General features: G+C 70.3%; 50 protein-coding genes (2 of these 50 only partly in view). 28 read left to right on the top strand and 22 right to left on the bottom strand.

The window, feature by feature from the left end; genetic code table 11:
• The 12 genes from pnp to uvrB all read right to left on the bottom strand — a co-directional run.
• Positions 1-2,231: the 5' portion of a polyribonucleotide nucleotidyltransferase gene (gene pnp, locus EOE66_RS13875; protein WP_128229332.1), read on the bottom strand. The gene continues 76 nt to the left of window position 1, outside the view; the window shows 2,231 of its 2,307 coding nt (coding positions 1-2,231); it begins with the start codon at positions 2,229-2,231; its stop codon lies off the left edge, out of view.
• A gap of 160 nt (positions 2,232-2,391) precedes the next feature.
• The gene (gene rpsO / locus EOE66_RS13870) at positions 2,392-2,661 is read right to left on the bottom strand and encodes a 30S ribosomal protein S15 (protein WP_054137994.1); all 270 of its coding nucleotides are present in this window, start codon (positions 2,659-2,661) and stop codon (positions 2,392-2,394) included.
• A 186-nt stretch (positions 2,662-2,847) separates the two neighbouring features.
• The gene (tsaD, locus tag EOE66_RS13865; protein WP_128229331.1) at positions 2,848-3,891 is read right to left on the bottom strand and encodes a tRNA (adenosine(37)-N6)-threonylcarbamoyltransferase complex transferase subunit TsaD; all 1,044 of its coding nucleotides are present in this window, start codon (positions 3,889-3,891) and stop codon (positions 2,848-2,850) included.
• A 213-nt stretch (positions 3,892-4,104) separates the two neighbouring features.
• On the bottom strand, positions 4,105-4,443 hold the full coding sequence (gene fdx / locus EOE66_RS13860) for an ISC system 2Fe-2S type ferredoxin (protein WP_128229330.1): 339 nt from the start codon (positions 4,441-4,443) through the stop codon (positions 4,105-4,107).
• Between the two features lie 18 nt (positions 4,444-4,461).
• A complete protein-coding gene (gene hscA / locus EOE66_RS13855) occupies positions 4,462-6,321 on the bottom strand; it encodes a Fe-S protein assembly chaperone HscA (RefSeq protein ID WP_128229329.1) in 1,860 nt (619 codons plus the stop codon).
• Between the two features lie 46 nt (positions 6,322-6,367).
• On the bottom strand, positions 6,368-6,892 hold the full coding sequence (hscB, locus tag EOE66_RS13850; RefSeq protein ID WP_128229328.1) for a Fe-S protein assembly co-chaperone HscB: 525 nt from the start codon (positions 6,890-6,892) through the stop codon (positions 6,368-6,370).
• Positions 6,893-6,958: 66 nt separating this feature from the next.
• Positions 6,959-7,282, bottom strand: a complete 324-nt coding sequence (iscA, locus tag EOE66_RS13845) for an iron-sulfur cluster assembly protein IscA (protein WP_128229327.1) — start codon at positions 7,280-7,282, stop codon at positions 6,959-6,961.
• Between the two features lie 12 nt (positions 7,283-7,294).
• Positions 7,295-7,705, bottom strand: coding sequence for a Fe-S cluster assembly scaffold IscU (gene iscU / locus EOE66_RS13840; protein ID WP_128229326.1), 411 nt, complete (start codon positions 7,703-7,705; stop codon positions 7,295-7,297).
• A gap of 34 nt (positions 7,706-7,739) precedes the next feature.
• On the bottom strand, positions 7,740-8,954 hold the full coding sequence (locus EOE66_RS13835) for an IscS subfamily cysteine desulfurase (RefSeq protein ID WP_128229325.1): 1,215 nt from the start codon (positions 8,952-8,954) through the stop codon (positions 7,740-7,742).
• A gap of 21 nt (positions 8,955-8,975) precedes the next feature.
• Positions 8,976-9,509, bottom strand: a complete 534-nt coding sequence (iscR, locus tag EOE66_RS13830) for a Fe-S cluster assembly transcriptional regulator IscR (protein ID WP_128229324.1) — start codon at positions 9,507-9,509, stop codon at positions 8,976-8,978.
• 150 nt (positions 9,510-9,659) lie between these two features.
• Positions 9,660-10,142: a low molecular weight protein-tyrosine-phosphatase gene (locus EOE66_RS13825; protein ID WP_205702713.1), complete on the bottom strand. Its 483-nt coding sequence runs from the start codon at positions 10,140-10,142 to the stop codon at positions 9,660-9,662.
• 86 nt (positions 10,143-10,228) lie between these two features.
• Positions 10,229-12,361 carry an excinuclease ABC subunit UvrB gene (gene uvrB, locus EOE66_RS13820; protein WP_128229322.1) on the bottom strand — a complete coding sequence of 711 codons (2,133 nt, stop codon included), beginning with the start codon at positions 12,359-12,361 and terminating at the stop codon, positions 10,229-10,231.
• A gap of 141 nt (positions 12,362-12,502) precedes the next feature.
• Between uvrB and EOE66_RS13815 the strand changes: the two genes are divergently transcribed.
• The 8 genes from EOE66_RS13815 to EOE66_RS13780 all read left to right on the top strand — a co-directional run bounded on the left by EOE66_RS13815 (position 12,503) and on the right by EOE66_RS13780 (position 18,779).
• Positions 12,503-13,711, top strand: coding sequence for an amino acid aminotransferase (locus EOE66_RS13815; protein ID WP_128229321.1), 1,209 nt, complete (start codon positions 12,503-12,505; stop codon positions 13,709-13,711).
• 230 nt (positions 13,712-13,941) lie between these two features.
• Entirely contained in the window at positions 13,942-15,273 is a 1,332-nt protein-coding gene (locus EOE66_RS13810) for a polyhydroxyalkanoate depolymerase (protein WP_128229320.1), read from the top strand.
• 21 nt (positions 15,274-15,294) lie between these two features.
• On the top strand, positions 15,295-16,026 hold the full coding sequence (rsxB, locus tag EOE66_RS13805; RefSeq protein WP_128229319.1) for an electron transport complex subunit RsxB: 732 nt from the start codon (positions 15,295-15,297) through the stop codon (positions 16,024-16,026).
• Positions 16,016-16,678, top strand: coding sequence for an endonuclease III (nth, locus tag EOE66_RS13800; protein ID WP_128229318.1), 663 nt, complete (start codon positions 16,016-16,018; stop codon positions 16,676-16,678). Before rsxB ends, nth begins: the two co-directional genes overlap by 11 nt.
• Before the next feature lies 1 nt (position 16,679).
• Entirely contained in the window at positions 16,680-16,910 is a 231-nt protein-coding gene (locus EOE66_RS13795; protein WP_128229317.1) for a DUF904 domain-containing protein, read from the top strand.
• The gene (locus EOE66_RS13790) at positions 16,907-17,221 is read left to right on the top strand and encodes a cell division protein ZapA (RefSeq protein ID WP_128229316.1); all 315 of its coding nucleotides are present in this window, start codon (positions 16,907-16,909) and stop codon (positions 17,219-17,221) included. The genes EOE66_RS13795 and EOE66_RS13790 overlap by 4 nt, the downstream gene beginning before the upstream one ends.
• Positions 17,222-17,498: 277 nt before the next feature.
• Complete coding sequence (locus EOE66_RS13785) at positions 17,499-17,963, top strand: EVE domain-containing protein (protein WP_128229315.1); 465 nt, start codon at positions 17,499-17,501, stop codon at positions 17,961-17,963.
• Positions 17,964-18,779 carry a sulfite exporter TauE/SafE family protein gene (locus EOE66_RS13780; protein WP_128229314.1) on the top strand — a complete coding sequence of 272 codons (816 nt, stop codon included), beginning with the start codon at positions 17,964-17,966 and terminating at the stop codon, positions 18,777-18,779.
• 4 nt (positions 18,780-18,783) lie between these two features.
• Here EOE66_RS13780 and EOE66_RS13775 read toward each other — a convergent pair whose 3' ends face one another.
• Entirely contained in the window at positions 18,784-19,800 is a 1,017-nt protein-coding gene (locus EOE66_RS13775) for a GGDEF domain-containing protein (protein WP_128229313.1), read from the bottom strand.
• Positions 19,801-20,054: 254 nt separating this feature from the next.
• On the opposite strand from EOE66_RS13775, the gene ybiB reads away from it, so the two are divergent.
• The 6 genes from ybiB (at position 20,055) to EOE66_RS13745 (ending at position 24,811) form a co-directional block, all read left to right on the top strand.
• On the top strand, positions 20,055-21,011 hold the full coding sequence (gene ybiB, locus EOE66_RS13770; protein WP_128229312.1) for a DNA-binding protein YbiB: 957 nt from the start codon (positions 20,055-20,057) through the stop codon (positions 21,009-21,011).
• 259 nt (positions 21,012-21,270) lie between these two features.
• Complete coding sequence (gene rpsU / locus EOE66_RS13765; protein WP_009857718.1) at positions 21,271-21,483, top strand: 30S ribosomal protein S21; 213 nt, start codon at positions 21,271-21,273, stop codon at positions 21,481-21,483.
• A 73-nt stretch (positions 21,484-21,556) separates the two neighbouring features.
• On the top strand, positions 21,557-22,006 hold the full coding sequence (locus EOE66_RS13760) for a GatB/YqeY domain-containing protein (RefSeq protein ID WP_128229311.1): 450 nt from the start codon (positions 21,557-21,559) through the stop codon (positions 22,004-22,006).
• 5 nt (positions 22,007-22,011) lie between these two features.
• On the top strand, positions 22,012-22,356 hold the full coding sequence (locus EOE66_RS13755; protein ID WP_128229310.1) for a protein tyrosine phosphatase family protein: 345 nt from the start codon (positions 22,012-22,014) through the stop codon (positions 22,354-22,356).
• Between the two features lie 33 nt (positions 22,357-22,389).
• Positions 22,390-23,004 (top strand): TRAP transporter small permease subunit, encoded by a 615-nt coding sequence (locus EOE66_RS13750; RefSeq protein WP_128229309.1) that lies wholly within the window; start codon positions 22,390-22,392, stop codon positions 23,002-23,004.
• A 1-nt stretch (position 23,005) separates the two neighbouring features.
• Positions 23,006-24,811 (top strand): TRAP transporter large permease, encoded by a 1,806-nt coding sequence (locus EOE66_RS13745; RefSeq protein ID WP_128229308.1) that lies wholly within the window; start codon positions 23,006-23,008, stop codon positions 24,809-24,811.
• A gap of 75 nt (positions 24,812-24,886) precedes the next feature.
• Here the strand turns inward: EOE66_RS13745 and EOE66_RS13740 are convergent, their stop codons facing one another.
• The gene (locus EOE66_RS13740; RefSeq protein ID WP_128229307.1) at positions 24,887-25,969 is read right to left on the bottom strand and encodes a TRAP transporter substrate-binding protein; all 1,083 of its coding nucleotides are present in this window, start codon (positions 25,967-25,969) and stop codon (positions 24,887-24,889) included.
• A gap of 101 nt (positions 25,970-26,070) precedes the next feature.
• Positions 26,071-27,444, bottom strand: a complete 1,374-nt coding sequence (gene pmbA / locus EOE66_RS13735; RefSeq protein ID WP_128229306.1) for a metalloprotease PmbA — start codon at positions 27,442-27,444, stop codon at positions 26,071-26,073.
• A gap of 83 nt (positions 27,445-27,527) precedes the next feature.
• On the opposite strand from pmbA, the gene yjgA reads away from it, so the two are divergent.
• From yjgA to EOE66_RS13720, 3 genes are all read left to right on the top strand, one after another.
• Positions 27,528-28,085 carry a ribosome biogenesis factor YjgA gene (yjgA, locus tag EOE66_RS13730; RefSeq protein ID WP_128229305.1) on the top strand — a complete coding sequence of 186 codons (558 nt, stop codon included), beginning with the start codon at positions 27,528-27,530 and terminating at the stop codon, positions 28,083-28,085.
• 39 nt (positions 28,086-28,124) lie between these two features.
• Positions 28,125-28,718: a molybdopterin adenylyltransferase gene (gene mog / locus EOE66_RS13725; protein WP_128229304.1), complete on the top strand. Its 594-nt coding sequence runs from the start codon at positions 28,125-28,127 to the stop codon at positions 28,716-28,718.
• 92 nt (positions 28,719-28,810) lie between these two features.
• Positions 28,811-30,820: a putative bifunctional diguanylate cyclase/phosphodiesterase gene (locus EOE66_RS13720; RefSeq protein WP_128229303.1), complete on the top strand. Its 2,010-nt coding sequence runs from the start codon at positions 28,811-28,813 to the stop codon at positions 30,818-30,820.
• A gap of 9 nt (positions 30,821-30,829) precedes the next feature.
• On the opposite strand, the gene cysE is transcribed toward EOE66_RS13720, so the two are convergent.
• On the bottom strand, positions 30,830-31,609 hold the full coding sequence (gene cysE, locus EOE66_RS13715; protein ID WP_128229302.1) for a serine O-acetyltransferase: 780 nt from the start codon (positions 31,607-31,609) through the stop codon (positions 30,830-30,832).
• 35 nt (positions 31,610-31,644) lie between these two features.
• Entirely contained in the window at positions 31,645-32,364 is a 720-nt protein-coding gene (locus EOE66_RS13710) for an RNA methyltransferase (RefSeq protein WP_259376398.1), read from the bottom strand.
• 148 nt (positions 32,365-32,512) lie between these two features.
• Here EOE66_RS13710 and EOE66_RS13705 point away from each other — a divergent pair, with 148 nt between their 5' ends.
• Positions 32,513-33,517, top strand: coding sequence for an inositol monophosphatase family protein (locus tag EOE66_RS13705; protein WP_128229300.1), 1,005 nt, complete (start codon positions 32,513-32,515; stop codon positions 33,515-33,517).
• A 40-nt stretch (positions 33,518-33,557) separates the two neighbouring features.
• On the opposite strand, the gene EOE66_RS13700 is transcribed toward EOE66_RS13705, so the two are convergent.
• Positions 33,558-34,325, bottom strand: a complete 768-nt coding sequence (locus EOE66_RS13700) for a complement resistance protein TraT (RefSeq protein WP_128229299.1) — start codon at positions 34,323-34,325, stop codon at positions 33,558-33,560.
• Between the two features lie 86 nt (positions 34,326-34,411).
• Between EOE66_RS13700 and EOE66_RS13695 the strand changes: the two genes are divergently transcribed.
• The 3 genes from EOE66_RS13695 to EOE66_RS13685 all read left to right on the top strand — a co-directional run bounded on the left by EOE66_RS13695 (position 34,412) and on the right by EOE66_RS13685 (position 40,210).
• Entirely contained in the window at positions 34,412-37,747 is a 3,336-nt protein-coding gene (locus tag EOE66_RS13695) for an amidohydrolase family protein (protein ID WP_205702703.1), read from the top strand.
• A 132-nt stretch (positions 37,748-37,879) separates the two neighbouring features.
• A complete protein-coding gene (locus EOE66_RS13690; protein WP_128229298.1) occupies positions 37,880-39,244 on the top strand; it encodes a tetratricopeptide repeat protein in 1,365 nt (454 codons plus the stop codon).
• A 45-nt stretch (positions 39,245-39,289) separates the two neighbouring features.
• Positions 39,290-40,210 carry a class I SAM-dependent methyltransferase gene (locus tag EOE66_RS13685; RefSeq protein WP_128229297.1) on the top strand — a complete coding sequence of 307 codons (921 nt, stop codon included), beginning with the start codon at positions 39,290-39,292 and terminating at the stop codon, positions 40,208-40,210.
• Between the two features lie 21 nt (positions 40,211-40,231).
• Here EOE66_RS13685 and EOE66_RS13680 read toward each other — a convergent pair whose 3' ends face one another.
• Complete coding sequence (locus EOE66_RS13680; RefSeq protein ID WP_128229296.1) at positions 40,232-42,574, bottom strand: SUMF1/EgtB/PvdO family nonheme iron enzyme; 2,343 nt, start codon at positions 42,572-42,574, stop codon at positions 40,232-40,234.
• Positions 42,575-42,760: 186 nt separating this feature from the next.
• Between EOE66_RS13680 and mutS the strand changes: the two genes are divergently transcribed.
• The 3 genes from mutS to EOE66_RS13660 all read left to right on the top strand — a co-directional run bounded on the left by mutS (position 42,761) and on the right by EOE66_RS13660 (position 48,675).
• The gene (gene mutS, locus EOE66_RS13675; protein WP_245479035.1) at positions 42,761-45,373 is read left to right on the top strand and encodes a DNA mismatch repair protein MutS; all 2,613 of its coding nucleotides are present in this window, start codon (positions 42,761-42,763) and stop codon (positions 45,371-45,373) included.
• 16 nt (positions 45,374-45,389) lie between these two features.
• The gene (locus tag EOE66_RS13665; protein WP_205702702.1) at positions 45,390-47,783 is read left to right on the top strand and encodes a WD40 repeat domain-containing protein; all 2,394 of its coding nucleotides are present in this window, start codon (positions 45,390-45,392) and stop codon (positions 47,781-47,783) included.
• A 67-nt stretch (positions 47,784-47,850) separates the two neighbouring features.
• On the top strand, positions 47,851-48,675 hold the full coding sequence (locus tag EOE66_RS13660) for a proteasome-type protease (protein WP_128229294.1): 825 nt from the start codon (positions 47,851-47,853) through the stop codon (positions 48,673-48,675).
• A gap of 28 nt (positions 48,676-48,703) precedes the next feature.
• Here EOE66_RS13660 and EOE66_RS21965 read toward each other — a convergent pair whose 3' ends face one another.
• Positions 48,704-49,942, bottom strand: a complete 1,239-nt coding sequence (locus EOE66_RS21965; RefSeq protein WP_205702701.1) for an abscisic acid-deficient protein Aba4 family protein — start codon at positions 49,940-49,942, stop codon at positions 48,704-48,706.
• Positions 49,943-50,069: 127 nt separating this feature from the next.
• Between EOE66_RS21965 and EOE66_RS13650 the strand changes: the two genes are divergently transcribed.
• Together EOE66_RS13650 and EOE66_RS13645 are read left to right on the top strand one after the other, a co-directional pair.
• A complete protein-coding gene (locus EOE66_RS13650) occupies positions 50,070-50,894 on the top strand; it encodes an alpha/beta fold hydrolase (protein WP_128229293.1) in 825 nt (274 codons plus the stop codon).
• A gap of 134 nt (positions 50,895-51,028) precedes the next feature.
• Positions 51,029-51,616 (top strand): hypothetical protein, encoded by a 588-nt coding sequence (locus tag EOE66_RS13645; protein WP_128229292.1) that lies wholly within the window; start codon positions 51,029-51,031, stop codon positions 51,614-51,616.
• A gap of 12 nt (positions 51,617-51,628) precedes the next feature.
• On the opposite strand, the gene EOE66_RS13640 is transcribed toward EOE66_RS13645, so the two are convergent.
• Together EOE66_RS13640 and EOE66_RS13635 are read right to left on the bottom strand one after the other, a co-directional pair.
• Positions 51,629-52,594 carry a M14 family metallopeptidase gene (locus EOE66_RS13640; RefSeq protein ID WP_128229291.1) on the bottom strand — a complete coding sequence of 322 codons (966 nt, stop codon included), beginning with the start codon at positions 52,592-52,594 and terminating at the stop codon, positions 51,629-51,631.
• 27 nt (positions 52,595-52,621) lie between these two features.
• Positions 52,622-53,449, bottom strand: coding sequence for an N-formylglutamate amidohydrolase (locus EOE66_RS13635; protein WP_245479034.1), 828 nt, complete (start codon positions 53,447-53,449; stop codon positions 52,622-52,624).
• 136 nt (positions 53,450-53,585) lie between these two features.
• Between EOE66_RS13635 and EOE66_RS13630 the strand changes: the two genes are divergently transcribed.
• Entirely contained in the window at positions 53,586-55,382 is a 1,797-nt protein-coding gene (locus tag EOE66_RS13630; RefSeq protein ID WP_128229289.1) for a peptide ABC transporter substrate-binding protein, read from the top strand.
• Positions 55,383-55,390: 8 nt separating this feature from the next.
• Positions 55,391-55,600, top strand: the 5' end (the start) of a protein-coding gene (locus EOE66_RS13625) for a peptide ABC transporter substrate-binding protein (protein WP_128229288.1). It continues 1,584 nt past the right edge of the window; 210 of the gene's 1,794 nt are visible here — the first part of the coding sequence; the start codon lies at positions 55,391-55,393; its stop codon lies off the right edge, out of view.

Raw genomic sequence — 55,600 nt, 5'->3', positions numbered from 1 at the left:
GCGGCGTCGCGGCGGGGGCGGTCGTCACGGTCGCTGCGCTCGCGGCGGGGGCGGTCGTCACGGTCACGGCGGGGGCCACGGTCGCCGCGGTCGCCACGGTCGCCGCGCGGCTCGTAGCGCGGCTCTTCCATGCCTTCGGGGCGCTCGATCAGCGCCTTCATGCTCAGCTTGATGCGGCCCTTCTCGTCGGTCTCCAGCACCTTCACCTGCACGACCTGGCCTTCCTTGAGGAAGTCTTCGACCTTCTCGACGCGCTGGTGCGCGATCTGGCTGATGTGCAGCAGGCCGTCCTTGCCGGGCAGGATGTTCACGAGGGCGCCGAAGTCCAGGATCTTGGTGACCGGGCCTTCGTAGACCTTGCCGATCTCGGCCTCGGCCGTGATCTCGGTGATGCGCTTCTTCGCGAACTCGGCCTTGTCGGCGTCGGTGCTGGCGATGGTGATGGTGCCGTCTTCGCCGATGTCGATGGTGCAGCCGGTTTCCTCGGTCAGCGCGCGGATGGTGGCGCCGCCCTTGCCGATGACGTCACGGATCTTCTCCGGGTTGATCTTCATCGTGTACAGGCGCGGGGCGAACTGGCTCACCTCGGTCTTGGCACCGCCGACGGCTTCCACCATCTTGGCCAGGATGTGCAGGCGCGCTTCCTTGGCCTGTGCCAGGGCGACCTGCATGATCTCCTTGGTGATGCCCTGGATCTTGATGTCCATCTGCAGGGCGGTGATGCCCGCGGTGGTGCCGGCCACCTTGAAGTCCATGTCGCCGAGGTGATCTTCGTCACCCAGGATGTCGGTCAGAACCGCGAAGCGGTTGCCTTCCTTGATCAGGCCCATGGCGATGCCGGCCACGTGCGCCTTCAGCGGCACGCCGGCGTCCAGCAGCGACAGGCAGCCGCCGCAGACCGAAGCCATCGACGAGGAGCCGTTGCTCTCGGTGATCTCGCTCACCACGCGCAGCGTGTAGGGGAAGTCTTCCTTGCTCGGCAGCACGGCGACGAGCGCGCGCTTGGCCAGGCGGCCGTGGCCGATCTCGCGGCGCTTCGGGCTGCCCACACGACCCGTTTCGCCGGTGGCGAAGGGGGGCATGTTGTAGTGCAGCATGAAGCGGTCTTCGAAATCGCCGGCCAGCGCGTCGATGCGCTGCGCGTCGCGCTCGGTCCCCAGCGTGGCGGCCACCAGGGCCTGCGTCTCGCCGCGGGTGAACAGCGCCGAGCCGTGGGTGCGCGGCAGCACGCCCGAGCGGATCTCGATGGCGCGCACGGTGCGCGTGTCGCGGCCGTCGATGCGCGGCTCGCCGGCCAGGATCTGGCCGCGCACGATGCGGGCTTCGATCTCGAACAGCAGGCCTTCGACCTCGACCTTGTCGAACTCGACGCCTTCGGCCTTCAGGGCCGCCAGCACGTTGGCCGTGACTTCACGGCAAGCCTGGGTGCGGGCCTGCTTGCTGCGGATCTGGTAGGCGGCGCGCAACGGGCCTTCGGCCAGCTCGGTGACCTTGGCGATGAAGGGCTCGTTCTTGGCCGGCGCTTCCCACTTCCACTCGGGCTTGCCGGCTTCACGCACCAGCTCGTTGATGGCGTTGATGGCCACCAGGCCCTGCTGGTGGCCGAAGACCACGGCGCCCAGCATGATTTCTTCAGACAGCTGGTCGGCTTCTGATTCCACCATCAGCACGGCGGCTTCGGTACCGGCCACGACCAGTTCCATCTTGCTGTCGGCCAGTTGCGTCTGGCCCGGGTTCAGCACGTACTCGCCGTTCACATAGCCCACGCGGGCGGCGCCGATGGGGCCATTGAACGGGATGCCGCTAATCGCCAGCGCGGCGCTGGTGCCGATCATGGCGGCGATGTCGGCCTGCACCTCGGGGTTCAGGCTCAGCACGTGCACGACGACCTGCACTTCGTTGAAGAAGCCTTCGGGGAAGAGCGGGCGGATCGGGCGGTCGATCAGGCGGCTGGTCAGCGTTTCCAGTTCGCTCGGGCGGCCTTCGCGCTTGAAGAAGCTGCCGGGGATCTTGCCGGCGGCGTAGGTCTTCTCGATGTAGTCGACGGTCAGCGGGAAGAAGTCCTGGCCCGGCTTGGCTTCGGTCTTGGCCACCACGGTGGCGAGCACCACGGTGTCGTCCATGCTGACCATGACGGCGCCGCTGCTCTGGCGCGCGATCTCGCCGGTTTCCAGCGTGACGGTGTGCTGACCCCAGGTGAAGGTCTTGGTGACTTTGTTGAACAGGCTCATGCGTTGTTTCCTTGCGTGAAGGTGGGCAGCGTCATGCCATTCCAGTGAAACCCATCAAGGGGGTGCCGTTGGAATGACACAGCAAATGCGGCCCGGTGTTGGCTCAGGTTCGAGCGGATGGAACACGGGGCCGAACCGGTCGGCCCCGTGCGGGGAGAACTTACTTGCGCAGGCCGAGCTTGGCGATCAGCGCGGTGTAGCGGTCGGCGTCGCGGTCCTTCAGGTAGGCCAGCAGACGCTTGCGCGCGTTGACCATCTTCAGCAGGCCGCGGCGGCCGTGGTGGTCTTTGGCGTGCAGCTTGAAGTGCGGCGTCAGTTCGTTGATGCGCGCGGTCAGCAGGGCGACCTGCACTTCGGGGCTGCCGGTGTCGGCGGCGCCGCGGGCGTTGGCCTTGACGATGTCGGCCTTCAGGGCGGTGGCGAGGGTCATGCGATTTCCTTGGTTTTTGCTTGGAAACCGCACGGTGGCACCCATGGCAAGAGGCGCCTGCGGTTTCCGGGTTGGACTTGCGGACACCAGTGAAACCGACCGGTGCCGTGCTTTCCGCTTTGCCGGCACGCCGGCGCTGAGGAACCGCTGAGTATAGCGCGGCGGCGGCGCGTCACCCGCACCAGCCTAGATCGCGTCCAGCGGCCAGCGGGGCCGCACGTCGAAGGCGCCCTCGGTCTGCCCTTCGGCCAGGCCGTGCTGCAGGCGCAGCGCGGCGGCCAGGGCGATCATGGCGCCGTTGTCGGTGCACAGCGCCAGCGGCGGGTAGTGCACCCGGGCGCGCAGCCGGGCCGCCCCGGCATTGAGCTGCTCCCGCAGGCGCCGGTTGGCACCCACGCCGCCAGCCACGACCAGCCGCCGCGCGCCAGTCGTCTTCAAAGCCTTGAGCGCCTTGGCCACCAGCACGTCCACAATGGCCGCCTGCGTGCTGGCGGCCAGGTCGGCCAGCGGCTGCGGCCCAGGGGCGGGGCCCAGCTTGCGGTGCTGCGTCATCACAGCCGTCTTCAGGCCGGCAAAGCTGAAATCGAGATCGCCGCTGTGCAGCAGCGGCCGCGGTAGCGCAAAGGCTGCCGGGTTGCCGCCTTCGGCCAGCCGAGAAAGCGCCGGCCCGCCGGGGTAGCCCAGTCCCATCAGCTTGGCGCTCTTGTCGAAGGCTTCACCAGCGGCGTCGTCGATGGTTTCGCCCAGCAGCGTGTAGCGGCCTACGCCCTCCACCTGCATCAGCTGCGTGTGGCCACCCGAGACCAGCAGCGCGATGAAGGGAAACTCGGGCGCCCCGCCCTCTTCCGCCGTGGCGAGAAAGGGTGACAGCAGGTGGCCTTCGAGGTGGTGGATGCCCAAGGCCGGTTTGCCCAGCGCCGCGGCCAGCGCCACCGCCACCCCCGCGCCGACCAGTAGCGCACCGGCCAGGCCCGGCCCGCGGGTGTAGGCGATCAGGTCCACCTCAGCCAGGCCGAAGCCGGCCTGCGCCATCACCTGGCGCGCCAAAGGCAGCACGCGACGGATGTGGTCGCGGGAGGCCAGTTCCGGCACCACGCCCCCATAGGCCGCGTGCATGTCGACCTGGCTGTACAGCGCCTCGGCCAGCAGGCGCGGTACGCCGCCCGGGCGGGTTTCGACCAGGGCCACGCCCGTTTCGTCGCAGGAAGACTCGAAACCCAGGACTTTCATGGCGGGGGCGGGCAGCAACTCGGCGAACGGCAGAAACGCTGGCACAGGGCTTGCGTAAGCCTGCTCGGCACTTTCGAGTGTCTGTCTATCTCCTCAGCAGGGGCATGAGCCCTGGTCCAACCTCCTCGGCGCAAGCCGAGGGGGTTCTTTTTTTGGTGCAGCAGCCCCAGGCGCCGTACGTCCTTGGTGCGCCACCGCGCCGCAAGCGGGCGCTCAGTGGTTTTCGCGGGCGTGGTTGATCGTGTACTTCGGGATCTCGATCGTCACGTCCTGGTTCGACAGGATGGCCTGACAGCTCAGGCGCGAGGTGGGCGCCAGGCCCCAGGCGCGGTCGAGCAGGTCTTCTTCGCTTTCGTCCATCTCGCCCAGCGAATTGAAGCCTTCCTTCACCACCACGTGGCAGGTGGTGCAGGCGCTGCTCATGTCGCAGGCGTGTTCGATGGCGATGCCGTTTTCGAGCAAGGCTTCGCACAGCGAGGTGCCGGCTGGCGCCTGGATGCTGCCACCTTCGGGGCAAAGCGTGGCGTGGGGCAGGATGCGGATGACGGGCATGGCGGCGGCTGGATCGGGTCAGATGTCGTCGAGGCTGCGCCCGGCCAGGGCCTGGCGGATGCCTTGGTTCATGCGGGCGGCGGCGAAGGCTTCGGTGCCCTCGGCCAGGGCTTCCACGGCGGCTTCGATGGTGTCGGCGTTGTCGCCTTGGGCGGCCTGCGCGGTGGCGGCGATCAAGGCCTCCACGGCCTGGCGTTCGGCCCCGTTCAGCAGCGCGCCATCGGCCGCCAGTGCGGCGCGGGTGGCCAGCACCATGCGTTCGGCCTCCACACGCGCCTCGCGCAGCTTGCGTGCGGCCATGTCGCCCTCGGCGTGGGCGAAGCCGTCTTTCAGCATCTGCGCGATCTGGTCGTCGGCCAGGCCGTAACTCGGCTTGACGGTGACGGCGGCTTCCACGCCACTGGTGAGTTCGCGGGCGCTGACGCTCAGCAGGCCATCGGCATCGACCTGGAAGGTCACGCGGATGCGCGCCGCGCCGGCCACCAGGGGCGGGATGCCGCGCAGTTCGAAGCGCGCCAGGCTGCGGCACTCGCTGACCAGATCGCGTTCGCCCTGCAGCACGTGGATGGCCATCGCGGTCTGGCCGTCCTTGAAGGTGGTGAATTCCTGCGCCTTGGCCACAGGGATGGTGGTGTTGCGCTCGATCACGCGCTCGACCAGGCCGCCCATGGTCTCCAGGCCCAGGCTCAGCGCGATGACGTCGAGCAACAGAAGCTCGCCATCTTGCGCATTGCCAGCCAGCGCATTGGCCTGGATGGCGGCGCCGATGGCCACCACCTCGTCGGGGTTCACGTTGGTCAACACTTCGCGGCCGAACAGCTCGCTCACGGCATGGCGCACGGCCGGCATGCGCGTGCTGCCACCCACCATCACCACGCCCTGCACCTCGTCGCGCGCCACCTGCGCGTCGCGCAGCACCTTGCGCACGGCGGCCAGCGTGCGGTCGATCAGCGGGCGCGCCAGCGCTTCCAGTTGCGCGCGGCTCACGGCCACTTCGGCGGTGCCGCCGGCCAGCTCAGCGCGCCAGGGCGTGCTGTCGGTGCTGCTCAGCGCTTCCTTGGCGGCCCGGGCGGCCACCAGCGCAGCGCGCTTGTCGTGCGGGCTGTCGGCGCGTACGCCGGCCTGGGCCAGGGCCCAGTCGGCCAAGGCGTGGTCGATGTCGTCACCGCCCAGCGCCGCATCGCCGCCCGTGGCCACCACCTCGAAGACGCCGCGCGTCAGGCGCAGCAGGCTGATGTCGAAGGTGCCGCCGCCCAGGTCGTAGACGGCGTAGAGGCCCTCGCTGGCGTTGTCCAGCCCGTAGGCCACGGCCGCGGCCGTGGGCTCGCTGATCAGGCGCAGCACGTTCAGGCCGGCGAGTTGCGCGGCGTCTTTCGTGGCCTGGCGCTGCGCGTCGTCGAAGTAGGCCGGCACCGTGATGACGGCGCCGAAGATCTCGTCGGTGTCGAAGGTGTCTTCAGCACGTTGGCGCAGCGCGGCCAGGATCTCGGCGCTGACTTCCACCGGCGACTTGTCGCCCTCGCGCGTGCTGATGGCCAGCATGCCGGCGCCATCGACGAAGCGGTAGGGCAGCTTCTCGGTGCCGGCCACGTCGGCCAGCTTGCGGCCCATGAAACGCTTGACGGAGACCAGCGTGTTCTCCGGGTCTTCGGCCTGCGCAGCCAGCGCCTCGGCGCCGATCTGCCGCCGGCCGCCAGGCAGGTAGCGCACGGCCGAGGGCAGCAGCAGCCGGCCCTGGGCATCGGGCAGGCAATCAGCCACGCCGTGGCGCACGGCCGCCACCAGCGAGTGCGTGGTGCCGAGGTCGATGCCCACGGCGATGCGGCGCTGGTGCGGGTCCGGCGCCTGGCCGGGTTCGGAGATCTGTAGCAGGGCCATCGGTGTTCTTCTTTTCAGGCTTCTCTTCGGGCGGCGCGCGAGGCGCTCAGCGGGTCGGGTCCAGGGTGTCGAGGCGGCGGGCGATGTCCTGGCGGAAGCGCGCCACGAACATCAGCGCGCGCACCTGCGCCGCGGAGGCCGGGGTGTCGTTCTTCTCGTCCAGCAGCACGGCCAGGGCCTCGAGGTCACGCTTCTGCTGCGCGGCCACCTCGGCGTCCAGGCGCTCGACGGCGGGCGCGTCGGCAGCGTCGTCCAGCGCCTCGCGCCAGGCCATCTGCTGCATCAGGAAGGCGCCGGGCATCGCGGTGTTGCGCTCGGCGTCGATGGCCACGCCGCGCAGCTCGCACAGGTAGGCGGCGCGGCTCAGCGGGTCCTTCAGGCAGGCGTAGGCCTCGTTGACACGCACCGCCCACTGCATGGCCAGGCGCTGCGCAGCCGCGCCCTCGTGCGCGAAGCGATCGGGGTGCACCTGGGCCTGCAGCTCGCGGCGGCGCGCGTCGAGATCGGCACGGTCCAGGGCCTGCCGCGGCGGCAGGCCGAAGAGCGTGAAGTGATCGTCGCTGAGGTGCATGGCTCGCATGAAACGGCAAGGCGCGGCTGGTCGGCCGCGCCCGTTGCCTGAGGGCTCTGGAAAGGTCTAGACCCGGAAGGACTCGCCGCAGCCGCAGCGGTCTTTCTCGCGCGGGTTGTGGAACTTGAAGCCTTCGTTCAGGCCTTCGCGCACAAAGTCGAGTTCGGTGCCGTCGAGGTAGGGCAGGCTCTTCGGGTCGATCAGCACCTTCACGCCGTGGTCTTCGAAGATCACGTCTTCAGGCGCCACGTCGTCGGCGTACTCGAGCTTGTAGGCCAGGCCCGAGCAGCCCGTGGTCTTCACGCCCAGGCGCACGCCCACGCCCTTGCCGCGGCGGCCCAGGTAGCGTGTGACGTGCCGCGCGGCGGCTTCGGTCAGGGTGACTGCCATTTCCAGACTGCTTCAGTGCGATGCAGCCGTGCCCGTGGCCTGGCCGTGCCGCGATTTGTAGTCGTCCACGGCGGCCTTGATGGCGTCTTCGGCCAGGATGCTGCAGTGGATCTTCACCGGCGGCAGCGCCAGCTCTTCGGCGATCTGCGTGTTCTTGATCGCCACGGCCTCGTCCAGGGTCTTGCCCTTGACCCACTCTGTGACGAGCGAGCTGGAGGCGATGGCCGAGCCGCAGCCGTAGGTCTTGAAGCGCGCGTCCTCGATGAGGCCGGTTTCGGGGTTGACCTTGATCTGCAGCTTCATCACGTCGCCGCAGGCCGGTGCGCCGACCATGCCGGTGCCGACCGTGTCGTCGCCCTTGTCGAAGCTGCCGACGTTGCGGGGGTTCTCGTAGTGCTCAACGACTTTTTCGCTGTAGGCCATGGTGTGTACTCCTTGGTTGTTCTGCGGGCGTGCTTCAGTGCGCCGCCCACTGGATGGTGCTGAGGTCGACGCCGTCCTTGAACATCTCCCACAAGGGCGAGAGGTCGCGCAGCTTGCCCACGTTGGCCTGCAGCGTGCTGACGGCGTAATCGATCTCCTCGGCCGTGGTGAAGCGGCCGATGGTCATGCGCAGGCTGCTGTGCGCGAGTTCGTCGCTGCGGCCCAGGGCGCGCAGCACGTAGCTGGGTTCCAGGCTGGCGCTGGTGCAGGCGCTGCCCGAACTCACGGCGATGCCCTTCACGCCCATGATCAGGCTCTCGCCCTCCACGAAGTTGAAGCTCGCGTTCAGGTTGTGCGGCACGCGGCGCTCGAGGTCGCCGTTGATGAACACCTGCTCGATGGTGCTGATGCCGTCCAGCAGGCGCTGCTGCAGGCCGCGGATGCGTTCCAGCTCGGCCGGCATCTCGGCCTGCGCGATGGCGAAGGCCTCGCCCATGCCCACGATCTGGTGCGTGGGCAGCGTGCCGCTGCGCATGCCGCGCTCGTGGCCACCGCCGTGCATCTGCGCTTCCAGGCGCACACGGGGCTTGCGGCGCACGTACAGGGCGCCCTGGCCCTTGGGCCCGTAGGTCTTGTGCGCCGACATGCTGAACAGGTCGATGGGCAGCGCGTTCATGTCGATGGCCACCTTGCCCGTGGCCTGGGCGCCGTCGACGTGGAAGACGATGCCGCGCTCACGGCACATCGCGCCAATCGCCGGGATGTCCTGGATGACGCCGATCTCGTTGTTCACCATCAGCACCGAGACGAGGATGGTGTCCTTGCGCAGCGTGTCCTTGAACTTGTCCAGGTCGAGCAGGCCGTTCTCCTGCACGTCGAGGTAGCTCACCTCGAAGCCCTGGCGCTCCAGCTCGCGCATGGTGTCCAGCGTGGCCTTGTGCTCGGTCTTCAGCGTGATGAGGTGCTTGCCGCGGCTGGCGTAGAAGTGCGCCGCGCCCTTGATGGCGAGGTTGATGGACTCGGTGGCGCCGCTGGTCCAGACGATCTCGCGCGGGTCGGCATTGATCAGGCTGGCGACCTGGCCGCGCGCCTTCTCGACGGCGGCTTCGGCCTCCCAGCCCCAGGCGTGGCTGCGGCTGGCAGGGTTGCCGAAATGTTCGCGCAACCAGGGAATCATGGCGTCGACGACGCGCGGGTCGCAGGGGGTGGTGGCGCCGTAGTCGAGGTAGATCGGGAAATGCGGGGTCATCGCAGGGGCTCGTCGCTGGGGTTACTTCGTCAGGGCGGTGCCGAGGGCAAACACCGAATTCGGGGCCGTCACCTTGATGGGCTTGACCACCGGCACGCTGCTGATGGCGCGCTTGATGGGGGCAGCGTCGATGGAGACGCCCTTGGCCAGCTGCTCGTCCACCAGCTTCTGCAGCGAGATGGAATCGAGGTACTCGATCATCTTGGTGTTCAGGCTGGCCCAGAGGTCGTGCGTCATGCACTTGCCGCTGTCTTCGCCCATGCAGCCTTCCTTGCCGGCGCAGCCGGTGGCGTCGATGGGCTCGTCCACCGCCACGATGATGTCCGCGACGGTGATCTCGCCGGCGGCGCGGCCCAGCGAGTAGCCGCCGCCGGGGCCGCGGGTGCTTTCCACCAGTTCGTGGCGGCGCAGCTTGCCGAACAGCTGCTCCAGGTAGGACAGCGAGATCTGCTGGCGCTGGCTGATCGCGGCCAGCGCCACCGGGCCTGCGTTGGAGCGCAGGGCCAGGTCGATCATGGCGGTGACGGCAAAACGGCCCTTGGTGGTGAGTCGCATCAGGGTTCTCCAGGCGCACGGGGCGCCAAGGCTGCGGTGTCGGTCGGCCGGCGCACAGGGCAGCTGCCCGGGCGCTGGTCGGGCCGGGCCCCCAGAAGCAGGAGGTGCCCGACTGATTTGCTCAAGTTTATCTGAACCTGAGCTTTTCAGTCAGGCATGGCCACGCACCCCGCCGCCGAGGTGGTCTTGCACACGGCCCACCAAACCGTCGCAGGCGTCTTCCACCAGGTCCAGCACGCGCTCGAAGCCGGCCAGCGCGCCGTAGTAGGGGTCGGGCACCTCGGTCACGCCGGCGTGGCGGCGGCCGTGCGGCATCAGCAGCTCGATGCGCGCGGTGCAGCCCGGCGGCGCCTTGCGGCGCAGCCACGCCAGGTGGTCTTCGTCCATCGCGATCAGCCAGTGGAAGCGCTGGAAGTCGGCGGGCTGCACCGGCCGCGCACGCAGGCCGCCAAGGTCGTAGCCGCGCGCAGCCGCTGCCTTCACGGCGCGGGGATCGGGCGCTTCCCCCGTGTGGTAACCCTGGGTGCCGGCGGAGTCGACCTCCACGCGCGCGCCCAGGCCCGCCCGCGCCAGCCGTGCGCGCAGCACGCCCTCGGCCGTGGGCGAACGGCAGATGTTGCCGGTGCAAACCATCAGCACGCGCAGTTCCGCGGCCTGCGCCGGGTGGCCGGCCGCCGTCGCTGCGCCGCCCTGCAGCCAGCCCTTCAAGCGCCCCAGCATCACGCCGCCCCTTTCAGGTGGGCCGCGGGGATCAGCGGCACCACGTCGTGCCCGGCACCCCCGAAGGCCTGCTCGCGCAGCAGCGCCAGCTGGTCGCGCACGCGCGCCGCCTTCTCGAACTCGAGGTTGCGTGCGTGTTCCAGCATCTGCTTCTCCAGCAGCTTGATGCGCTTGCCGAGGTCTTTCTCGCTCATCGACTCGACCTCGGCCGCAGCCTGCGCCGCCTTCAGGTCGTCCTTGGCGCTCTTGTCGGAGACGGCGCCGTCGATCATGTCGCGGATGCGCGTGGACACGCCCTTGGGCGTGATGCCCATGGCCAGGTTGTGCGCGATCTGCTTGGCGCGCCGACGTTCGGTCTCGCCGATGGCCGCCTTCATGCTGTCGGTCATCTTGTCGGCATACAGGATGGCGCGGCCGTTGAGGTTGCGCGCCGCGCGGCCGATGGTCTGGATGAGGCTGCGCTCGGCGCGCAGGAAGCCTTCCTTGTCGGCATCGAGGATGGCTACCAGGCTGACCTCGGGCAGGTCCAGGCCCTCGCGCAGCAGGTTGATGCCCACCAGCACGTCGAAGGCGCCCAGGCGCAGGTCACGCAGGATCTCCACGCGCTCCACCGTGTCGACGTCGCTGTGCAGGTAGCGCACCTTCACGCCGTTGTCCGACAGGTACTCGGTGAGCTGCTCGGCCATGCGCTTGGTGAGCGTGGTGACGAGCACGCGCTCGTTGATCTTCACGCGCTCGCGGATCTCCTGCAGCACGTCGTCCACCTGCGTGCCGGCAGGGCGCACCTCCACCTCGGGGTCGACCAGGCCCGTGGGGCGCACCACCTGCTCCACCACGGCGCCGGTGTGTTCCTTCTCCCAGTTGCCCGGCGTGGCGCTGACGAAGATGCTCTGGCGCATCTTGCCCTCGAACTCCTCGAACTTCAGCGGCCGGTTGTCCAGCGCGCTGGGCAGGCGGAAGCCATACTCCACCAGCGTGGTCTTGCGCGCACGGTCGCCGTTGTACATGCCGCCGAACTGGCCGATCAGCACGTGGCTTTCGTCCAGGAACATCAGCGCATCGGGGGCGAGGTAGTCCACCAGCGTGGGCGGCGGGTCGCCCGGATTGGCGCCGCTGAGGTGGCGCGTGTAGTTCTCGATGCCCTTGCAGTGGCCCACCTCCTGCAGCATCTCCAGGTCGAAACGCGTGCGCTGCTCCAGGCGCTGCGCCTCCACCAGCTTGCCGCTCTTGACCAGCTCGTCCAGCCGCGTGCGCAGCTCTTCCTTGATGCTCTCGATGGCGTCGACCACGCGCTCGCGCGGCGTCACGTAATGGCTGCTCGGGTAGACCGTGAAGCGCGGGATCTTCTGCCGCACGCGGCCCGTCAGCGGGTCCAGCAGCTGCAGGCTTTCGACCTCGTCGTCGAAGAGCTCGATGCGCAAGGCCAGCTCGCTGTGCTCGGCCGGAAAGACGTCGATGGTGTCGCCGCGCACGCGGAAGGCGCCCCGGCTGAAATCGACCTCGTTGCGCTTGTACTGCATGCGGATCAGCTGCTGGATCACGTCACGCTGGCTCATCTTGTCGCCCACGCGCAGCGTCATCACCATCTGGTGGTAGTCGGCCGGGTTGCCGATGCCGTAGATGGCGCTGACGCTGGCCACGATGATCACGTCGCGCCGCTCCAGCAGGCTCTTGGTGGCCGAGAGTCGCATCTGCTCGATGTGCTCGTTGATCGCGCTGTCCTTCTCGATGAAGAGGTCGCGCTGCGGCACGTAGGCCTCGGGCTGGTAGTAGTCGTAGTAGCTGACGAAGTACTCCACCGCGTTCTTCGGGAAGAAATCGCGGAACTCGCTGTACAGCTGCGCGGCCAGCGTCTTGTTGGGCGCGAAGACGATGGCCGGCCGGCCCATGCGGGCGATCACATTGGCCATCGTGAAGGTCTTGCCCGAGCCCGTGACGCCCAGCAGCGTCTGGTAGCTCAAGCCGTCCTGGATGCCTTCAACGAGCTGCGCGATGGCGGTGGGCTGGTCGCCGGCGGGCGCGAACTGCTGCAGCAGCTGGAAGGGGGAATCGGGAAAGGTGATGAACTCGCCTGCAGGCGCCTGCGTGGCGTCGCTGGGGCCGACGGCGGCAGCGTTGGCATGGGCGGTCATGGCGTTTTCCTCGGGTGCGGCACGTAGAATTCACGGGCTCGCCATGGGGATCTTCCCGCGGCGGGCAACCCTTGAGCGTAGCGCAGCCCGCGCCGGCCTGCTCAGCCTTCCGCCCGCCCCTCGAGTCCTGAAAGCCCTTCCATGTCCGCATCGCTCTTCGCCGCCGTCGAGATGGCGCCCCGCGACCCCATCCTGGGTCTGAACGAGCAGTTCAACGCCGATCCCAACCCCGCCAAGGTGAACCTGGGCGTGGGCGTGTACTTCGACGACGCCGGCAAGCTGCCCGTGCTGCGCTGCGTGGCCGAGGCCGAAAAGCAGCTGCTGGAGAGCCCCAAGGCCAAGGGCTACCTGCCCATCGACGGCATCGCCGCCTATGACAAGGCCGTGCAGGGCCTGGTCTTCGGGGCCGAGAGCGAAGCCGTCACCAGCGGCCGCGTGGCCACCGTGCAGGCCCTGGGCGGCACCGGCGGCCTGAAGGTGGGTGCCGATTTCCTCCAGCGCCTGCGCCCTGCGGCCACCGTGCTGATCAGCGACCCGAGCTGGGAGAACCACCGTGCGCTGTTCACCAACGCCGGCTTCCCGGTGGACACCTACCCCTACTACGACGCCGCCGCGCGCGGCATCCGCTTTGACGCGCTGATCGCCAAGCTGCAGGCCGCCGCGGCCGGCACCGTGGTCGTGCTGCACGCCTGCTGCCACAACCCCACGGGTTGCGACCTCAGCCCGGCGCAATGGCAGCAGATCGCCGCCACCTGCGCCGAGCGCGGCCTGGTGCCCTTCCTCGACATGGCCTACCAGGGCTTCGGCAAGGGCATCGCCGAAGACGGCGCGGCGGTGCAGTGCTTCCTGGCCACCGGGCAGCAGTTCTTCGTCAGCACCTCGTTCAGCAAGAGCTTCTCGCTTTATGGCGAGCGCGTCGGCGCGCTCAGCGTGGTGTGCGCCAGCAAGGAAGAGTGCGCGCGCGTGCTGTCGCAGCTGAAGATCGTCATCCGCACCAACTACAGCAACCCGCCCACCTTCGGCGCCCAGGTGGTGGCCACGGTGCTCACCACCCCGGCGCTGCGCGCCATGTGGGAAAAAGAACTGGCCGGCATGCGCGAACGCATCAAGGCCATGCGCAGCGCGCTGGTGCAGCAACTGCAAGCCGCCGGCGTGCAAGGCGACCTGAGCTACATCACCACGCAGATGGGCATGTTCAGCTACTCGGGCCTGGGCAAGGAGCAGATGCAGCGCCTGCGCAGCGAGTTCGGCGTCTACGGCGTCGACTCGGGCCGCATCTGCGTGGCGGCGCTGAACAGCCGCAACATCGGACCGGTGGCCGCGGCGCTGGCAAAGGTGATGGCAGGCTGAACCGGGGCCCCAGGCCTGTCACCTGGGTGACAGGGCCACCCCGGAATGGCCCGTCTCCTACGTGTTTTCCGGGCTTTGACGGCGCCTTTGCAGCGGCAAGATGCTCGGCACGTCAATAGATTGCTGCACTGCAACATTTTTGGCCGCATTGACGTTACATTCGGAACATCGCCCGCCCGGCGCACCCTGCCCCGGGCGTTGCGGTCCGGACTGCGCATTGGAGCGGATTGATGCTTTACCAGATCTACGAAAGCCAGCGCGCCTTGATGGCGCCCTTCGCCGAGTTCGCCAGCGCTTCGGCCAAGCTCTACGACCATCCGCTGTCGCCCTTCGCCCAGATGCCGATGTCGCAGCGCATCTCGGCCGGCTTCGACCTGCTGCACCGCCTGGCCAAGGAGTACGAGAAGCCGCCCTTCGGCATCACCAGCGTCACCGCCGGCGGGGCCGAAGTGGCCGTGCAGGAGCGCGTGGCCCTGCACAAGCCCTTCTGCCGCCTGCTGCGCTTCAAGCGCTTCACGGATGATCTTCAGGCGCTGGCAGCGATCAAGGCCCAGCCCAAGGTGCTGGTGGTGGCGCCCTTGTCCGGCCACCACGCCACCCTGCTGCGCGATACCGTCAAGAGCCTGCTGCAGGACCACAAGGTCTACATCACCGACTGGACCGACGCGCGCATGGTGCCGCTGGCCGAAGGCGCCTTCCGCCTCGACGACTATGTCGAGTACGTGCAGGAGTTCATCCGGCACGTCGGCCCCGACGTGCACGTGATCTCGGTCTGCCAGCCTACCGTGCCGGTGCTGGCTGCGGTGTCGCTGATGGCCAGCCGCGGCGAGACCACGCCGCTGAGCATGACGATGATGGGCGGCCCCATCGACGCCCGCAAGAGCCCCACCGCCGTCAACAACCTGGCGATGAACAAGAGCCACAGCTGGTTCGAGAACAACGTGATCTTCCGCGTGCCGCAGAACTTCCCGGGCGCGGGGCGCGCGGTCTACCCCGGCTTCCTGCAGCACACCGGCTTCGTGGCGATGAACCCCGACCGCCACCTCAGCAGCCACTACGACTACTTTGCCGACCTCATCAAGGGCGACGACGACAGCGCCGAGAGCCACCGCCAGTTCTACGACGAGTACAACGCCGTGCTCGACATGCCGGCCGAGTACTACCTCGACACCATCAAGACCGTCTTCCAGGACTTCGCGCTGGTCCACGGCACCTGGCAGGTGCGCGGCGAACTGGTGCGGCCGCAGGACATCGGCAGCACCGCGCTGCTGACGATCGAAGGCGAGCTCGACGACATCTCCGGCGCCGGCCAGACGCGCGCCGCGCACGACCTCTGCACTGGCGTGCCCACCTCGCGCAAATTCCACTACGACGCGGTGGGCGCCGGCCACTACGGCATCTTCTCGGGCCGCCGCTGGCGCGAGAAGGTCTACCCGGAGGTGCGCCGCTTCATCGCGCGCTTCAACCAGACGGCCGCCGAGACCGCCGAGGCCGCCGCAGCCTCGACGGGCACCGAAGGCGCCAAGGTCACGCGCCTGCCGCGCAGCAAGCGCAGCCGCTGAGCTCGCGGGGATAATCGCGGGGTGCCGCTCCCCGCCCCCGCTGCGCCGCTTCTGGCCCCTGACACCGCCGCGCTGGCCGAGCGCCTGAACGCGGCCCTGCCGCAGACGCAGTGCACGCGCTGCGGCTACCCCGATTGCCGCAGCTACGCGGTGGCCATGGCCACAGGCGAGGCTCCGATCAACCGCTGCCCGCCTGGCGGCGCAGCAGGCATCGGCCGGCTGGCACAGATCACTGGCGGGCCCACGCTGCCGCTGGACACCGCACACGGCACCGAAGGCCCGCGCTTGCTGGCCGTCATCGACGAGACCTGGTGCATCGGCTGCACCTTGTGCATCAAGGCCTGCCCGGTGGATTGCATCGTCGGGGCTTCCAAGCTCATGCACACCGTGATCGACGCGCAATGCACGGGCTGCGAGCTGTGCATCCCGGTGTGCCCGGTCGATTGCATCTCGCTGGTGCCCGTGACCGGCGCTCAGACCGGCTGGCAGGCCTGGAGCCAGCCACAGGCCGACGAAGCGCGCGAACGCTACGAATTCCGCCAGCAGCGCCTGCTGCGCGAACAGCAGGAGAACGACGAGCGCCTGGCCGCCAAGGCCCGCGCCAAGCTGGCCGACCTGGCTGCGCACAGCCAGCTCACCGAGCCCGCCGCGCTGGACGCCAAGCGTGCCGTCATCGAAGCCGCCTTGCGCCGCGCCGCACAAAAGCGCCAGGCCGCCACACCCCTGCCCACCGCCCCCACCGATGAAGCCTGAAGCCGCCGAGACCTTCTTCGCCACGCTGGCCGCAGCCAACCCGCGGCCGCAGACCGAGCTGGAATACACCAGCGTCTTCGAGCTGCTGGCCGCGGTGCTGCTCTCGGCACAGGCCACCGACGTGGGCGTCAACAAGGCCACCAGGCGCCTGTTTGCGCTCGCGCCCACACCGCAGAAGATGGTGGAGCTCGGCGTCGAGCGGGTGACCGAACTCATCCGCACCATCGGCCTGTTCCGCAACAAGGCCAAGAACCTGGTGGCCACCTGCGAGATCCTGATCCAGCAGCACGGCGGCGAGGTGCCGCGCTCGCGCGAGGCGCTGGAAGCCCTGCCCGGCGTGGGCCGCAAGACAGCCAACGTGGTGCTCAACGTCGCCTTCGGCGAGCCGACGATGGCGGTGGACACGCACGTCTACCGCGTCAGCCGCCGTGCTGGCCTGGCGCGCAGCGAAAGCGTTCGCGGTGTCGAAGACGAGCTGATGCGCCGCGTGCCCGAAGCCTACCTGGTGGACGCCCACCACTGGCTCATCCTGCACGGCCGCTATGTCTGCACGGCGCGTGCGCCGCGTTGCGATGTCTGCACCGTGCGCAGCGCCTGCGACCACGGGCGTCGCCTGCCCCCTCCTACAATGTCCGCCAAGGGGAAGCCTTGAGATGGCCAAGCTGGAAGACCTTGCCGAACGTGTCGACCGCCTGGTGCTGCGGCACCAGGAACTCAAGCGCACCAGCGCCTTGATCGAGCAGCAGCTCGCAGCCGTCACGGCCGAACGCGACAGCCTGCGCTCGCGGCTGGCTGCTGCGCGCGGGCGCATCGACGCGCTGCTCGAACGCATCCCTGCCGAGCCCGCACCGGCCCCGGCCCGTGAGCCCGAGGCGGGCGCATGAAGCAACTCGAAGTCTCCATCCTCGGCCAGGTCTACATGCTCGGCTGCCCCGAAGGCGGCGAGGCCCTGCTGCAGGCGGCCGTGGCGGCGGTCGACCGCGAGATGAGCTCCATCCGCGATTCCGGCAAGGTCAAGGCGCGTGAGCGCATCGCCGTGCTGGCCGCGCTGAATCTCGCCTACCAGCTGGCCGAGCGCCAGAACGCGCCGCCGCCCGCCGCGGCCCCGGCCCATGCCGACGACGGCGCCGACGAGCTCGACGCCCTGCTGCGCCGCGTGGATGCGGCCCTGGGCGACGACGGCCAGCTTCTGTGAGTTCCGGCGCGGCCCGGCACCGCACGCGTGGCAGCCCCGAGGTCTAGAATGAATCGGTCCGTCGTGGACTTGTGAGCCTTTCATGTCCTTGAGCCGATGGTCTATGACCAAGGGCTTGGAACATCGCCACGCAGGCGTGATCGTCTCGCGTCAGATGAACCCAATGCATGGCTGACCTCGCCCACCTGAACTTCCCCTTTGGTTCAGGCACCCGGGTTCACAGCTTCCACGGCGGACACCCCTTCTGGCAGGCCCGCCTCATCTCCCCATCAGCCCCATGAACCGCCACTGGCTGATGAAGAGCGAGCCCGACGAGGCCTCGATCGACCACCTCGCTCAGGCCCCGCAGCAGACACTGCCCTGGACCGGTGTTCGCAACTACCAGGCGCGCAACTTCATGCGCGACGCCATGCGCGCGGGCGACGGCGTGCTCTTCTACCACTCGTCGTGCCCGCAGCCCGGCATCGCCGGCCTGGCGCAGGTGGTGGGCGATGTGCGACCCGACCCGACGCAGTTCGACGCCGAGAGCCCCTACTTCGACCCCAAGTCATCGCGCGATGCCCCCCGCTGGCTGCTGCGTGACGTGCAGTTGCTGCGCAAGACGCGCCTGCTCAGCCTTGCCGAGATGCGTGCCGCGCCCACCCTGGCCAGCCTGCAGGTGCTGCAGCGCGGCAACCGGCTGTCCATCACGCCCGTGACGCCTGCCGAGTGGCAGGCCGTGCTGGCCTTGCTCGACGCCTGAATGGACCTCGGCTTCACGCTGGTGGCCGAACTGCTGGCCCTGGGCGCCGTCGCGGGTTTCCTGGCGGGCTTGCTGGGCATCGGCGGCGGCATGCTGATGGTGCCGGCGATGGCCTGGCTGCTCACGCAGCGCGGTGTCGACAGCGGTCTGGCCGTGAAGATGGCGATCGCCACCTCGATGGCGACCATCCTCTTCACCTCGCTGTCCAGCGTGCGCGCCCACCACCGCCTGGGCGCCGTGCGCTGGCCCATCGCGCGGCGCATGGCACCGGGCATCGTGCTGGGCGGGCTGCTGGCGGGCGCCGGCGCGTTTGCGGTGCTCAAGGGCCAAGGCCTGGCGCTGATCTTCGCGGCCTTCATCGGCTACACCGCGGTGCAGATGGCGCTGGACCGCCGCCCCAGCCCCGGCCGGGAGATGCCCGGCGCCTGGGGCCAGGCCGGCGTGGGCACCGGCATCGGCTTCATCTCCGGGCTGCTGGGCGCCGGCGGCGCCTTTCTTTCGGTGCCCTTCATGACCTGGTGCAACGTGCCGCCCCGGCACGCGGTGGGCACCAGTTCGGCCTTGGGTTTTCCCATCGCACTGGCCAGCACGGTGGGGTACGTGATCAGCGGCTGGCACCTGCCCCCGGCGCTGCCCGGTGCGTTTGGCTACCTCTACCTGCCGGCGCTGGCCATCGTGGCCGCGGCCAGCGTGGCCCTGGCGCCGCTGGGCGCCCGCGTGGCCCAACGCATCAACGTGAAGGTGCTGAAGCGGCTTTTCGCGGTGTTGCTGATGGCGTTGGCCGGCAGCATGCTGCACCGCGGGCTGAACGGCTGAACGCTCAGGCCCCGTCGAAGCGGATGGCCGCCAGCGTGACGTGGTTGCCGCCACGGCGCACGGCCTCACCCAGCGCAGCCTCGCAGGCGGCGACGAGTTCATCCTGGCTCTGCGCGGTGTGCGGGAAGCTCGCCACGCCCATCGAGACTGTGAAGCCCAGGTCCTGCCCCTCGTGCACGACGATCTGCGCCGCGCACTTGCGGCGCAGGCCTTCCATGCGCGCGTGCGCCGTGGCCAGGCCCACGCCCGAAAGCAGCACGGCGAAACGGCTGTCGTCGTAGACGCAGGAAGCGTCCATCGCGCGCGTGCCCCCGCGCAGCAGCCGGCCAATGGCTTCGAACACCCGCTGGCGGCCGGGTGCTCCCAGGGCGCGGGCTTGGGCGGTGGGCGGATCGATGGACAGGAAAACGATGGCGAACTCGCGGTGCTCGCGGGTGGAGAGGTCGACCTCGCGGCGCAGCTGGTCGTCGAAGTGCGCACGGCGGTACAGGCCCGACGCCGGGTCGCGCAGGGCCTGGTCGGCCAATTCGCGCTGCAGCAGTTCGTTGGCGCGTTGCTGCTGCTCGATCTGTTCGAGCGCCGCGCGCAGCTGCGCTTCGCGCTGCCGCTCGGGCGCCAGGTCGCGCCAGACGCTGCACAGCCAGCGTTGACCATCGCTGCGCGCCGGGCTGGGCCAGCGGAGCACGGAGAATTCGCGGCGCTGGCCGTGAATCTCGAAGCGGTGCTCGCTGGTCAGTGGCTCGCCATGCGCGAGGGCCGTGTGTTCGGCCGCGCGCAGCACGGTGGCCACACCGGGCTCGAAGATGTCGGCGTCCGAATGCCCCAGCAGATCAAGTAAGGGCATCCCCAGCGTGAGGGCCATGGCCTCGTTGGCATGCACCCACAGCCCGGTGCGCAGGTCTTTCACCGCAAGCAGGTCGCCATCGCGCTGCAGCACGCAAGGCAGCAGGCCCGCCAGCACCGGTGGCAGCTCGGTGGAGACGTGGAAGGCCGCGGCTGGCGCGTCAAGCATCGTGGTCATGGCTGGGAAAGGTCGACCCTCGAAGTCCGGGCCTGCTGCTGCACCAAACTACAGCCCGTGCCCTATCTTGGTGGGCGCCTCGGTGCAGATCAAGCAGCGTTTGGATTCTCGCCCCTAGTTTGTCGCTGGCACCGCCACAAATGCGGGGTGAACCCCGGACTGAAGGCCCGTTTGGCGGGCAGCGGCCCGGAACTTGCGAACGTCGCGGGGGTCCGCCCTTGGCCCTCAGCCCCACTCAGCCCCCCCCGCCCTCGATGAGCATCGCTCCCTACCTGAAGGACATCGGCCGCGGTGCGGCCGGCGCCCGCGATCTCGGCATGGCGGCGGCCGAAGCCTTGATGGGCGACGTGCTGGATGGTCAGGCCAGCGCTGCCGAGTGCGGCGCCTTTGTCATGGCCATGCGCATGAAGGGCGAGACGCTGGATGAACTGGCAGGCTTCCTGCAGGCCGTGCAGGCACGCTGCCTCGTGGTGCCCAGCGACCGCCCCGTGGTGCTGCTGCCCTCTTACAACGGCTCGCGGCGCTTGCCCAACCTGACACCGTTGCTGGCCATGTCGCTCGCGCGAGAAGGGCTCAACGTGCTGGTGCACGGCCCGCTGGTCGAGCCGCAGCGGGTCGCCAGCGCGGCCATCCTGGCCGACCTGGGCCTGGCGCCGGCCCTGCAGGCGCAGGACATCGAGCGCGCCTGGGCGCGGCGCGAGCCCGCCTTCGTGCCCACCGCCGTGCTGTGCCCGCCGCTGCAGCAGTTGCTGGCCTTGCGCGCGCTCATCGGCCTGCGCGGCCCCGGCCACACGGTGGCCAAGATGATCAACCCGGTGCAGGGCGCACCGGCACTGCGCGTCGTGAACCACACCCACCCCGAATTCGGCACGCTGATGGCGTCCTGGGCGCAGCGGCACGCCGTCGATGCGCAGCTGCTGCGCGGCACCGAGGGCGAGCCCGTGGCCGACCCGCGGCGGCTGCCCCGCATCGACACCTGGCTGGGCGGCGTGCACCGGCCCGAGCTCTCGGTGGGGGCGCAGGAAGGCGTGCTGGCTGAACTGCCCGTGCTGCCGCGCAGCACCGACGCCGCCTGCACCGCGCTTTACGTGCAGGAGGTGCTGAGCGGCTCACGGCCGGCACCTGCACCCGTGGCTCGGCAGGTGGCGCTGTTGTCGGCCACCGTGGCAGCCCTGCAAACGCGACCGGGCGGCCGGGCCTTGTCGGCCTGACAGCGGGCCCGCCGCGCGGCGCCGGGCCCGCCGCCGACCGGCTGTTGCAAAACGGACTGGTGGCCAACACGGATTCCCGGTCTATAATCTTCGGCTTTGCTGGCAAACCTGCGTGTCGATCTGCAAGCGGTTTCGATCAGCGTCTGGCTCGGAAACAAAAGCGTTTTTGATGTCGGGTGCTGTCGGGGCCGTTCCGGAACATGGCCCCCGTGACCGCCCTTGCAGACACCGAGCGCGAAACTTCAGGATTCCTGACCCCATGACCACCATCCGCGTCAAAGAGAACGAGCCGTTCGACGTTGCCCTGCGCCGTTTCAAGCGCACCATCGAGAAGATCGGCCTGCTGACCGAACTGCGCGCCCGCGAGTTCTACGAAAAGCCCACCGCCGAGCGCAAGCGCAAGAAGGCCGCGGCCGTCAAGCGCCACTTCAAGCGCGTGCGCAGCATGCAGCTGCCGAAGAAGCTCTACTGAGCCTCTTCACCCGCGTATCCCTACAAGCCCGCGCGGGACGCCGCTGCGGGCTTGTTTCATTCCGGAGCCCGAGATGTCGAGCCTCAAAGACCGCATCACCGAAGACATGAAGACCGCGATGCGGGCCAAGGACAGCGAGCGCCTGGGCACCATCCGCATGCTGCTGGCCGCCTGCAAGCAGCGCGAGGTGGACGAGCGCATCGTGCTCGACGACACCGCCGTGGTGGCCATCGTCGACAAGCTGGTCAAGCAGCGCAAGGACAGCATCACCGCCTTCCAGCAGGGTGGGCGTGAAGACCTGGTCGCCAAGGAAAGCGCCGAACTGGCGGTGCTCGAGGGCTACCTGCCGCAGCGCCTGTCGGCCGAAGAAGTGGCGGCCGAAATCGCCGCGCTGGTGGCCGAACTCGGCGCGGCCGGGCCCGGGGACATGGGCAAGGTCATGGGCGCAGCCAAGGCGCGCCTGGCCGGCAAGGCCGAGATGGGTGCGGTGTCAGCCGCCGTCAAACAAGCTCTGGCAAAGTGAACGAGATGAGCCAACTGCCCCTGCGCCAAATCGCCGCCGACGTCTGCGTCGCCCCGCAACTCACGCCCGAAGCCATGGCCGAGGCCGCTGCGATGGGCTTCAAGAGTGTGGTGAACAACCGCCCCGATTTCGAGCACGGCCCCGACCAGCCCACCAGCGCTGCCATCGAAGCGGCCGCACGTGCCGCCGGCCTGGAGTACCGCCACCTGCCGGTGGACGGCGGTTACCAGTCGCCCGAAGAGATCGCTGCCATGGCCGCGCTGTTGGCCGAGCTGCCGCGGCCGCTGCTGGCCTTCTGCCGCTCGGGGGCGCGCTCCACGAACCTGTACCTGCAGGCCCTGAACCTCTGAGACCGCCCGCGCGGCCCACCCTCGGGAGACGAGATGCGCGCCTTGCTGAAACTGTCGGCCGCGATCGACGCGTTCAACGAGATGCTGGGCAAGCTCGTGATGTGGCTGGTGCTCGCGGCGGTGCTCATCAGCGCCGGCAATGCCGTGATGCGCAAGGCCTTCGACATCGGTTCGAACGCCTACCTCGAGATCCAGTGGTACCTGTTCTCGGCCGTCTTCCTGCTCGGTTCGGGCTACGTCTGGCTGCGCAATGCGCACGTGCGCATCGACTTCATCGCCAGCAAGCTGAGCAAGCGCACCAACACGTTGATCGACATCGCCGGCATGCTGCTGTTCACCGTGCCGCTGTGCGTCATCCTGATCCAGCTCTCGTGGCCGGTCTTCGAGCGCGCGTGGGTCTCGGGCGAGATGAGCCAGAACGCGGGCGGCCTGATCCGCTGGCCGGCGCTGCTGCTCATCCCTGCGGGCTTCGGCGTGCTGCTGCTGCAGTGCGCCTCTGAACTCATCAAGCGGGTGGCCTTCCTCACCGGCCACCGGGCCGAACCGATGAGCGAACTGCAGGAGCAGAGCGAGGAGGCACGGCTGGCCGAGGCGCTGGCCCAGAAGGTCCAGGCCGACGCGCGCAACGCCGCAGCGGAGGCCCGCTGAAATGAGCGCCTTCATCGCCCAGAACTTCGTCCCGCTGATGTTCGCGGGCTTGCTCTTCTTCCTGCTCACCGGCATTCCGGTGGCCTTCGGCCTGGCGGCCACGGGCCTGCTCTTCGGCTTCATCGGCATGGAGGCGGGGCTGTTCCCGCTGAACATGTTCCAGGCGCTGCCGCTGCGCGTGTTCGGCATCATGCAGAACGACACGCTGCTGGCCATACCCTTCTTCACGCTGATGGGCATCGTGCTCGAACGTTCGGGCATGGCCGAAGACCTGCTCGAGACCGTGGGCCAGGTCTTCGGCCCGCTGCGCGGCGGGCTGGCGGTGGCCGTCATCCTGGTGGGCGCGCTGCTGGCCGCCACCACCGGCGTGGTGGCCGCGGCCGTCATCAGCATGGGCCTGATCTCGCTGCCCATCATGCTGCGCTACGGCTACAACCGCACCATCGCCACCGGCACCATCACCGCCAGCGGCACGCTGGCGCAGGCCATACCGCCTTCGCTCGTGCTCATCGTGCTGGCCGACCAACTCGGCCGCTCGGTGGGCGACATGTACGCCGGCGCGCTGATTCCCGGCCTGATGCTGGTGGGCCTGTACCTGCTGTTCATCGCCGGCGTGGCGCTGGTCAAGCCGCAATGGGTGCCGGCGCTGCCGCCCGAGGCCCGCATCTACCGCGAAGGCAACGGCGCCAGCGGCCACCGCTCGCTGCTGGTGCTGCTGGTGGTGTGCGCGGTGGCGGGCTATGCGTGGTCGCGCGTGCACGAGCCGCTGATCAACGGCTGGACCGAGCGCACCACGCCCGCCCCGGGCGACGAGGTCTTCATCCTTTCGATGACCGTGGCCGCGCTGCTGGCGCTGCTGCTGGCTTTGGCCAACCGGGTGCTGCGCTTCGGACTGCTGTCCAAGCTGGCCGAGCAGGTGACCTTCGTGCTGATCCCGCCGCTGGTGCTGATCTTCCTGGTGCTGGGCACCATCTTCCTCGGCGTGGCCACGCCCACGGAAGGCGGCGCGATGGGCGCGGTGGGCGCGCTGGTGATGGCCTTCGCGCGCCGGCAGCTCACGATGAAGTTGATGCGCCAGGCGCTGGACAGCACGGCCAAGCTCTCGACCTTCGTGCTCTTCATCCTGATCGGCTCCACCGTCTTCAGCTTCACCTTCAACGCGGCCGACGGCCATTACTGGGTGGAGCACCTGTTCGACAAGCTGCCCGGTGGCGAGCTCGGCTTCCTGCTGGTGGTGAACCTGCTGGTCTTCGTGCTGGGCATGTTCATCGACTTCTTCGAGATCGCCTTCATCGTCGTGCCCATCCTGGCGCCGGTGGCCGGCAAGATGGGCATCGACCTGATCTGGTTCGGCGTCATCCTGGCGATGAACCTGCAGACGAGTTTTCTCACGCCGCCCTTCGGCTTTGCGCTCTTCTACCTGCGCAGCGTGGCCGCCAAGAGGGACTACCAAGACCGCGTGACGGGCCAGACCATCCCGGCAGTCACCACGGCACAGATCTACAAGGGCAGCATCGCCTTCATCATCCTGCAGCTGTGCATGGTGGCCGCAGTCATCGCCTTCCCGGGGCTGGTGTCGGGCGGTCTGCAGAAGATCGAGACCATCGACGCCGACAAGGCACTGGAGACCATGGGCCTGCCCGAGCCCATGGCCGAGCCCGGGGCGGAAGCGGCCGACCCCGCCGCCAGCGCCGCGAGTGCGGTCGAGGCAAGCCTGCCGTCGCCTGAACCGGCCGCCAGCGAACCCGCGGAGGAAGACCCGATGAAGGCGCTGGAAGAGGCGATGAAAAAGGACGCGAAGAAGTAGCGGACACCCCGCCGAGAAAGCAGAAGGCCCCGCGAGCGGGGCCTTCGTTCTGGAGCGACAGCAGCCGCCCGGGGCTCAGAGCTTCACGCTCTGCATGTAGCTGTCGAAACGCGCCTCGGTGAAGCGGAACCACAGGTTCGCCTCACGGCGGAACGAGGCCATGTCGGTGTAGATCTTCTTGAAGACGGGGTTGCTCGCGCTGACCTCGCTGTACAGCGCCATCGCTTCCTTGTAGGCCGCGTCGAGCACCGGCTTCGGAAAAGCCACCAAGCGAGCCTTTTTCGAGACCAGGGTCTTCAACGCGGCGGGGTTGCGCGCGTCGTACTTCGCCTGCATCTCGGTGTGCGCGAAGGCCGCCGCGCTCTCGACGATGGCCTTGTACTCGGCACTCAGGCTGTCAAAGGCCTTCTGGTTGACGTAAAGGTCCAGTTGAGGGCCGCCTTCCCACCAGCCTGGATAGTGGTAGATCGGCGCCACCATGTAGAAGCCGAGCTTCAGATCGTCGTAGGGGCCCACCCACTCGGCGGCGTCGATCGTGCCCTTTTCCAGCGCCTGGTAGATCTCGCCACCGGGGATGTTCTGCGACACCGTGCCCAGGCGCGCAGTCACCTTGCCGGCGAAGCCGCCGACGCGGAACTTCAGGCCCTTCATGTCGGCGACGGTCTTGATCTCCTTGCGGTACCAGCCGCCCATCTGCGCACCGGTGTTGCCCATGGGGAAGCTGGTGAAGCCGTAACCGCTGTAGAACTCGCGCATCAGCTTCAGGCCATTGCCGTCGTACATCCAGGCCGTCATCTGGCGGCTGTTCAGTCCGAAGGGCACGGCGCAGCCCAGCGCAAAGGCATCGTTCTTGCCGAAGTAGTAATACGGTGCGGTGTGGCCCATCTCCACGGTGCCGTTCTGCACCGCGTCCACCAGGCCGGGCATGGGCACCAGTTCGCCGGCGGCATGCACCGAGATCTCGAACTTGCCGCCCGTCATCTCCTTGACCTTGCGCGCGAAGGACTCCGCTGCGCCATAGATGGTGTCCAGCGCCTTCGGGAAGCCCGAGGTCAGGCGCCACCGCAGGTTGGCCTGCGCATGCACGATGGCCGGGGCCGTGCCAGCGGCGAGCACGCCAGCCAGACCGGCGCCCTGAACGAAGGAACGACGTTCCATGCAAATCTCCTGTGCGAACGAGAGGGGGACAGCGACGCGCGCGGATTCTAGAAGTCGCCCCTGCGACTCCGAGGCGGGTTTTCCCGCTCGGGAAACGGGCCTCAGCTGCCGGCGAGCTTCATGCGGCCGACGAGCACCGAGCCCACCGACTTGCTGCCCGAGTTGTACACGTCAGCCCCGATGGCGACGATGTCCTTGAACATGTCCTTCAGGTTGCCCGCGATGGTGACTTCGTGCACCGGGTGCACGATGCGCCCGCCCTCCACCCAGAAGCCGGCCGCGCCGCGCGAGTAGTCGCCGGTCACGTAGTTCACGCCCTGGCCCATCAGTTCGGTGACGAAGAGGCCGCGGCCCAGCTTGCGCAGCATGGCGTCGAGGTCGTCGCCCGGCTGGGTGTGGCGGCTGGTCATGGCCAGGTTCTGCGAGCCACCGGCGTGGCCCGTGGTCTTCATGCCCAGCTTGCGCGCCGAGTAGCTGCTGAGGAAGTAGCCCTGCACCACGCCGGCCTTGACCACCTGGCGAGCCCGCGTGCGCACGCCCTCGTCATCGAAGGGCGCACTGCCCTTGCCCTTGCGCTCGTGCGGGTTCTCGTGGATGTGGATGTGCGGCGCGAGCACGCGCTTGCCCAGGCTGTCGACGAGAAAGGTGGTCTTGCGGTACAGCGCGCCACCCGAGGTGGCCTGCACGAAGGCGCCGAGCAGCCCGGCGGCCACCGTGCTCTCGAAGAGCACCGGCACCTCGGCCGTGGCCACGCTGCGCGACTTCAGGCGCGCGAGCGTGCGCTCGGCGGCGTAGCGGCCCACGGCCTCGGGCGTGGCCAGGTCGGCGGCGTCGCGCATGCTGGTGTACCAGCCGTCGCGCTGCATGCCCTTGCCGCGGCCGGCGATGGCCGAGACCGAGAGGTAGTGGCGTGAGCTGGCATAGCCGCCGCGGAAGCCGCGCGTGTTGGCGGCCCAGAAGTGCGCCTGCTGGGCCGAGACCCCCGCGCCTTCGCTGTTGGTGATGAGCTTGTGCGTCTTCAGCGCAGCGTCTTCGCAGCGACGCGCAAGTTCGGCCGCGGCGGCGGCGTCGATCGCCCAAGGGTGGAAGAGATCGAGGTCGCGCGCCACTTCCTCGGGCGTGGCCAGGTCATCGGCCTCGGGCAGCCCGGCGGCCGGGTCTTCGGCGGTGAAGCGGGCGATGTCGTAGGCTGCCTGCACCGTCTGCCGCAAGGCCGCGGCCGAGAAATCACTGGTGCTGGCATTGCCGCGGCGCTGGCCGAGGTAGACGCTCACGCCCAGGCTCTTGTCCCGGTTGCGCTCGACGTTCTCGATCTCGCCCTTGCGCACGCTCACGCTCAGGCCCACGCCTTCGGAGACCTCGGCGCCGGCATCGCTGGCCCCCAGACTCTGGGCCAGGGCGAGCGTGTCTTCGACGATCTGCTGGAACTGCTCCTGGCGGTAGGCGAAGCCGGTGTCGGCGCGGTCGTTGCTCATCGGCGTGGGGCCTCATCAAGTCCACACTTATGATACCGACCCCCTATCCCAGCAAGCCCGGGCCGACCCCCGCGCCTCCCACCATGGCACGACGCGCCGCCCCGCACCGCGGCATCGACGTTCATTACGGTGACGCCGAAGAAGCCGCCACCGACGAGCGCCCGAGCAAGACCCAGCTCAAGCAGCAATCACACGCGCTGCAAGACCTGGGCAAGGCGCTGGCCGAGCTTTCGCCGCAGGCCTTCAAGGCCATCGAGATGCCCGAGGTGCTGCGCGACGCCATCGAGCTCTACCGCCGCACCACGGCCCACGAGGGCAAGCGCCGGCAGCTGCAGTACGTGGGCAAGCTGATGCGCAACGCCGACGAAGACGCGCTGCGCCAGGCCGTGGCCGCCGCCACGCTGGGCACGGCCGAGAACGCGCTGGCGCTGCACGAGGCCGAGCGCTGGCGCGCCGAGTTGATCGCCAGCGACGACGCGATGACACGCTGGCTGCACGAGCACCCCGAGACCGACACGCAGCAGCTGCGCAGCCTGGTGCGCCAGGCGCGCAAGGACGCGGCCGGCCTGGTGGCCGAAGACCGCCAGCCCAAGAGCTTTCGCGAGCTCTTCCAGTTCATCAAGCCCATGCTGGCCGGCTGAAGCCTGGCCTGCTGCCATCACCCTTTTTTGCTGCCGGCCATGAGTGCTCTTGACCCCGTCCGCATCGGCGTCGTCTCCATCAGCGACCGCGCTTCCAGCGGCGTCTACGAAGACAAGGGCATCCCGGCCCTGCAAGACTGGCTGGGCCGCGCGGTGAAGAACCCCATCGAGTGGCACACGCGGCTCATCCCCGACGAACAGGACGGCATCAGCGCCACGCTGCGCGAGCTGGTGGACGAGGTGCACTGCCACCTCGTGCTCACCACCGGCGGCACCGGCCCGGCCCCGCGCGACGTGACGCCCGAGGCCACGCTGGCCGTGGCCGACAAGGTGATGCCGGGCTTCGGCGAGCAGATGCGCCAGATCAGCCTGGCCTTCGTGCCGACGGCCATCCTCTCGCGCCAGGTGGCGGTGGTGCGTGGGCAGGCGCTCATCATCAACCTGCCGGGCCAACCCAAGAGCATCGCCGAGACGCTGCAGGGCCTGCCAACGCGCACGCCGCCGGTGCACGGCATCTTCGCGGCCGTGCCCTACTGCGTCGACCTGATCGGCGGCCCCTACATCGAGACCGACCCCGAGGTCTGCGCCGCCTTCCGGCCCAAGTCGGCGCAACGCCCGCCCGCCGGGGCCTGAGTTCGACGGCGGGGGGCCGAGCGGCTCAAGCCGCGCCCGCAGCGGCCGAAAACGCGGTTTGAGCCGTCTCCAACCGCTTGCGCGCCCCGCCGATGTCCATCGATCCGTCTCCGCCGGTGCGCCTGCTGCCCACCGTGTCCATCGTCGAGGAGACGATGCGCCAGGCCCGCCGCGCCGTGGCGTTTGCCTTGCTGGGCGCGGCCCTGCTCGCGGCCTTGCTGCTGGGGCAGCACCAATGGTCGTCGGTGGCACTGCAGCAGGCGGCCGACCGCCACGCCATGGCGCACAAGCTGGTGGGTGAGGTGCGCGTGGCCGACCAGCAGTTGGCCCTGGCCGCGCAGATGGCCGCCATCACCGGCGAATCGCACTGGATCGATCGCTTCGACAAGCTGGTGCCCGAACTGGCGCTGGCCATCGAGCACGCCAGCCTGCTGGCCCCCCAGGCCGTGGCCGCGAGCTACCGCGAGCGCACCGCCGAGGCCGCACGCCTGCAGGCCCGGATGAACGCATCGGCGGCCGAGGCGCTGAAGTCGGGCGCCTTCGAGTCGGCGCGCGCGCTCTTCGACAGCGAACGCTACGTGGCGCAATCGCGACTGCTGCGCGCCGCCACCGAAGAGCTGACCCAGGCCTCGCTGACCGCCACCGAGCAGGAAGTGCGTTCGCTGCGCCATGCCGCGCTGATCAGCACCGCCGTCGTGCTGGGCTTGAGCGTGGCGCTGGGGGCCGTGCTCTGGCGGCGGCTGACCAACGGGCTGGGCCGCTCGCGCGGTTCGCTGCTGGAGGCCGAGGAACGCGTGCAGCGGCTGGCCGCCAGCGACCTGCTGACCGGCCTGGACAACCGCGCTGCCCTGCACGACGCCATGCAGGCGCTGATGGGCCGCGCCCGCCGCCACGGCGAGGGCCTGGCGGTGCTGATGGTCGACCTCGACCGCTTCAAGCCCGTGAACGACCGCCACGGCCACATGGTGGGCGACCTCGTGCTCAAGGAAGTGGCACGCCGCCTCTCGCGCTGCCTGCGGACCAGCGACCTGCGCGCGCGTTACGGCGGCGACGAGTTCGTGGTGGTGGTCGACGAGAGCGAAGGCCCTGGCAGCGCGCAGGGCGCTGCCGAGCGCATCGTCGAGCGCCTGGGCTGGCCCATGCAGTTCGGCGAGATCGCCGTGAACATCGGCGCCAGCGTGGGCATCGCCCGCTTTCCGCACGACGCCGTGAGCGACGACGAACTGCTGCGCAAGGCCGACAGCGCGCTCTACCGCGCCAAGCAGGCCGGCCGCGGCACGGTGTGCCTCTACGACCCGCTGCTCGACGAAGCCCTGGCCGAGCGCCACACGCTCGAGGTGGCGCTGCGCGAAGGCATCGCCGCGGGCCAGCTGGTGCCCTACTACCAACCCATCGTGGACCTGCACACGCGCCAGGTGCGCTCGGTGGAACTGCTGTGCCGCTGGAAGCACCCCGAGCGCGGCCTGCTCGGCCCCGACCGCTTCATCCAGCTGGCCGAGGACACCGGCCTCATCGGCCCGCTCACCATGAGCCTGCTGCGCCAGGCCTGCAAGGATCTCGCGCGCTTCCCGGCGCACTGGCGCTTGTCGTTCAACGTGGCGCCGCAGCAGATCCAGGACGAGAACCTCGTGCCGGCCCTGCTGGCGCAGCTTCGAGATGCCGGCGTGCCGCCGCAGCGGCTGGACGTGGAGCTCACCGAAACCGCGCTGGTCAACGACACGGCGCGCGCACGCGAGGTGATCCTGGCGCTCAAGCGCGCCGGCATGACCGTGACGCTGGACGACTTCGGCACCGGCTACAGCAGCCTGAGCTACCTGGCCGAGATGACCTTCGACAAGATCAAGATCGACCGCAGCTTCGTGCGCACGCTGGGCAGCCGCCCCGAGAGCGCCAAGATCGTGGCGGCCATCGTGGGCCTGTCGCGCAGCCTGGCGGTGGACACCGTGGCCGAAGGCGTGGAGACCGAAGACGAGGCCGAGATGCTGAAGGAACTCGGCTGCAAGAACGGACAGGGCTACCTGTTCGGCCGCCCAGGTCTCGCGAAGGATGTGGGCCCGTTGGAGCGCGTGCCCGACGCCGACGCCTGGGCGCTGGTGGACTGAGCCGGCGGCTCACTTCACCAGGCGGTTCAGGCGCTCGGCGTCGAAGGTTTCGGTGGTGTTGGCGTCCTGCGGCACGCAGTCGCCGGCCGGCAGTTCACGCGCACGGGCCGAGAGCTTCTCGATGGCGGCCCACAGCAGCGCGATCTGGTGCTCGTGGCCCGAGGCGTTGTCGATCAGCCCCTTCATGGCCTGCGAGACCGGGTCGTCGCCCTGCGTCACGCCGTAGGCGCTGAAGCCCATCTTGGCGGCAGCAGCCTCGCGCGCGGCCTCCGCGTCGTGCTGGATGATGCGCGCCGGGTTGCCCACGGCCGTGGCGCCCGGCGGCACCGGCTTGACCACCACCGCGCTGCTGCCGATGCGCGCGCCGTCGCCCACCGTGAAGCCGCCCAGCACCTGCGAATTGGCGCCGACGATCACGTCGCGGCCCAGCGTCGGGTGCCGCTTGGCGCCCTTGCTGAGTGAAGTTCCGCCCAGCGTCACGCCCTGGTAGATGGTGCAGCCGTCGCCGATCTCGGCCGTCTCGCCGATGACGACACCCATGCCGTGATCGATGAACACACGCCGGCCGATGGTGGCGCCAGGGTGAATCTCGATGCCGGTGAGAAAACGCCCGATGTGCGAGGTGAAACGCGCCAGCCAGCGCAAGCCGTGGCGCCAGAACCAGTGCGCGCGCCGGTGCAGCACCAGCGCGTGCAGGCCGGGGTAACAGGTGAGCACCTCCCAGCGTGAACGCGCGGCGGGGTCGCGTTCCAGGATGCAGGCGATGTCTTCACGCAGGCGGGCAAACATGCGAGGCAGTGTAGCGGCGGGGGTGGCGGCGCGCTTCAGCGCCGCGACTTGTCCACGGCGCGCGCGATGCCGCGCAGGATGTGCAGTTCCTCCTGCGTGAGCTGCGCGCGGTTCAGTGCCTGGTGCAGGCGCGGCATCAGCTTCCTGGGCGCGGCGGGGTCGAGGAAGCCGATGTCCTGCAGCACCTGCTGCCAGTGCTGCAGCAGGCCTTCGAGCGCGGCGCCGTCGGCCAGGGCGGCCTCCACGGTGCGCGGTGCCACCTCGTAGCCGCCCAGCGCCTGCCGCCACTCGTAGGCCAGCACCTGCACGGCCTGCGCCAGGTTCAAGGAGCCGTAGCCGGGCGCGGTGGGGATGCTCAGGCAGACGTGGCAGCGGTAGACGTCTTCGTTCAGCAGCCCGGTGCGCTCGGGCCCGAACACGAAGGCCACGCGGTGCGGGCCGCCGGCGAGCGTGGCGAAGTGCTCGCGCGGGGCGTGCGTGGGCGGGCCGAAATCGCGCGGCGTCATCGCCGTGGCGCAGGCCCAGGTGATGCCGTCCAGCGCCTCGGCCAGGCTGGGCACGATTCGCGCACGCGTCAGCACGTCGGCCGCGCCGCTGGCCATGGCCACGGTCTCCTCCTGGCTCAGCACGTCGGCAAAGCGCGGCGCCACCAGCACCAGGTCGGCAAAACCCATCACCTTCATCGCGCGCGCCGCGGCGCCCACGTTGCCGGCGTGGCTGGGGCGCACGAGCACAAAACGTGTCGGGTCTGCCACGCCGGCCGCGCTGCTGGTGGCGTGGGTCGGGCTCTGCGGGGCGCTCACGGCCGTAAAATGGGGTTCATCGGTGCACGGCATTGTCGGTGCACCCCGCTCTTTATCCCGTCCACGCCCGTCTTCCTTCCTCAGCCCGTCAGGCCGCCCCATGTCGCAAGCGCTCCACCCCATGCTGAACATCGCCATCAAGGCGGCCCGCACAGCAGGTTCCATCATCAACCGCGCCGCGCTCGACCTGGAGGTGCTGAAGATCGGCAGCAAGGGTCCGAACGACTACGTCTCCGAAGTCGACCGCGCCGCCGAGGAAGCCATCATCAACACGGTGCTGGAGGCCTACCCGGGCCACGGCATCCTGGCCGAGGAATCGGGCCGCGCCCACGGCGCCAAGCACAGCGACTACGTCTGGATCATCGACCCGCTCGATGGCACCACCAACTTCCTGCACGGCTTCCCGGTCTACGCCGTGAGCATCGCGCTGGCCTACCGCGGGCAGGTGCAGCAGGCCGTGGTGTACGACCCCACGCGCAACGACCTCTTCTACGCCAGCAAGGGCCGCGGCGCCTTCCTGAACGACCGCCGCCTGCGCGTCAGCAAGCGCACGCGCCTGAGCGATTCGCTCATCGGCACCGGCTTCCCCTTCCGCAAGGGCGACAACTTCAAGCGCTACGTGAAGATGTTCGAGGAGCTGATGGCCAGCTGCGCCGGCCTGCGCCGCCCCGGCGCTGCCGCGCTGGACCTCTGCTACGTGGCCGCGGGCTACTACGACGGCTTCTTCGAGACCGGCCTGAACCCCTGGGACGCCGCCGCCGGCGCGCTCATCATCACCGAGGCCGGTGGCCTGGTGGGCAACTTCACCGGCGAGAGCGACTTCCTCTACCAGCGCGAGATCGTCGCCGGCAACCCGAAGGTCTATGGCCAGATGGTGCAGATCCTGGCGCCCTACACCCGCGTGATCAAGGAAGACGCGCCGGCAGAGGGCCCGCTGTCGGCCGCCGCTGCCGGCCTGGCCGCCGCCGATGCCACGGCCACCGTGCTGGCGGCCGAGAGCAAGGCAGCGCCGGCCGCAGCCGCCCCGGCCACCCCGGCCAAGAAGGCCGTGCGCATCCGCAAGGCCGCCGCCGCCACGCCCGAGGGCGACGACGCGCCCATGTGAGCCCCAGGGGCGGCGGTGCTGGGCCGCAGCGGCCCCGGCCTCAGAACAGCCCGGTCAGCGCCCGTACCAGCCCCGCGCGCAGCGCTGGCACGGCTTCCTCGAAGTCGAGGTTCACCTTGTTCGCGGTGGACACGATGCGCGTCTGGTAGGTCTTCATGTCCACGCGGTCGGTGTAGCTCACGGTATCGCCGCCGCTGGTGCCCTGGCGGTTGCTGAGTGCCGAGTTCTGCGTGGCGGCGCGGCCTTCGGGCAGGCGCTCCTTGATCTGCACGTCGGTGACGATGGAGAAGTACACGTCCTTCACCAGCGAGCCGATCACCACCTCGCCGAAGCCGCCCGTGGCCGCCCCCGTGGCCACCGCGCGGCCCGTCGGCCCGAAGGCGCCTGCCGCCGCGCTGGCCGCGACGATGCCCGAGGCCCCGCCCGACACCCCCGCACCGAAGCCGCCACCCACCACCTGGCGGATGGCCGAGGGGTCGCTCTTGCCGACCGCCAGCACGTTGGCCTGCAGGTAGAACTTGGCCTGCCGCGGGTCGGTGACGACGCGGTAGCCCTTGGCCTGCATCGCCGCGGCCACCTCGGGCGCGAGGTCGAGTTCGGGCTTGTCGGAGGTGTTGCGGATCTGCACGAACACCGTCTGCTCTTCCACCGGCACCGGGTCGAGGAAGATGGTGGCGGACATGCGCGTCTGCACGTCGAGGTTGCGCTTCTCGATGGCCACCTGCGTGGCGGCGCAGCCGCCCAGCAGCAGCGCTGCGGCGATCAAGACCGGCGCGCGGGGGCCGTGGCGGAAGGGGGTGGCAGGCATGCGGGCTCCTGGGGCAGTCTCGCGGGGAGCCCCGATTGTTCCAGCACCCGATGCGCAGCGCCGCCGGCGGGGCCAGAATGCGCCGCTTGTCGACCACGCAGGACTCCGCCGTGCCCCGTTTCAACAAGCTCTTGCCCTGGATGTTGTGCGCTGCCAGCACCCTGGCCCTGGCCCAGACGCCCGCTGCGACAGCGCCCGCCCCGGCCGCCGCCGCCGCCAAGCCCAAGTGGGACGTGAACAAGCCGCCCGGCGTGGCACGCACCGTCAAGATCGACACGCGCACCGGCACCTGGATGAGCGTGGACGTCAGCCCCGACGGCCAGACGCTGGTCTTCGACCTGCTCGGCGACTTGTATGTCGTGCCCATCACCGGCGGCGACGCCAAGCCCCTGACCACCAGCATGGCCTGGGACCACCAGGCCCGCTTCTCGCCCGATGGCAAGCGCATTGCGTACGTGACGGACGCCGGCGGCGGCGACAACGTCTGGGTGATGAACACCGATGGCACGGGTGCACGCGCTGTCACGAGCGAAGACTTCCGCCTGCTCAACAACCCGGTGTGGCACCCGAACGGCCAGTACATCGCCGCACGCAAGCACTACACCGGCACGCGAAGCGCCGGCAGCGGCGAGATCTGGCTCTACCACCTCGATGGCGGCAAGGGCGTGCAGCTCAACGAGAAGCCGAACTGGCAGAAGGACCTGGGCGAACCCGCGCTCTCGCCCGACGGCCAGTGGCTCTACTACTCGCGCGACACCACGCCGGGCAACACGTTTGAGTACAACAAGGACTCGAACAAGGAGATCTTCCGCATCTTCCGCCAGAGCCTGGTGGACGGCAGCGTGGAGCCCTTCGTCACCGGCCCGGGCGGCGCCATCCGGCCCGTGCCTTCGCCCGATGGCAAGCACCTGGCCTTCGTGCGCCGCGTGCGCAACCAGAGCACGCTCTTCCTGAAGAACCTGCAGACGGGCGAAGAGAAGCCGGCCTGGGGCAAGCTCGAGCGCGACCTGCAGGAAGCCTGGTCGATCTACGGTGTCTACCCCAGCTTCGCATGGACGCCCGACAGCCGCCACATCGTCGTGTGGGCCCAGGGCAAGCTGTGGAAGGTGGAGCCCTTCGCGGGCACGGCCAGCGAGATTCCGTTCCGCGTGCAGCACACGCGCGAGGTGCGCGAGGCGCTGCGCCTGCCGCAGACCGTCTCGCCCGACCGTTTCGACGTGAAGCAGCTGCGCTGGGCCACGGTCTCGCCCGATGGCGCGCAGGTGGTGTACTCGGCGCTGGGCCAGCTCTACCTCAAGAACCTGCAGGACGGCAGCGCGCCACGCCGCCTGAACCCGCAGGCCGACAGCTTCGAGTTCTTCCCCAGCTTCAGCCGCGACGGCAAGGAGGTGGTCTATGTGCGCTGGCACGACCAGCGCCTGGGCCGCGTGGTGGTGCAGAACCTCTCTAGCGGCACGGAGCGCATCGTCACGCCCCAGCCCGGCAAGTACCTCAGCCCGCGCCTGAGCCCCGACGGCCAGAGCGTGGCCTACGTGAAATCGCGCGGCAGTTTCCTCACCTCGCCCTGGCTGGGCCTGGACATCGGCATCTACCTGGCCCGTGCCGATGGCAATGGCGAGCCCGTGCGGATCAGCAAGGATGGCGACGCGCCCATCTTCGGCGCACGCAGCGACGAGGTCTACATCACCCGCACCAGCCAGCCCAGCGAGGTGGACGTGCGCCGCGCGCTGTGGCGCATCCACACCGGCACGCGGCAAGAAACCGAAGTGGCGCGCGGCGAGTTCGTCAGCGAATACGCGCTCTCGCCCGACGGCCGCTGGATAGGCTGGGTGGAGCGTTTCCACGCCTACGTCGCGCCCATGCCGGCCACCGGCAAGCCGCTGACGGTGGGCCCGCGCATGGACGCCGTGCCCGTGCGCCAGCTCAGCTTCAACACCGGCCTGCACCTGCACTTCAGCGGCGACAGCCAGCGCGCGCATTTCAGCGCCGGTGACGAGCTCTTCACCACGGCGCTCGCAGAGGCCTTTCCGCCGGTGAACGCGGGCGACAAGCCGGCGGCCTTCAAGGCCCCGGGCAGCGGCACGAAGATCGGTTTCGCACAGGCCAGCGACCGCCCCACGGGCCGCATCGCGCTGGTGGGCGCGCGCGTGGCCACGATGCGCGGCGCGAAGATGGACGAGGTCATCGACAACGCCGTCATCGTGGTGGACGGCCACCGCATCGCGGCCATCGGCCCGGCCTCGCGCGTGAGCATCCCGGCCGACGCGCGCCGCGTGGACGTGCGCGGCAAGACCATCGTGCCCGGCTTCATCGACGCGCACTGGCACGGCGGCATGGGCGAAGACGGCCTGGTGCCGCAGCAGAGCTGGGTCAACCTCGCTTCGCTGGCCTTCGGCGTGACGGCCTTCCACGACCCCAGCAACCAGAACGGCCACATCTTCACGCAGGCCGAGCTGCAGCGCGCCGGCACGGTGCTGGGCCCGCGCATCTACAGCACGGGCCACATCCTCTACGGCGCCAAGGCCGGCGCCACGGCCATCGTCAACAACCTGGACGACGCGCTCACGCACCTGAAGCGCCAGCAGGGCGCTGGCGCCATCAGCGTGAAGAGCTACAACCAGCCGCGGCGCGAGCAGCGCCAGATGGTGCTGGAGGCCGGCCGCCAGACGAACATGATGGTGGTGCCCGAAGGCGGCTCGGTCTTCCAGGCCAACATGAGCATGATCGTCGACGGCCACACCGGCCTGGAGCACGCGCTGCCCATTGCCGAGGTGTACGACGACGTCGTGCAGCTCTGGCAGCAGACGAAGGTGGGCTACACGCCGACGCTGAACGTGGCCTACGGCGGCCTGGACGGCGAGCACTACTGGTACGCGCGCACCGAGGTCTGGAAGCACCCGCTGCTGACGAAGTTCGTGCCCGCGGGCAACCTGCAGGCGCGCGCGGTGCGCCGGCCCACGGCGCCGGAAGAAGACTTCAACGTCATCCGCGTCGCGCGCACGGCCACGATGCTGCAGCGCGCGGGCGTGCCGGCGATGATCGGCGCGCACGGCCAGCGCGAGGGCCTGGGTTCGCACTGGGAGATGTGGATGTTCGCGCTCGGCGGCATGACGCCGCTGGAGGCGCTGCGCACCGCCACCATCAACCCGGCGCGCCACTTCGGCCTGGACGCCGACCTCGGCAGCCTCGACGTGGGCAAGCTCGCCGACCTGGTGGTGATCGATGGCGATGTACTGAAGGACATCCGCCAGAGCGACCGCATCACGCACGTGATGCAGAACGGCCGGCTGTATGAAGCAGGCACGCTCAACGAGGTGGTGTCGCGCGCCCGGCCGCGCGCGCCGCTGTTCTTCGAGAACGTGATGAGCCGGCATCTCGCCACCGACAACCACGCCTTCTGCGTGGGCCACGGGGAGCAGTAGCGCCGTCGCAGCCCGGGGTCTCCTTCTCCCGGATGAGACCCCGGGCGCGCCGCCTTGCCCGGGTGCGGGCTTTGCTGCAGAGTCCGCGCCGCGGCGCAACCCCTTTGCGCGTGCTGCCGGAGCCCCACTGCCATGGCCGACCCCGTCTCCCCTTCCGCCCCCAGCGCGATCACTGCTGCCATCGAGGCAGTTGCGCCCCACGCCCCCACCGTGCCCGAGCTGCTGGCCACGGCCATGCGCGCCCACCAGGAGGCCCGCGTCGACGACGCGCGCCTGGCCTACCGCGCGCTGCTGCAGGCGGCACCCGACCACCCTGACGGCCTGCACCTGCTGGGCATGCTGGAAGGGCAGTTCGGCTCCGGCACCGAAGCCCTGGCGCTGCTGCGCAAGGCGGTGGCGCTGTACCCGCAGGAGGCGATGTTCCACAACAACCTGGGCAACGCCTTGCTGCAGGAGGGCCTGCAGGACGAGGCCGAAGCGGCCTATGCCCGGGCCCTGGAGATCGACCCGAAGCGCTACGACGCGCTGAACAACCGCGCGCTCATCCTCTCGCGCCGCGGCGACCTGAAAGGTGCCGAGGCCGCGTTCGTCGCGCTGCTGGCGCTGGCCCCGGGCTTCACCGAGGCGCGCCAGAACCTCGTGCACGTCTGCCTGCGCATGGGGCGTGTGCAGGATGCGATGGCGCACTGCGTCACGGGCCTGGTGACGGCACCGCACGACCGCCACCTGCGGGGCCTGCTCGGGCGCGCCTACGTGCAGTGCAAGATGCCCGAGAAGGCCTGCGAGGTCTACCGCCAGTGGATCAGCGACGACCCCGATGACCCGGTGCCCCGCCACCACCTGGCGGCGCTGGAAGGGCGGCCGCCCGAGCGCGCCTCGGACGAGTACGTCTGCAGCACCTTCGACGAGTTCGCGGGCAGCTTCGACCAGATCCTCGGCCGGCTGGAGTACCAGGCGCCGGCCCTGGTGGGGCGCGCGGTGCAGGCGCGGCTGGGTCCGCCGGCCGGCGGTCTGCGGGTGCTGGACGCCGGCTGCGGCACCGGGCTGTGCGGTGAGCACCTGGCGCCCTACGCACAGCGCCTGGTGGGTGTGGACCTCTCGCGCCGCATGCTCGAACGCGCGGCCGACCGGCCGCACTACCACGCGCTGCACCAGGACGAACTGGTGAGCTTCCTGCGCGGCAAGCCCGCGAGCTTCGACCTCGTCGTCTCGGCCGACACCCTGTGCTACTTCGGCGCCCTGCAAGCCTTCGCAGAAGCCACGCACGCTGCGCTGGTGGCCGGTGGCTGGCTGGTCTTCACGGTGGAAGCCCACGACGACGAGCCCGGCGCCCCCGACTACCGGCTGCACACGCACGGCCGCTACTCGCACCGCCAGGGCTATGCGGCAGGCGCGTTGCGCGACGGCGGCTTCACGGAGGTGATCTTCGAGCCGGTGACGCTGCGCCACGAAATGAGCCAGCCGGTCAAGGGCTGGCTGATCAGCGCCCGGGCCTGAGCACCGGCAGCGGGCCCGGCGGCCGCGCGCCGAGAATGCGCGCCCATGCAAGCCCTGCTCGACACGCTGCGCACGATGGCGCGGCCCACCGAGGCCCAACGCCTCTTCCACGGCCGCGGCGGCCTGCACCCGGGCCACGAGGCCTGGGCCTTCGACGCCTTCCCGCCCGTCTTCCTGTTCACCAGCTTCGAGCCGGTGGCCGATGAACAGCTGGCCAACTTGCACGCGGCCTTGGCGAAACGCTGGGCCGAAATCGCCCCCGGCGAAACACTGAACTGGGTCTACCAGGCGCGCCATGGCGGGCGCACCGAAACGCGGCTGATGGCTGGCAGCCTGCCCGAGCCGCACACCGTGGCCGAAGACGGCCTGCTTTTCCACGTGCACCTGCTCAGGGGCCAGAACCACGGCCTCTTCCTCGACATGGCCGAGGGCCGGCGCTGGGTGCGCCAGTGGGCGCAGGCGCAGCCCGGCGGCAAGGTGCTGAACCTCTTCGCCTACACCTGCGCCTTTTCGGTGGTGGCGCGGCAAGCCGGCGCCGCCCAGGTGGTGAACATCGACATGGCCAGCGGCGCACTGGCCACGGGCCAGCGCAACCACGCGCTCAACGGCGTGAACAGCGGCGTGAGCTTTCTCGCGCACGACCTCTTCAACTCGTGGGGCAAGCTCACGCGCAGCGGCCCTTACGACCTGGTGGTGGCCGACCCGCCCAGCTACCAGAAGGGCAGCTTCGTGGCGACCAAGGACTACGCGCGCGTCATCCGCCGCCTGCCGGCGCTGCTGGCCCCGGGTGGCCACGCGCTGCTGTGCCTGAACGCGCCCGAACTCGGGCCGGCTTTCCTGCAGGACCTGGTGTCGGCCGAGGCCCCCGAACTGCAGTTCCTGCGGCGGCTGCCGAACCCGGCAGCTTTCGCCGATGTCGCCGAAGACCGCGCGCTGAAGGTGCTGCTCTACCGCGCGCCGGCCTGAGGAGCCGGCACCGCCGATGCCTCAGGGCGCTGGCGTTCGCGCGATGCGGAAACCCAGGTCGGCCGCGCGGTAGGCATGCGGCTGGGCCGCCCGAGCGGCCGAACGGATGGCCGAGGCCTTGCTGGCCCAGCTGCCGCCGCGCACCACGCGCCGCGTGCAGTCGCCGCCCAGCCGTGCGCGGGCATCGGCCGCGGCGCCCTGGTGGCTGGCGTTCCAGCAGTCCTGCACCCACTCGGCCGCGTTGCCGACCATGTCGTAGAGGCCGAAGTTGTTGCTGCTGAAGTAGCCGCCGGGCACGGCGTGGGCGTAGCCGTCGTCGCAGTTCAGCGTGTCGGGCCAGGCCAGCAGCTGGCGCAGGGTCTCGTCGGCGACGTTGGCGTACTTGCAGCCGCGGCTGACCGGCTTTTCATCGCGGCTGCCGATCTTGGCCGCGCTCCAGAGGCGGCCGAAGAAGCCGGGCGCCTCGCTCCAGGGCCGGGGCGAGGTGGTGCCGGCGCGGGCCGCGTACTCCCACTCGGCCTCGGTGGGCAGGCGGTAGCGCCCGCCGCCGGTGTTGAGCCACTGCAGGTAGGCCTGCACGTCGTTCCAGCTCAGGCACACCACGGGGTGGCTGTCGGTCTGCGGGTGGCCCGGGTCGCGCCAGTGGCGGCCGGCCTGCAGTTCCCAGCCGCCTTGGCGCGTCGGGCCGTGGCAGCCCGGGCGGGCGCCGGCCTCGGCCTCGGTGAGGTAGCCGGTGGCATCGACGAACTTGCGGAACTCGCCCACCTTCACCTCGTAGTAGGCCAGCTCGAAGGCGGCCACGCGCACGCTGCGCTTGGGTTGGGCGGTGGTGTCGGTCTGGCCGTCGTCACCGGCCTCGTCGGCATCGGCGCCCATGCCGTATTCGCCGGCCGACAACGTGGCCAGGCTCAGTTCGCGCAGCGCGGCCTTGTGCAGGGCGGCGCGCTCGTCGGCCGGCAATTGCCGGGGCTGCGGCAGCGCCGGGGCCGCCGGCTCGGCGGCCGCCTGGCGCAGCGCCAGCAGCGCCGCTTGCGCCTGCCCGGCGTAACGGCCTTGCGGGTGGGCCTGCAGGTAGGCCTGGTAGGCGGCGGGGGTGTGGGTCTGCAGGGCCGATTCCCAGGCCTGCGCCTCGGCGCCCAGCGCCGCAGCAGGGCTGGCAGCCCCGGCGGCGGCGGGGCCCAGGCGCCGCAGCGCATTGCGCGCCGCCACGGCGTAGCGGCCGCGCGGGTAGCGTTGCAGGAAGGCCTCGTAGTGCTCGCGCGTGGCGCGGGCCTGCACCTCGCGCCAGGTGTAGGCCTCGGCATCGGCGGTGCCCGGCGGCACGGCGCCCAGCACCGAGGTGCCCGGTTCCGCCGCGGGCTGGGGCGCGGGGCTGGTGGCCGCGGTGGGCGCAGTGACGGCGGCCGCAGAGGGCGCCGGCGCCGCCAGGCCCGCCAACTTGATGCGCGCCGCCGCGGCGTACAGACCGCGCGGGTACTCGCTCAGGTAGGCCTGGTAGGCCGCCGCGGTGCCGATGGATTCCGAGGCCCGCCAGGCGGCTTCATCCGACGTGGTGGCGGCGGGCGCGGTCGGTGCTGCGGCCTGCGCCGGGGCGCCAGCGCTGGCGATGAAGTAGAAGTCGCCCGTGAGGCTGCCTTCCATCCACGGTTCCTGCTTGCCCTTGGTGGCCTCGCGCACGCGGATGGCAACGCGCTTCAGGCTGGTCTCGATGGGCACGCCCTGCTCGTCGATCTGCTTGAGCAGCGCTTCGGTGTAGGTGCCGTGCCGGCCACTGCCGTCTTCGGCCACGCTGCCCGGACGCGTGGCGTAGTGGATCAGCGTGCCGCTGGGCGCCTGCACACGCGCCAGGCCCTGGGCCTGGCTGCGGAAGTTGCGCGCGAAGGGGTTGTTGCGGCAGGCGTCCAGCAGCACGAGGTTCACCGCCGCCTTGCTGTCTTCCATGGTGTTCAGCACCGAAGACAGGCTCAGTGCCTGGTAGGGCACGTCTTCCTCGCTGGCGAGTTCGGCGTCCACCGTGGGCAGGTAGTTCTCGCCGCGCACCTGCAGGCCGTGGCCGGCGTAGAAGAACAGGGCCACGCTGCCTGGGCGGATGGCGTTGCGGAACTCGCGCAGCGCCGCACCCACCTGGCGCACCTGCAGGTTCTCGAAGTAGACGACCACGAAGCCCATGCGCTGCAGCTTGTCGCGCATGGCGCGGGCGTCGTTGACCGGGTTGCGCAGCGGCGAGGTCTTGTAGCTCGCGTTGCCGACGATCAGCGCCACGCGGTGTTCGTTGCCGGCGGGCTGGGCACTGGCCGCCCCGAACAGGGCCAGGCCCAGCCAGCAGGCCAGAAGCAGGGTCAGCAGACGGCGTGAAGGCAACATCGGTCAGGCAGGTTTCCGGGGCGCTGTCGTCGAGCGGACCGCCAGCGCTGGCGGCGGCCGGCGCGGCAAGCAGGCGGCGGGTTGGGGCCGCGTGCGGCAGATTGTCTCGCGTTGCCCGGTGGCGTGGCCTCCTCTGCCCGCGCGGCACCGACCGGGCCTGCAGCCTCGCCTAACATCCGCGCTCCCATGAACGCGCCCACGCCGAACGCCGCGCCGCAATTGCCCGATCTGTCTGGCCACACGCCCATGATGCAGCAGTACCTGCGCATCAAGGCCGACTTCCCCGACACGCTCGTGTTCTACCGCATGGGCGATTTCTACGAGCTCTTCTGGGACGACGCGCGCCGCGCCAACCGCCTGCTCGACATCACGCTCACGCAGCGCGGCCAGAGCAACGGCGAGCCGGTGGTGATGGCTGGCGTGCCAGTGCACAGCGTCGAGGGCTACCTGGCGCGGCTGATCAAGCTCGGCGAGGCCGTGGCCGTGGCCGAGCAGGTGGGCGATGTGGCCACGGCCAAGGGGCCGGTGGAACGCAAGGTGGTGCGGGTGGTGACGCCCGGCACCGTCACCGACACCGAGCTGATGGCCGAGCGCGCCGACACGCTGCTCCTGGCCGTGCACCAGAGCCGCAACACCTGGGGCCTGGCCTGGCTGGGCCTGGCCAGCGGCCAGCTCGGCCTGACGCAATGCCATGAACGTGAACTGCCCGGCTGGCTGGCCCGCCTGGCGCCGGCCGAGCTGCTGCACGACGGCAGCGGCAGCGCCGACAGCCTGCCGCCGCACCGCGCCGCGCGCACTGCGCGGCCGGCCTGGCAGTTCGACAGCGCCTTGGGCGAACGCAAGCTGCTGGCCCAGCTGCGCGTGGCCAGCCTGCAAGGCCACAACGCGCAAGACCTGCCGGTGGCCCACGCCGCCGCCGCCGCGCTGCTGAGCTACGCCGAGCACACGCAAGGCCAGGCGCTGGCGCATGTGCGCACCCTGCACGTGGAACGCAGCGGCGACCTGCTCGACCTGCCCCCGGCCACGCACCGCAACCTGGAGCTGGTGCAGACCCTGCGCGGCGACAGCGGCGACGGCGCACCCACGCTGCTGGGCCTGCTGGACAGCTGCCGCACCGGCATGGGCAGCCGCCGCCTGCGCCACTGGCTCACGCACCCGCAGCGCGACCGCGGCCAGGCCACGCAGCGGCACGACGCCATCGCCGTGCTGCTGGCCACCGGCTTCGAGCCGCTGCGCGAGGCCCTGCGCGGCGTCAGCGATGTCGAGCGCATCGCCTCGCGCGTGGCGCTGCGCCAGGTGCGCCCGCGCGAGCTGGCCGGCCTGCGCCTGACCCTGGCCGCCCTGCCAGGTTTGCGCCAGGTGGCGCCGCGCGGCTGCCGCCTGCTGGACGAGTTGCATGGCGCGCTGGTGCCCGACGAGGCCCTGCCCGAGGTGCTGAGCGCCATCGCCGAAGAACCGGCCGTGCTGCTGCGCGACGGCGGCGTCATCGCCACCGGCGTGGACGCCGAGCTCGACGAGCTGCGCGCCATCAGCCAGAACTGCGACGCCTTCCTGCTCGACCTGGAAGCGCGTGAACGCACGCGCACCGCCATCCCCAACCTGCGCGTGCAGTTCAACAAGGTGCACGGCTTCTACATCGAGGTGACGGGCTCGCACCTGGAGAAGGTGCCGATCGATTACCAGCGCCGGCAGACGCTGAAGAACGCCGAGCGCTACATCACGCCCGAGCTCAAGGCCTTCGAGGACAAGGCGCTCAGCGCGCAAGAGCGGGCGCTGGCGCGCGAAAAGTGGCTGTATGAGCAAGTGCTGGATGCGCTGCAGGCGCACCTGGGCCCGCTGCAGGCCCTGGCCCACGCGCTGGCCAGCCTGGACGCGCTGGCCGCCCTGGCCGAACGCGCGGCCACGCTGAACTGGTGCCGGCCCGAGTTCGTGCCCTACCCCTGCATCGAGATCGAGGCCGGCCGGCACCCGGTGGTGGAAGCGCGGCTCGCCGAGACTGGCGGCGGCCCCTTCATCGCCAACCACTGCCGCATGGACGCCAAGACCAAGCTGCTGGTCATCACCGGCCCCAACATGGGCGGCAAGAGCACCTTCATGCGCCAGGTGGCCTTGACCGTGCTGCTGGCGGCCATCGGCAGCCACGTGCCGGCCACGGCCTGCCGGCTGGGGCCCGTCGACGCCATCCACACGCGCATTGGCGCGGCCGACGACCTGGCCAACGCGCAATCGACCTTCATGGTCGAGATGACCGAGGCCGCGGCCATCCTCAACGCCGCCAACGAGCACAGCCTGGTGCTGATGGACGAGATCGGCCGCGGCACCAGCACCTTCGACGGCCTGGCCCTGGCCGGCGCCATCGCCACGCAGCTGCACGAGCGCAACAAGAGCTTCACGCTGTTTGCCACGCACTACTTCGAGCTGACCGAACTGCCCAGGCGCCACGAGCGCGCCGTCAACCTGCACGTGGGCGCGGTGGAAAGCGGCAGCAACATCGTCTTCCTGCACCAGATCGAGCCGGGCCCGGCCAGCCGCAGCTACGGCGTGCAGGTGGCGCGCCTGGCCGGCATGCCCGCAGCCGTGGTGCGCCAGGCGCGCAACGCGCTGGAGGCGCTGGAAGCCCAGGCCCAGCAAGGCCAGGCGCAAGTGGACCTCTTCGCCCCGCCGCCGGCTGCCGCCACGCCCGAGCCCTCGGCCGTGGAACGTGCGCTGGCCGCCATCGACCCCGACCGCCTGAGCCCGCGCGAGGCGCTGGAGGCGCTGTACCGCCTGCGCGAGCACCTGCCCCCGCCGAACCGCTGAAGCTTCAAAGGACCCCATGCGCCCTGGTGCCCCACTCCCTGCCGCTGCCCCACGCCTGCGCACCGCAGCCCTGCTGGGCCTGGTGATCGCCTTGGCCAGCCCCGCGGCCCCGCTGCTGGCGCAGGCCCAGGCCCCAGCCCCGGCCAGGCCGCCCGGGCTGGTGCTGCCGCCCACCTTGCCGGTGTTGCCGGCCGCACCCGCTGCCGCTCCTGCACCGGCACCGGCACCTGCACCCACGCCCAGACCGGCACCCGCGCCGACGCCCACGCCCGCGCCGGCCCCCGCCAGACCCGCACCAGCAGCGCCGGTGGCCGCGCCCGCCCCGGCCGCCGCCGCTTCCGCCGCCACCTTCCAGCCTTACCTGCGCCTGGCCGCCACACCAGGGCGGCAGGCCGAAGCCCTGGCCTATTCGCCCGACGGCCGGCTGCTCGCCGTGGCCACCAGCAACGTGGTCCGCCTCTATGACACGCAGCGCGGCCTCGACGTCGGGGGCATTGCCGGCCACAACGAGATCGTCACCGCGCTGGCCTTCTCGCCCGACGGCCAGCAGCTCGTCAGCGGCGCGGCCGATTCACGCTTCGTCATCAGCCAGGTCGACAGCGGTGACGAGATTGCCAGCGTGAGCGGCGCGTTGCCCTTCGCCAGCGCCATCACCTTTTCGCCCGACGGGCGCCTGCTGGCCCTGGCCGGCATGCAGAACGTGCAGGTCTTCAACCACGCCAAGGGCGAGCTGCTGCACGGCCTGAAGGCCGCTGCCAATGGCACCGTGTGGGGCCTGCGCTTCAGCCCCGACGGCCAGCGCCTGGCCACGCTCAGCGGCGACGGCCTGCGTGTGTGGGGCATGGCCGACGGCCAGCCACAGCTGCACCTCAAGCCTGCGGCCAAGCAGCAGTTCCTCGATGTTTCGGCCGATTTCAAGATGGCGCTGCGCACAGGCGCCGACGGGCTGGAAGTGCTGGAACTCGCCAGCGGCCGCCTGCTCGCGCGCCAGACGCAGACGCTGGGCACCGTCTCCAGCGGCCGCTTCAGCCCCGACGGCCGCCGCGTGGCCTGGGCCACCGGCAGTGGCGACCTCGGCCTGTGGGTGCTGGAAGGCACGGCCGTCACGCGCATGGTGGCCGAGGTGCCGCTGGTCGACGCGGGCGGCCGGCCGATCCGCGACCTGGTCTTCTCGCCCCAGGGCGACCGCCTGGCCGTGGCCAGCGTCGACGAGGTGGTGCGCTTCTGGGGCGCCGATGGCAAGCAGGCCCAAGCCCTCGCGCCACGCGGCGCCAAGCTGCGCAGCGTGGTCTACAGCGCCGACGGCAAGCTGGTGGCGGTGGCGCAGAGCGACGGCATGGCCACGCTGCTGGACACCACCACCGGCCGCGTGCTGCCGCTGCGCGAGAAGCCGCAGGCCGTGGCCGCGCCGCGCACGGCCGGCGCCACCAATTACCTGCGACTGGGCGGCCGCGTCATCGACATCAGCCCCGACGGCCGCACCGTGGCCGCCGTGGCCGGCGGTCAGCTGCGCCTCTTCGGTCGCGCCAGCGGGCAGGAGGTGGCGCTGCTCGGCCCTGCCGAGGCCCTGGACCTGCGCTACACGCGAGACGGCCGATGGCTGCTGGTGCTGGAAGAAGAGCGCCTGCAGGTCTGGGACCCCAGCGCACGGCTGCAGGTGCAGACCGTGCCGCTGGCCAAGCCCGTGCAGGGCAGCGCGCTGGCCTTCGACCCCACGGGCACGCAGCTGTGGCTGTGGGCCCTGAGCGACACGGAGCGCAAGGCCTGGATCGAGGTGCGCAACCTCGGGCCCAACGGTCTGGGTGCGGCGCAGCGCCTGCCGGTGCCCGGGCTGCCGCCGCTGCTGGCGAAGGACGACCACTTCGAGGGCGTGTTTTCGCCCGACGGCCGCCTGCTGGCGCTGAGCCGGCCCGAAGACACGCGTGTCATCGAACTCAGCAGCGGCCGCGTGCTGCTGACCCTGACGGAAGACATGCCCTGGTACGCCACGCGGCAGTTCTCGCCCGACGGCCGCGAGCTCATCGCCTTCGGCAGCCAGGTGCCGGCCAACGCCATCCTGCGCTGGGATGTGAAAACGGGCAAGCCGCTGCCGGCCTTCACCGGCCACTCGGAGACGGTGCAGACCGTGGCCTTCGGCCCGGGCCAGCGCCCCATGCTCAGCGGCGGTAACTGCCGCGAGCTGTGGATGTGGGACGCCGCGGACGGCATCGCCGTGGGCAGCCTGGGCCTGTATGCCGACCGCGGCTGGGCCGCCGCCGGCGCCGAGCACTACGAGGTTTCTTCACCGGCCCACGAAGACGCGGTGCTGCTGCGCACGGGCGAAGGCCGCCTGCAGGTGGTGCCCGCCGCCACGCAGCGCCAGCGCGCCAAGGCCGGGCTGCTGCGCTCGCTGCTCGAACCCTTGAAGTAGCGCGCCTGTTACGCTCCGGCGCCTTCTCGACACCCACCTCACGCCCGCACCGCGGGCCTTCCACGCCATGACCTACTGCGTCGGCATCCGGCTCAACGCCGGCCTTGTCTTCCTCAGCGACAGCCGCACCAACGCCGGCCTGGACGCGATCAGCACCTTCCGCAAGATGATGATCTACGAGCAGCCCGGCGAGCGCTTCATGGTCATGCTCAGCGCCGGCAACCTCAGCATCAGCCAGAGCGTGCGCGAGGTGCTGCAGGTGGAGAAGATCGACAACGGCACCGAAGAAGGCCTGACCATCTGGAACGCCACCAGCATGTTCGACGCCACGCGCGTGCTCGGCGCCGCGGTCCGGCGTGTCTACGAACAAGATGGCGCGGCGCTGAAGAACGCCGGCGTCGACTTCAACGCCAGCATGATCTTCGGCGGCCAGATCAAGGGCGAGGCGATGCGCCTCTTCCTCGTCTACAGCGCCGGCAATTTCATCGAGGCCACGCGCGAGACCTGCTTCTTCCAGGTGGGCGAAAGCAAGTACGGCAAGCCCATCCTCGACCGCGTGCTCACGCCCGCCACGGCGCTGGACGAAGCCGCCAAGTGCGCCCTGGTCAGCATGGACAGCACGCTCAAGAGCAACCTCAGCGTGGGCCTGCCGCTGGACCTGCTAGTCTACCGCGAAGGCAGCTTCCAGAGCGACGAGATCGCCTGCCTGGACGAGCACAACCCGTACTTCCGGATGATCCACAGCACCTGGGGCCAGCGCCTGCGCGAGGTGTTCGAGAGCATCGACGACCCGCGCTGGGACGGCGGCGACGCCGCCCACCCGCTGATGGTGAAGAGCGCGCGCTACGAGCCCATGCGCAAGATCACCAAGCCGAGCGAACGCATCGTCTGAGGCCCAAGGCGGCAGCAAGCGCCAGGGGCTAGAGCGGCCACACCGGCAGACCGCGCTGGGCCTGCACGAAGGTGGCCACCGTCAGGCCACCGCCCAGCACCGCGATGCCCGCCGTCAGCACCGCCGCGTGGCGCGGCGCTATGCGCAGGAAGAGCCAGGCCCACAGCGGCAAGGCCTGCATGGCGTGCAAGGCCAGGAAATGCGCCACGCGCAGATCGCCGTGCGTGCGCGACCAGCCCAGCAGCGGCAGGTCGCCCGGCATGGGCCCGCCGCCCACGAAGCTGCTGCCCCCGCCGCTGATGGCCGCGCCGGTGAACAGGCCCAGCAGCCCGCTCATCAGCAGGCCGCCCGCGATAGCCCGGCGCATCAGGGGCGTGGGGCCGGCCCGCGCGCCCTCGGCTAGCGCCCGCCACACCCTCCAGCCCAGCACCGCGGCGGCCGTCGTCAGCACCACCGCGCCCACGCCCATCAGCGCGTAGGCCAGGCCGGCCAGCGGGCTGCCGATGTTGAAGTGCGAGGCCTGCCCCAGCGCCGCCCGCAGCGAGATGTAGGCCACCTCGAACACCGCCGCCAGCACCGGGCCGAAGACCACGTAGCGCCCGGCCAGGCTCTGCCGGAAGCCCGGCCCGGCCAGCGGAAAGAACAACGCCAACGTGAGCAGGAAGACCAAGAGCGAGAGCTGGAACTTCATCGGCTTGATCCACACCCCCACGCCGGCCAGCGTGCGAGGGTCCAGCGCATGCGCCAGCGCCGTGGGCAGCAGCAGCAGGCCCATCAGCAGGCCGCAGACCGCCAGCGTGGGCTCGGGCGTGCGCAGCCACACCGGCAGGCCTTGCCACGCCGGTGCCCGCAACGCACGGTGGCCCAGGCGCTGCAACTGGAAGAGCAGCCAGCCCGCAGGGCCGAAGAGGAAACACAGCACCAAGGCCGGCAGCACCGCCAGGTGGCGGTGGCCTTCTTCCCGCGCCACGCGGGCGATGTGGCGGCCGATCAGCAGATCGAAAGCCAGGTAGTGCAGCCAGCCGGCCAGCAGCAGGCGGTCGTCGGCAAAGAGGCGCCGCACCTCGGCCAGCGAACCGAAGCCGCCGCCCCCGGCCAGCGCGCCGGCCCAGCCCCCGGCCACCAGTGCGGTGTAGGCCAGGGCCAGCAGGCCCGGCACCAGCGCGCCCGTGGCCCAGGCCGTGGCCCGCGCCCGCGGCAGCAGCCACAGCAGCAGCCAGCCCGCCAAGGCCGCGCTGCTGCCCAGCGAAAACAAGGTGTCGACCATGCCCTGCGCCCCTCCGCCGGCGCCGCCCGGCGCTTGGTACCGGAGTGTCGCCCCAGTGTCGCCCAGGTGCTGCGGGCGCGCTGCCGCTTGCGGGCACACTCGGGGCCGCCGATCTCCTGCCGCCTGCATGCCCCTGCCCACGATCGTCTTCAGCCACGCCAACGGCTTTCCCGCGGGCACCTACCGCCAGCTCTTCGACACCTGGCGCGCCGCCGGCCACCGCGTGCTGGCCATCGAACGCTACGGCCACGACAGCGCCTACCCCGTCACCAGCAACTGGCCCCACCTGCGTGAGCAGCTCGTGCACTTCATCCAGCGCGAGGCTGGCGGTACCCCGGTGCACCTGGTGGGCCACTCGCTGGGCGGCTTTCTCAGCCTGATCGTGGCCAGCCGGCAGCCCGCGCTGGTGCGCAGCCTGGTGATGCTGGACAGCCCCGTCATCACCGGCTGGCGCGCACACAGCCTGCAGATGGTGAAGGCGCTGCGCCTGGTGCAGCGCGCCGGGCCGGGGCGCATCAGCCAGCGGCGGCGCTGGCAGTGGCCCAGCGCCGAAACCGCGCACGCGCACTTCGCGGCCAAGCACAACTTCGCGCGCTGGGCGCCCGAGGTGCTGGCCGATTACATCCAAGCCGGCACCGAGCCCGACGAAGAAGCGCGCCGCGACCCCGCCACGCCTTCAGCCGTGCGCCTGGCCTTCCACCGCGAGGTGGAGACGAAGATCTACAACACCCTGCCGCACCACCTGGGCGCGCTGCTGCGCCGTCACCCGGTGCGCTGCCCGGCCGGCTTCGTGGCCGGCACGCAGTCGGTGGAGGTCCGCCAGGTAGGCCTGGCCGCCACCCGGGCGCTGGTGGGCGAGCGCTTCGAGTGGGTGGAAGGCAGCCACCTCTTCCCGATGGAAAAGCCGGCCGAGACCGCGGCTGCCGTGCTGCGGCTGCTGGGCCCGGCCTGAGGCCGAGGGCCGGCCCGGCGGGCCTGCAGTTCATCGGGCCCGGCGTGCGCCCTGTCGCAAGGGGCTCGCCTCTGCACGAGCCAGGGGCGCATGCTTCAGCGCATTCCAGCCCACGCCCCAGCGCCCAGCCAGCCATGCCCACCCGCCCCCTCGCACGCACCGCGCTGCCCAGCGCCACCAGCCTGCTGGCTGCCCTGCTGCTGTGCACCCTGCCGGCCCACGCGCAAACCAGCGGTAAGCCCGCCAGCGCGGCCGAAGAGGGCTTCTCGGCCGGCATCTCCGTCAAGTCCGGCACCACCTTCGAGAAGCTGGGCCTGCCCGGCTACCCCGGCGCCACCCCCCACGCCGATCCGGGTGAAGACGGCCAGAAGAGCGGTGCCAGCATCGGCGTGAACTTCGGCGTCTTCGGCGTGCAGGTGAACACCCTGAAGCTGCGCAGCAGCGACAGCGTCGAGGCCGTGGCCGCCTGGTACCGCGAGCAGCTGCCCCGCCTGGGCCCGGTGCTGGACTGCAGCGCCAACGGCCCGGCCGACCCAGCCCCGCTGCCCGACAAGCAGGCCGACAAGCAGGTGCTGCGCTGCGGCAGCGACCGCGCCAAGCCCGGTGCCGCGCTGTTCAAGCTGGGCCAGCGCGCGCAGCAGCGCATCGTCGCCATCGAAAAGCTGGCGGCGGGCGGCACCAGGCTCACGCTGGTGCGCGTGGACACGCGCGGCGTCGACTGAGCGCCGGTCGCTTCAGGCCTCGAAGCGCCCCAGCCGCACGGCCGTGCCGCCGGGCTTGAGGTTGCGCGTGCCGGGCATCACCAGCACGCAGTCGTCGTAGGGCGTGAGCCACACGTGCTCGCCGTCCTGCGCGATGCGCGTGCCGGCCTTGGGAATGACCGACAGCCCCACGGTCGGCACCAGGAAGCAGAACAGCCGGCTGCGCGCCACCACCGGCTCGGTCACGCGCACCAGGTGCTGCACCGCCGGCGGCTGCACACGCGTGTGGGACTGCACCCAGCCCGGCGCGGCCGCACCGGTGAGGCCGAGAAAACGCACCAGGGTGTCGATGGCCACGTCGGCGGCCGCCCGCTCCCAGTGCTGGCCGCACTCAATGAGCAGCGCCTTCTTGGGGCTGGCCGGGTCGCCGAAGCCACCGCGGTCGATCATGCGCAGGCCGGCGGGGTGGCCGGTGTCGATGAGCAGGTCGCCCGGCACGCCCAGTTCGCGTGCGTAGGCCGCGTTCTTGTCCACGCGCCCGCACACCATCAGCGGGCGGCAGGGCTCGCCCATGCTGTGGATGTCGAGCAGCAGATCGGCCTCGTCGACATAGGGCCGCAGCAGCCGCGCGCGGCGCAGTTCCACGCTGTCGCGCGGGCCGTCGAGCTCGGCGTCGTCCCAGACGCGGTTGTAGTCCTCGTCGACGCAGCGCGAGGGGTAGGGGTCGGCCGGGTCGAAGCGCGCATAGGCCTGCACGTTGGCGAAGGCCAGCGTCAGCGTGCCGGCCGCCGGGCGCCAGCCTTGCGCCACCTGCTGCAGCAGCCAGTCCAGCGCGATGGCGCCGCAGATCTCGTTGCCGTGCGTCAGCGCCTGCACCATCACCTTCGGGCCGGGCTGTGCGCCCTGCAGCACGTGCACGTAAGGCACGGGCGTGTTGCCTTCGCGCCAGCGGCTGATGTCGGGGGCTTGCAGTTCAACGGGGGGCAGGGTGTCGGGCATGGCGGGGCTCGGGGTCAGGCGGGGGTATCAGGCGTGGAAAGCGGCGTGCACGGCATCGAGCAGCTGCATCAGCTGGCCCTGCAGCACAGCGAAGTTCGCTGTCTTCTGCAGCGTGCCTTCGTCCATGTAGAGGCGCTTGTTGATCTCCAGCTGCAGGCAGTGGCGGCCGCGGGCCGGGTCGGCGTAGGCGCGCACAAGCTCCACGCCCTTGAAGGGGTCGTTGACCTTCACGCTGTAGCCGAAGCCCTGCATCACCTCGCGCACCAGGGCCGTGAACGCGGGGTGGCAGGTGCTGCCGTCGCGGTCGCCCAGCACGATGTCGGCGCGCGGCACGCCCGCACCTTCCTGCGCGCTGGCGCCGCCCACGGCGTTCATCGAATGGCAGTTGATGTGGTGCACCACGCCGAAGCGCGCGTGCGCTTCGTCCATCAAGGCGCGCAGCGTGGCGTGGTAGGGCCGGTGGTAGTGGGTGATGCGGTGCTGCACCGCCGCAACAGGCAGCGGGGCGGCGTAGATCGGGCGCCCGTCGTCCAGCGTGCGCCACACCAGGGCCTTGCCGATGGCGGCCTTGCCGCTGGCCACCACCTCGCCCGGCCAGGGCTCGGCCAGCACGGCCGGGTCGTGGTCGGCAGCGTGGCGGTTGGGGTCGAGGTAGGTGCGCGGGAACATCGCCGCCAGCAGCGGCACGCCGCGCTCGGCAGCGGGGCGGTAGAGCGCGTCGATGTGGCAGTCTTCACCGTCGCGCAGCGCGGCCTCGGGCAGCACGGCGCCGAAGTCGGGCGGCATGCGGTGGCCGGAGTGTGGCGAATCCAGCACCACGGGCCGCAGGGCCACGCCCGGGGGCGGGCGGTGCACGACGAGCACATCCTCTGAAGCAGGGGGCGGCGGGGGCGTCCAGGGCATCGCGCGAGTATCTCTCGGGGATGATGCCGGGGTGGGCGTGGCAGGTTCCTTGCTACAACCTGCGGGTGCGCCTTCCCCTCTGAACACGATGACCGAAACCGAACTGCGCGGCTGGATTGAAGCGGTCCGGCGCGGCGCCCTGCCCCGCCGCGCCTTCGTTCAGCGCCTGGCCGCCCTGGGCCTGGGCGCGCCCGCGGCGGGCAGCCTGCTGCTGGCCGCAGGCGTGGCCCAAGGCCAGCCCACACCGGCCGGCAACGCCTACAAGCCCACCAAGGCCGGTGGCGGCGGCTTGCTGCGCCTGCTGTGGTGGCAGGGCCCGACCATCCTCAACCCCCACTTCACCACCGGCCAGAAGGACACCGACGGCAGCCGGCTCTTCTACGAACCGCTGGCCGACTGGGATAACGAAGGCCGCCTCGTGCCGCAGCTGGCGGCCGAGATCCCCAGCCTGGCCAACGGCGGCGTGGCGCGCGACGGCAGGAGCGTGGTGTGGAAACTGAAGAAGGGCGTGCAGTGGCACGACGGCACGCCCTTCACCGCCGACGACGTGGTCTTCACCTGGCAGTACGCCGGCAACCCCGCCACGGCCGCCACCAGCATCGGCTACTACCTCGACCGCACGGTGGAGAAGATCGACAGCCACACCGTGCGCGTCGTCTTCAAGCAGCCCACGCCCTTCTGGGCCCACACCTTCGTGGGCGCGGGCGGCGAGATCCTGCCGCGGCATGTGTTCGGGCCGTACACGGGCGCGAAGTCGCGCGAGGCGCCGGCCAACCTGGCGCCGGTGGGCACCGGGCCCTACAAGTTCGTGGCCTTCAAGCCGGGCGACCTGGTGCAGGGCGCGCTGAACCCGAACTACCACTTCCCCGCCCGCCCGCACTTCGACCGCGTGGAGATGAAGGGCGGCGGCGACGCCGTGAGCGCCGCGCGCGCGGTGCTGCAGACGGGCGAGTACGACTTCGCGTGGAACATCCAGGTCGAAGACGAGCTGATCAAGCGGATGGAATCGGGTGGCAAGGGCCGCGCCCACTTCGTGCCCGGCGGCGCCGACCTCGAATTCATCACCTTCAACCACACCGACCCGAACCGCGAGGTGGACGGCGAACGCAGCAGCCTGAAGGCGCCCCACCCCGTGCTGAGCGACCCGGTGGTGCGCCAGGCCCTCAGCCTGCTGGTCGACAAGGCCTCGATCGAGAAATTCATCTACGGCCGTGCCGGCGTGGCCACGGCCAACTACGTCGACAACCCGCCCGTCTACCGCAGCCCGAACACGAAGTGGGAGTTCAACCCCGAGAAGGCCGCCGCGCTGCTGGAAGGCGCCGGCTGGAAGAAGGGCAAGGGCGGCCTGCGCGAGAAGAACGGCCGGCCGCTGAAGCTGTTGTTCCAGACCAGCACCAACGCGCTGCGCCAGAAGACGCAGGCGCTGGTGAAGCAGGCGGCGCAGAAGGCCGGCGTGGAGATCGAGATCAAGGCGATTGCCGGCTCGGTGTTCTTCAGCACCGATGTCGGCAACCCCGACACCTACGGCAAGTTCCACGCCGACCTGCAGATGTACACCGGCGGCGGCACCATCGACCCGGCGCGCGTGATGCTGCGCTTCGTCTCGTGGGAGGCGGCGCAGAAGGCCAACAAGTGGTCGGGCATCAACCTCTCGCGCCACGTCAACCCCGAGTTCGACCGCCTCTTCCGCGAGGCCGAACGGGAGCTCGACCCCGTCAAGCGCGCCACGCTGTTCGTGCGCATGAACGACCTCTTGGTGCAGACGCATGCCGTCATCCCCGTGATCCAGCGCCGCAGCGTGGCGGCCGTGTCCAGCAAGCTGGTAGCCCCGGTCTCCGCATGGGTCGGCGACATGGGTTTTCTCAGAGATTGGTACAGAACCTGAGCACTCCAATGCAAGACACCGAACTCCGCTCCCTCATCGAAGCCGTGCGCGAAGGCGCGCTGCCGCGCCGCGCTTTCGTGCAGCGCCTGGCGGCGGCTGGCCTGGCCGCGCCGCTGGCTGGCATGCTGCTGATGCACGCCGGCGTGGCGCAGGCCCAGGCGGCCAACCCGCCCTACAAGCCCACCAAGCGGGGCGGCGGCGGGGCGCTGAAGACGCTG

Origin of the sequence: Rubrivivax rivuli (assembly GCF_004016505.1) — a bacterium.
GTDB lineage: Bacteria > Pseudomonadota > Gammaproteobacteria > Burkholderiales > Burkholderiaceae_C > Rubrivivax > Rubrivivax rivuli.
Note: the sequence above shows the minus strand (reverse complement) of the source record. Positions and strands in the feature narration are given on the sequence as shown.

Bases quoted from the DNA above. Each gene is read 5' to 3' on its own strand.
- uvrB (WP_128229322.1), bottom strand. From the start codon at position 12,361: ATGACCGCCCATGCCAACGCTGCCGCCGTCGGCCCCAGCGACGCCACG.
- EOE66_RS21965 (WP_205702701.1), bottom strand. From the start codon at position 49,942: ATGGTCGACACCTTGTTTTCGCTGGGCAGCAGCGCGGCCTTGGCGGGC.
- EOE66_RS13640 (WP_128229291.1), bottom strand. From the start codon at position 52,594: ATGCCCGACACCCTGCCCCCCGTTGAACTGCAAGCCCCCGACATCAGC.
- yjgA (WP_128229305.1), top strand. From the start codon at position 27,528: ATGGCACGACGCGCCGCCCCGCACCGCGGCATCGACGTTCATTACGGT.
- EOE66_RS13685 (WP_128229297.1), top strand. From the start codon at position 39,290: ATGCAAGCCCTGCTCGACACGCTGCGCACGATGGCGCGGCCCACCGAG.
- iscA (WP_128229327.1), bottom strand. From the start codon at position 7,282: ATGGCAGTCACCCTGACCGAAGCCGCCGCGCGGCACGTCACACGCTAC.
- EOE66_RS13745 (WP_128229308.1), top strand. From the start codon at position 23,006: ATGAGCGCCTTCATCGCCCAGAACTTCGTCCCGCTGATGTTCGCGGGC.
- EOE66_RS13665 (WP_205702702.1), top strand. From the start codon at position 45,390: ATGCGCCCTGGTGCCCCACTCCCTGCCGCTGCCCCACGCCTGCGCACC.
- EOE66_RS13785 (WP_128229315.1), top strand. From the start codon at position 17,499: ATGAACCGCCACTGGCTGATGAAGAGCGAGCCCGACGAGGCCTCGATC.
- EOE66_RS13690 (WP_128229298.1), top strand. From the start codon at position 37,880: ATGGCCGACCCCGTCTCCCCTTCCGCCCCCAGCGCGATCACTGCTGCC.
- EOE66_RS13815 (WP_128229321.1), top strand. From the start codon at position 12,503: ATGTCCGCATCGCTCTTCGCCGCCGTCGAGATGGCGCCCCGCGACCCC.
- EOE66_RS13645 (WP_128229292.1), top strand. From the start codon at position 51,029: ATGCCCACCCGCCCCCTCGCACGCACCGCGCTGCCCAGCGCCACCAGC.
- EOE66_RS13810 (WP_128229320.1), top strand. From the start codon at position 13,942: ATGCTTTACCAGATCTACGAAAGCCAGCGCGCCTTGATGGCGCCCTTC.
- EOE66_RS13790 (WP_128229316.1), top strand. From the start codon at position 16,907: ATGAAGCAACTCGAAGTCTCCATCCTCGGCCAGGTCTACATGCTCGGC.
- EOE66_RS13780 (WP_128229314.1), top strand. From the start codon at position 17,964: ATGGACCTCGGCTTCACGCTGGTGGCCGAACTGCTGGCCCTGGGCGCC.
- EOE66_RS13750 (WP_128229309.1), top strand. From the start codon at position 22,390: ATGCGCGCCTTGCTGAAACTGTCGGCCGCGATCGACGCGTTCAACGAG.
- EOE66_RS13835 (WP_128229325.1), bottom strand. From the start codon at position 8,954: ATGACCCCGCATTTCCCGATCTACCTCGACTACGGCGCCACCACCCCC.
- iscU (WP_128229326.1), bottom strand. From the start codon at position 7,705: ATGGCCTACAGCGAAAAAGTCGTTGAGCACTACGAGAACCCCCGCAAC.
- EOE66_RS13630 (WP_128229289.1), top strand. From the start codon at position 53,586: ATGACCGAAACCGAACTGCGCGGCTGGATTGAAGCGGTCCGGCGCGGC.
- tsaD (WP_128229331.1), bottom strand. From the start codon at position 3,891: ATGAAAGTCCTGGGTTTCGAGTCTTCCTGCGACGAAACGGGCGTGGCC.
- EOE66_RS13650 (WP_128229293.1), top strand. From the start codon at position 50,070: ATGCCCCTGCCCACGATCGTCTTCAGCCACGCCAACGGCTTTCCCGCG.
- nth (WP_128229318.1), top strand. From the start codon at position 16,016: ATGAAGCCTGAAGCCGCCGAGACCTTCTTCGCCACGCTGGCCGCAGCC.
- rpsU (WP_009857718.1), top strand. From the start codon at position 21,271: ATGACCACCATCCGCGTCAAAGAGAACGAGCCGTTCGACGTTGCCCTG.
- EOE66_RS13680 (WP_128229296.1), bottom strand. From the start codon at position 42,574: ATGTTGCCTTCACGCCGTCTGCTGACCCTGCTTCTGGCCTGCTGGCTG.
- EOE66_RS13795 (WP_128229317.1), top strand. From the start codon at position 16,680: ATGGCCAAGCTGGAAGACCTTGCCGAACGTGTCGACCGCCTGGTGCTG.
- EOE66_RS13720 (WP_128229303.1), top strand. From the start codon at position 28,811: ATGTCCATCGATCCGTCTCCGCCGGTGCGCCTGCTGCCCACCGTGTCC.
- ybiB (WP_128229312.1), top strand. From the start codon at position 20,055: ATGAGCATCGCTCCCTACCTGAAGGACATCGGCCGCGGTGCGGCCGGC.
- fdx (WP_128229330.1), bottom strand. From the start codon at position 4,443: ATGCCCGTCATCCGCATCCTGCCCCACGCCACGCTTTGCCCCGAAGGT.
- EOE66_RS13740 (WP_128229307.1), bottom strand. From the start codon at position 25,969: ATGGAACGTCGTTCCTTCGTTCAGGGCGCCGGTCTGGCTGGCGTGCTC.
- mog (WP_128229304.1), top strand. From the start codon at position 28,125: ATGAGTGCTCTTGACCCCGTCCGCATCGGCGTCGTCTCCATCAGCGAC.
- EOE66_RS13760 (WP_128229311.1), top strand. From the start codon at position 21,557: ATGTCGAGCCTCAAAGACCGCATCACCGAAGACATGAAGACCGCGATG.
- EOE66_RS13825 (WP_205702713.1), bottom strand. From the start codon at position 10,142: ATGGTTTGCACCGGCAACATCTGCCGTTCGCCCACGGCCGAGGGCGTG.
- EOE66_RS13700 (WP_128229299.1), bottom strand. From the start codon at position 34,325: ATGCCTGCCACCCCCTTCCGCCACGGCCCCCGCGCGCCGGTCTTGATC.
- EOE66_RS13705 (WP_128229300.1), top strand. From the start codon at position 32,513: ATGTCGCAAGCGCTCCACCCCATGCTGAACATCGCCATCAAGGCGGCC.
- EOE66_RS13660 (WP_128229294.1), top strand. From the start codon at position 47,851: ATGACCTACTGCGTCGGCATCCGGCTCAACGCCGGCCTTGTCTTCCTC.
- hscA (WP_128229329.1), bottom strand. From the start codon at position 6,321: ATGGCCCTGCTACAGATCTCCGAACCCGGCCAGGCGCCGGACCCGCAC.
- EOE66_RS13775 (WP_128229313.1), bottom strand. From the start codon at position 19,800: ATGACCACGATGCTTGACGCGCCAGCCGCGGCCTTCCACGTCTCCACC.
- iscR (WP_128229324.1), bottom strand. From the start codon at position 9,509: ATGCGACTCACCACCAAGGGCCGTTTTGCCGTCACCGCCATGATCGAC.
- EOE66_RS13755 (WP_128229310.1), top strand. From the start codon at position 22,012: ATGAGCCAACTGCCCCTGCGCCAAATCGCCGCCGACGTCTGCGTCGCC.
- hscB (WP_128229328.1), bottom strand. From the start codon at position 6,892: ATGCACCTCAGCGACGATCACTTCACGCTCTTCGGCCTGCCGCCGCGG.
- rpsO (WP_054137994.1), bottom strand. From the start codon at position 2,661: ATGACCCTCGCCACCGCCCTGAAGGCCGACATCGTCAAGGCCAACGCC.
- pmbA (WP_128229306.1), bottom strand. From the start codon at position 27,444: ATGAGCAACGACCGCGCCGACACCGGCTTCGCCTACCGCCAGGAGCAG.
- cysE (WP_128229302.1), bottom strand. From the start codon at position 31,609: ATGTTTGCCCGCCTGCGTGAAGACATCGCCTGCATCCTGGAACGCGAC.
- mutS (WP_245479035.1), top strand. From the start codon at position 42,761: ATGAACGCGCCCACGCCGAACGCCGCGCCGCAATTGCCCGATCTGTCT.